Here is a 57,671-nt window from a genome sequence, read left to right as displayed (position 1 = left end):
ACGCGAGTCGGCGAGCCCGTCGAGGACCCACTTGGTGGCCAGCGGACTGGCGAGGGTGGTGGCGGTGACGAAGAGCCCGAGCACCAGTCCGAGCAGAAGCGTGCGGCGGTGCGGGCGGACGAAGGACCAGAGAAGGCGGAGATTGGGCACGAGGGGGCGACCCTTCGGCTGGGAACGGCACATATCGGGAAGGCGCGGGAAGGCACCGGAAGGTGCGGCATGGTTCGGCAAGGTCCGGCAGGCCCGGAGGCGGGCAGGCGGCGCAATGAGTCTTCACTGCCGCTTTTTGGGACACTAATGTCCCACTAAGAATCTGGCAAGTCTCATTACGGGAAGCGGGCTGCTATCTTCGGAACGTGCGCACCACCCCACCCGGCCCCGATACGCGCGGCGACGCCCGGCCCGAATCCGGAACCCGCGGCCGCACCCGGCGCGCGATCCTCGACGCCGCCGCCGAGGTCCTGGCCCGCAACCGGCGGGCGACCCTCGCGGACATCGCGCAGGCGGCAGAGGTCGGCCGCAGCACCCTGCACCGCTACTTCCCGGACCGCGACGAACTGGTGTCCGCAGCCGTCGAGGACTCGCTGGCCCACATGGCGCAGGCGCTCGAAGAAGCGGCCATCGACCAGGGCCCCGCACTCGACGCCATGCGCCGCCTGGCCACCGCGCTCGTAGGGGCGGGCGACCGCCTGGTCTTCGTCTTCGGCGACCCGCACATCTTCGAGCAGCTCCCGGACGAAGAGGACGATCCGACCGACCGCCAGGTCCTCGCGCTCATCGAACGCGGCCAGGCGGAAGGCGCGTTCGACCCCGAGGCGGACCCGGTGTGGATACGCGGCGTGCTGTGGGCGCTCGTCTACACGGGCGCCGAGATGGCCGCGCGCGGGACCATGCCGCGGCACGTGGCCGCCGCGAATACCGTGCGCACCCTCGAACGGGGAATCTGCGCCGCAGGCGGAGGTGGCACCGCGCAGTGACCGACGTACCCCTGAAGGCAGTTCCGCTGCTGTACGAGCGGTACGCGTTCCTCGACGAGGCAGTCCCGTACCTACCGCTCGGCACGCGCCCGACGCCCGTCGCGCCGCTGCCCGGGCTGGCCGACGGCCCCGCGGACGTCTGGATCAAGGACGAAAGCGGCTACGGCGACATCGCCGGCGGCAACAAGGTCCGCAAGCTCGAATGGATCATCCCGGACGCCCTCGCCCGGCGGTCCCCGGCCATCCTCACCTTCGGCGCCCTCGGCACGAACCACGGCCTGGCCACCGCCCGGTACGCCCGCGCGCACGGCCTCGGCTGCGCCCTCGCGCTGGTCGACCAGCCGATCGACGACCACGTCCGCCTGCAGCTCGAACGCCTGGAGGCGTCCGGCGCCGTCGTACACCGCACGCGTACCGTGGCCCGGACATACGCCGCCGCGCCCTGGCTGATGATGCGTCACGGTGCCTTCCGGGAGGGCCGGTTCCGCCCCGCGTACCTCCTCCCGACCGGCGGGTCCTCGCCGGTCGGCGTGCTCGGATACGTCGAAGCCGGCCTGGAGATCGCCACCCAGGTCTCGGCCGGCCTCCTGCCGGAACCCTCGTACGTGGTCCTCCCGGTCGGCAGCGGCGGCACAGCAGCCGGTCTCGCTCTCGGCCTGCGCTTCGCCGGTCTCCGCACGCGCGTCCTCGGCATCGTGGTCAACGACCAGCTCACGCTGGACGCGAAGACCATCGTGGGCCTGGCCAACAAGACCGCGCGCCTGCTCCGCAAACGCACCGGCAACTTCACCATCGCCGGCCTGCAGCCCGAGGACGTCACCCTGCGCCGCGACTGGCTCGGCCCCGGCTATGGCCACCCCACTCCGGCCGCCGAACAACTCGTCCGCACCAGCGCGGCAGCAGACGGCCCGGTCCTCGAACCCGTATACACGGCAAAGGCCTTGGCCGCCCTGAAGGACCTGAACACCCGCCGCGAACTCGGCAACGGCACGGTGCTCTACCTGCATACGTACGGCCCGCGCTGAGCCTGGGCGCGGGATCGGGGCGACGGGCGGCCGGCGGCACGGGATTTTCAGTGGCCGTTCCGGCGGCCACCCTGGCAGGCTCGCCCTCATGACCGAACACAGATGCGTCCGAAGGGCCGACCGTACCCGCAGCCGATGAGCGGGGGCGGCGTCGGGTGGCGGTGGGCTTTCCTGTTCGTGCGGCAGGAGCGCGAAGAGGCGGCCTGTGCGGTCGCTGCGCGCTTGCTGGCCACGCCGAGGACCCGCAACGTCGGTGCCGAATTCGCGCAAGTGGCCTGCTGGCGTTGGCGGGCCTCCGCGGTGGAGCTGCTGCCGCTGCTCGTCCCGCAGGCCGGTGAGACGGCGTCGCCGGCTCTGGCCGAAGCTCTGGCGACCGCGTTGCTCTCGTCCGCGGCCCGGCGCGAGCATGCGGCTCTGCCGGCGGTGCTGACCGGTGGGGCGTACTCGCCGTATGTGCGGCGGCCGTCGACGCCTCCTGTGTACGACAGGGCCGCCGCGGCCGAGCTGCTCGCCGCCAAGCCCGTCGGGATCGGCCGGCTGAAGTACGCGCCCGAGATCTTCGGCGCGCTGCTGGACGCCGGACCGCTGACCTTCCGGCAGGCCGCGCAGCTCTACAACCTCACGTTCCGGTGGCCCGGCCGCACCGCTGCGGAGGCGGCGCCGCTGTGGTTGCGGCATGCGGGGCCGACGGCTCTGTCGCGGCTCTTGGACGTCATGACGCCGCATCTCGACCAGTACACCTGCGGCGAGTACTACTTGTCGGCCCTAGGCCGCATGGGCGGGCACGCCCTGCCTGCGTTGCCCCATGTCACCGCGCTGATCGACCGCCGTATCCGCATCCCCGTCAACGACTCGACCCTGGATGCCGAGATAGTCCTGGACGAGATGCTGCTGGCCGCGGCATTGGCCGCACGGGACGCCATCCTGGCCGGGGCGGCGTGCGGAGAGGTGCCGCGCGTCGGTTGACCTTGTCGTAGCGTCAAGGTTTCTACTGGTGCCATGCGCATCGGAGAACTCGCCGGAATCGTCGGCGTCACCACCCGGGCCGTGCGGCACTACCACCGCATCGGGCTGCTGCCCGAGCCGCCGCGGCAGGCCAACGGCTACCGCGAGTACACCCTGCGGGACGCCGTGGAGCTGGCCCGGGTCCGGCGGCTGACCGAGCTCGGGCTGAGCCTCGACGAGGTCAAGGACGCGCTGGCCGACGACGCGGGCCGCGATCTCGCGGAAATCCTCGCCGAGCTGGACGCCGACCTGGCCCGCCAGGAGGACGCCATCCGGCAGCGCCGCGCCCGGCTGCGGCAGCTCCTGGACGAGGCCGAGCGGAGCGGCCGGCTGCCCGCCGAGGCCCCGGTCTCCCCCGAACTCGCGGCGATCTTCGAGGACATGGCCCGCGCGTCGGCGCAGCGCCCCGGGCCGGAGCCGGCCATCGCGGCCAAGGAGCGGGAGTTGCTGGCGCTGCTGGCGACCGGCACGCCGGATGCCGGGCGCGACAGCTGGCTCGGCGCGCTCATGCAGAGCCTGACGGCCGACCCGGAGGCCATGCGCCGGGCGTACGACGTCTATGCGCGGCTGGACGAGCTGGCCGCGGCCGACGACGGCGACCCGCGGATCGAACCGGCCGCGCACGCGATCGTCGCGGCCATCCCGCCCGAGGCGGCCCGCAAGATGGCGGCCGCGATCGGCGGTGCGGTCGGCCAGGAAGGCGGTTTCGCCGACGCGTTCTTCGCGGACTACGCGCCCGCCCAGGCCGCGGCCATCCGCCGTGCCGTCGAACTCCTGAAGGAGAGTGCGCCGTGATCGTCCTGCCGAAGGCAGAGTGCCCCGTGACCGTCCTGCGCCGGATCATCCGCTGGTCGTTCGTCGCGCTGCTGCCCGCGGAGCTGGTCATCGTGCTGTGCGTGGCGGGCGGCGTCGCGGTCCCGCGGCCGGCCCGGCTCGGCCTCGAACTCGCCGTCCTGTCGATCGTGTTCGCCGCCACTGCCGTGCTGTCCGCGGACTACCGGCGGCACCGCGGCGCGGGCGGGCATGCGCCGAGGGCCGCGCTGACCGCAGCCGTCGCGGACACCGTCCCGGCCCCGGTGCGCAAGCTGACCGCGCACGAACTCTTCCTTTCGACCAGCTTCCTGCGCTGGGTGACCCGCCGCGGCCCGCATCAGGTGGGCGACGGGGATCTGGCCGTCCCGTACGCGCCCGGCCAGACAATGGTCATGTACGGCTTCCTGTTCGCCTCGGTCATCGAGACGGTGGCGCTGGCCTTCCTCATCCCGTGGCCGACGGTGCATGCCGTGCTGCTCGTCGTCGACATCTGGGGCTGCTACTTCATCCTGGCGCTGCACGCCTCGTGCATCGTGCGCCCGCACGTGATCGGTGCGGACGGCTCGCTGCGGCTGCGCTACGGCGCGCTGCTGGACATCCGTATCCCGGCCGACCGCATTGCCGCGGTCCGGCTCGACCGGAAATACCCGGAGGGCAAGCTGGCCGCCGTCGGCGCGGACGGCGTCGCCGATCTCGCGGTGGGCGGGCAGACGACGGTGACCGTCGAGCTGGTCGAGCCGGTGCCGTACGTCCGGGCCCTGGGTGCGCCGGCCGAGGCCCGCGTCTTACGGTTCTACGCCGAGGACCCGGCCGCAGCGGTGACCGCACTCCGGACGCGTGACCTGGGAGACCGCAGTCCTGCCGTGTGACGTGAGGCGTCGCATGTGCCGGGCGGCCGCAGGCTCCGGACGACACGCGCGCCGTGATGTCCCAGACTCGAAAGAGGGGCAGCACGCCCACCTCGCCGGTCTGTGAGGTCCGACCTCGTGCACGACGTGCCGTTTTGGCTGTGGATGGTCTTCGTCGCCACCGTGTTGGTGTCGTTGACCATCGACTTGCTCGCCCACCGCAGCGAGCACGTCATCGGCTTCCGCGAGGCCACCGCATGGAGCTGCCTGTGGATCGGCCTCGCCATCGCGTTCGGCGCGCTGGTCTACGTGGTCGTCGGGGTGGACGCGGGCACCGAGTACACCACCGCGTGGCTGCTGGAGAAGAGCCTGTCGGTCGACAACCTCTTCGTGTTCACGCTGATCTTCGGCTACTTCAAGGTGCCGCGCGCCTATCAGCACCGGGTGCTCTTCTTCGGTGTGCTGGGCGCGCTGGTGTTCCGCGGGATCTTCCTGGCACTCGGCGTCGCGGTCGTCAGCCGGTTCGCCGCGGTGCTGTTCGTGTTCGCAGCGATCCTCTTCTGGAGCACGTACAAGATCCTCCGCGGCGAGGAGGAGACGTTCGACCCGGGCAAGAGCATCGCGGTCAAGCTGCTGCGCAAGGTCATCCCGGTACGGGACGAGTACGTCGGCCACAAGTTCTTCGTCCGCGAGGCGGGGCGCCTGGTGGCCACGCCGCTGCTCGCGGTCGTCGCCGCGATCGAGGCCGCCGACCTGGTCTTCGCAGTGGACAGCGTGCCGGCCGTACTGGCGGTCAGCAGCGACACGTTCATCGTCTACACGAGCAACGCCTTCGCGATCCTGGGCCTGCGGGCGCTGTACTTCCTGCTCGCCGGGCTGCTCGACAAGTTCCGGTACCTCAGCACCGGAATCGCCCTGATCCTGGCCTTCATCGCGGTCAAGCTGATCCTGCAGGCCTCGCACGAGATGATCAGCGACAGCGTCCCCGAGATCCCGTCGCCGGTCAGCCTGGGGGTGATCGTGCTGGTCCTGGGGGTGTCCGTGGCATTGAGCGTCTGGCGCTCGCCGAAGGAGAAGGACGACGGGGAAGGCGACAGGGAAGGCGACAAGGAAAGCGACGGGGAAAGCGGGGAGGAACGCGCCGCGGAAAACGGGGATGACGCCGAGGACAAGCCTTCCCGTTCATGAATTCGTGCCCGTTTCAGGGAGATTTGCCGGAATAGTCGGCGTACCGTAAAGGCATGCGCACCGAGAAGATGGAGGCGCCGCCGCAGGCCGAGCACGTGTGTCCCGCGTGCAAACAGCCCGTGGCCACGGTTGCCAAGAAGCACAAGACCATGGGCGTTTTCTATCCGCGATGGGTCGCGGGCCCGTGCCACAACTCCGAATGCGCCGAGTACATCCCGGCGTGGGTCCACCCGGATCCGCACTACCCCTACCAGCACCCCCAGCACCCCCAGCAGCCCACCGGGCAGACCGACCAGGCGAGCCACTGAGCCCGAATCCGTCCGGCAGTCCGGCTACCGGCCCTGATGGCGGTCGATGGCGCGGACTGCCGCCGCCGCTGCGTCGCGTACGCAGGCGACGGGGTCGGTCGCGGCCACCGCGCCGAGGTGCAGGCTGACGTCCGGCAGTGCTTCGGCCTCCTCGGGCCAGGCGTGGCCGGCGCACGCTATGCGCCCGAGCGCGGTCGCGGCGCGGGCCCTGACCCGGTGCCAGGGGTCGTCGAGGGCGCGCAGCAAGTCCGCGTGCGCGTCGACGAATTCGCTGTACGGGTAGAGGTGCAGCGCGTCGGACGGCGCACGTCCGAAAGCATCGGCGGCCCGTGCCCGGACGCCCGCATCGGCGTCGCCCAGGAACCTGCGGATGCTGCGGATCCCCGGTACGTCGAGCGGGTACGCCCCCAAGCTCCAGGCGGCAGCGGCGCGTTGCGCGACGCCGGCTTCGGCGCTCCCGGGCCGTTCGATGTGCGCTGCCAGGGCAGACCGGCCGGTTCGGGTCAGGGCGCGCGTGGCGGCGTACCGGGCTTTCCGGTCGGGGCTTTCGAGGACGATGCGCGTCAGCGCGGGCACGGCGCGCGGCGTCGCGACGCGCTGCAGCCCGACGAGCCCGGCCCAATAGTCCGGGCCGGCGAGCATCTCGATGAAGAAGCCCTCGAACCGGGCGTCCCCGCACCGGGCCAGCAGATGGTACGTCCGGCTGTGCCACGGGTCGGTCATGGTGCGCGACAACTCGTAGACGGTGCTCAGCACTTCGGGCGTACCCATGCGCAGCAGGCTTTCGGCGAGCAGCGAACTCTCGTTGCCGGCCCACCAGGCTTTGCGCGATTCGGCCGGCCATCCCTGGACGGCCCGGATCAGCGCGGTCTGCGCCTCGGGGGTACGGAACCTCCCCAGGGCGATGACCACCGAACCGAGCTGCCATTCCGGGCGCGTGCGGGAGAATTCGTCCAGCCACGCGGCCAGCAGCGGCACCGCGCGCTCGTCGCCGAGCAGGCTCAGCAGCGTGGCGGCGTGATGCGCCCAGATCGGCCGCGGCGACGCGAGGGCGCGCAGCGCGACATCGGCTGCGGCCGCTTCGCGGGCCCGGACGAGCCGCGCCGCCGCCTGGTTGGCGAGCCGGCTGGCGGTGGGATCGCGTTCCAAGGCGGCCACCAACTCCGCGGTGGATGCCGCGCTTACGCCGTCCCAGGTCCATGCGAAGGCGTCCGCTGCGGCATCGATCGAGCGGTCCGCAGGGTCTCTTCCGGGGGTCATGGCGCCATCCAATAGACCGCCCCGCGACATGGCAAGAGCGACCGGACCGGGCGGTTGCACAGCTCCCGGTCCGGCCGATGCAGCGCGGCCGACCGCCCGACACGGCCGGCCGCGCCACGTCTCTCCGGCGGCTACTCCACGTCAGGGCCCGAGGCGCGTACTTCCTGGACGCGTTCGAGCGATTCGCGCAGTTCGGTGAGCCAGTCGTCGGCGTTGCGCTGCACAAGACGCACGCACCACGCGAGCGCCTCACTGCGGCTGCGGGCCACACCGCCCGCGATGAGAGTGTCGAGAACGAGGCGTTCCGGCTGGCGCAGACGCGTCATGACCGGGGCCGCGATGTGGGTGAAGAGGGTGCGGCGGTCGTCGCAGACCACACCCCAGGAGACCTTGCGGCCGAACTTGCGCTCGGCTTCGCGCGCGACCTTGATGCGGGCATCGCGGGTGCGCTCGCGGAACTCGGAGATCTTGCCGTCAACCGCACCGTCGCGCGTCGCCTCGGACGCGTCCTCGGGAAGCTCCGGCCCGGCGATGCGGCCGACCACGGTGATCTCCTCGCGGTCGACGGAGACCTCGACCACCTCGGTGAACAGCCCCTCGGGCAGCCGCCCGGCGAACCAGCCCCTGACCTTGTCCTGCTGCTCGCTTGTAATCATGTAATCGACGTTACGCCGCACTCGGCCGCCCGCCAACACCCTTCGCCCCGGGCGTAATCCGGATTACCGCCCAGGAATGCCGATGGAACGCCCGGGGCCGGGTCTGCTTGGCCGCCGGAGTCGCCCGCGTGCGGCCCCCGGCCGACCGATCGGTCCTCTGGCTACTTCGCCGGCGCGGACTGGCCGGTGGCGGCGTCGATGGCGATGATGCGGGCCTCGTGGCCCACGACGTACACGTATCCGCCGGACACGGCCGGTGCGTGGCCGCCGTAGGGGACTCGGGCGCGCCACTTCTCCTTGCCGGTGGCGGTGTCGACGGCGCGCAGGAAGTAGGCGAAGCCGCCTACTTCGGCCGCGTCCTTCTCGTTGTCGACGAAGTACAGCGCCCCGTCGGCGAGTGCAGGATCGCCGAGCAACAGCCCAGTGTCCAGGCGCCACTTCACCATGCGCTCGGCGGCGTCGACGGCCTCGACCGATTCGTAGACGCTCCGATAAATGCCGGTGTCGTCGGCGACGACCCAGTCGGCTTCGGTGCTGCTGTCCTCGGTCTTCGCGCGCCCGGTTTGCGCATCGATCGCGTACAGGCCGTGGATGGTGTTGTCGGCGCTGGTCACGTGCACCGTCCCGGCCGCGACGTACGGCTGGCTGCGGGGCCAAGCGCGTGTGTAGAAGCTCCACTTCTTGGTGCCGGACGCTGCATCGAGCGCGGTGACCGTGCCGTGTGCTCCGTCGGCTCCGATGGCGTACGCCTGGCCGTCCACGACCGTCGGAGCGTCGTCGTCGAGGATCCGCGACCCGGTGTCGTACGACCACTTCTCGGCTCTCGTCGCGGCGTCGAAGGCGCGCAGGACGTTGTTGCCGTTGGTGGCGGCCGTGTACATGTAGATCACGCCGCCGACCACGGACGGGCTGCCGATCCTGACCGGGTAAGGCTTGTCGGGCAGCGCGAACCGCCACTTCTCCTGCCCGGATGCGGCGTCGACCCCGTAGAGCGTGTACTCGTCGCCGGTGTAGACGGTCCCGTCGGCGATGGCCGGAGCCGTGTGGCCGCCCTTCTGCAGGGGGAACTTCCAGCGTTGCGCGCCCGAGGGCCCGTCGAGTGCGTACGTCGCTTTCGAGGTCGTGACGTAGAGGACGCCTTCGGCCGCCGCGGGCGCGGTGGAGACGACGCCGTCCAGCCGGCGCGTCCAGGGTCCCGGAGGACCGGGCGGCTCCGCGGAGTTCGCGGCCGAGGAGGCCCCGTCGCCGCCGTCCTTCTCGCACGCCGTGCCGAGGGTCAGCGCCGCGAGGGCCAGGCCCACCGCGAACCCGCGACGGAACACACTTCGGGTACGTCTCGCCACCAGGCATTTCCTTCGCTCGGAGCCGGCATCGCAGCCAGCCTCGAACCGGGTCGACGGCCCGGGCAACACGAAGGCGTTCAAGGGTTGTTCAGCGCTGCGGCGGCGAGCGCTGAACAACCACGCAGGGCTACCGGCGGCCGGACTTGCGGGCGGTCAGGGCCAGGGCCACGGCCAACTGCAGGACCGTGGCGCCGATCAGGAGCACGAGCGGCAGGGTCCACGAGCCGGTCGCGGAGTGGACCATGCCGACCATGAACGGGCCGACCGCCGCCACCAGATAGCCCGTGCTCTGGGCGAAGGTGGAGAGCGCCGCGGCCTCTTGCGGGCTGCCGCCGCTGCGGCCGATCACGGCGAGGATCAGCGGGAACGTGCTCATCCCTGCGCCGAGCAGCAGCGCCCACAGCAGCGGGGCCGCGGACGGGGCGGCCAGGAGGCCGACGTACCCGGCGAGGAGTGCGCCGGCGACCGTCACGAAGGCCACCCGCAGGCCGCGGGTCGTCGCGGCCAGCGGCATGAGGAGGAACGTGGCCGGGACGCCGACGATCAGGACCACGCCGAGCGTGCTGCCGGCCGCGGAGCTGCTCATGCCGCTGTCGGTCAGGATGCCCGGCAGCCAGCCGATGATCGCGTAGCTGTTCATCGCCTGGAGGGCGAACAGCGCGGTGACGAGGAGGCCGAAGCGGGTACGGCCGACGCGCAGCGCGGAGACCTTGGTGTCCGGGCGGGCGACGAGCACCGAGCCGTGCGCCGACTCGGCGGCTGCGGAGCGCCAGGAGTCGCTGCGCATGCCCCACACCACGCACGCGATGACGGCCGGGATCGCCCAGGCGGCGAGGCCGAGGGAGGCGCTGCCGGAGGCGTTCGCGATCGGTACGGCCACCGCGGCCGCGGCGGCGGAGCCGAGCGACATCGCCATCGTGTAGAGCGAGGTGAGCAGCGCGATCTTCTTCGGGAAGTGCGTGCGCACGACCACCGGCAGCAGGACGTTGCAGACCGCGAGTCCGGCGGAGCCCAGCACGATGCCGGCCAGCAGCGCGCCGGTGCCCGGGATGCCGCGTACGGCGATGCCCGCGGCGAGCGCGCCGAGTGCGGCCAGCAGCGCGCGCTCGGTGCCGAGGCGCCGGGCGAGGAGCGTGCTGGACGCGCCCGCGAAGGCGAACAGGATGACCGGCAGCGCCGGGACCAGCGAGGCGACCGCGGGGCCGAAGCCGAGCTGCCCGCGGACCTGGTCCAGGAGTGCGGCGGTGCTGCTGATCGCGAGGCGCAGGTTGAGCGCGATGAGCAGAATGCCGGCGACGGTGAGCCACGCGGTACGGGTGCGGCTGCCGCCGGTGGGCGCGGGTGCTGCCGGGGCGACCGGCGCGGGTGCCTTGGCGGCCCGTACGGCCGCCTCCGGGCCCGGCGTACCTCGGCCGGACATGCCGCCGGCGCCGCCCGGACGCTCGTCGAAGAAGGTCCGGGACAGGTTTCGGGGCAGGAGGCGGCTCGGCAGCATGGGACAAAGGTAAGACGTCTGATGTTTGTTGTCCAATCATCCGATGTTTGAGGCCCAATCATCGGACGTATCCTTGGGTCATGTCGCTTCCTGCTGCGCGCCGCTCCGCGCTCGTCGACGGCGTCATCGACCAGCTGCGGACCGAGATCAGCTCGGGCCGCTGGCCGGTCGACACCCGGATCCCGCCCGAGGCGAAGCTGATGGAGCAACTCGGCGTCGCCCGCGGCACGCTGCGCGAGGCGATCCGCGCGCTCTCGCACGCGGGCCTGCTGCAGGTGCGCCAAGGCGACGGCACCTATGTACGCGCCACCACCGAGCTGGCCGGCGCGGTCGAGCGCCTCGGCGGCGACGTCGAGGACGTCCTGGAAGTACGCCGCGCCCTCGACCCGCACGCCGCGCGCCTGGCCGCGGAGCGCATCTCCGAGGCGCAGCTGGGCGCACTCGGCGAACTGCTGGAACGCCGCGCCGCCGCTTGGCAGCGCCGCGACCGGGACGCATGGATCGACATCGACGCGGACTTCCACCAGGCGGTGGCGAATGCCGCAGGCAACCCGCTGCTGTCCGAGCTGTACGTCGCGATGACCCCCAGCCTGCGCCGCGCGATGGCCGAGGACTGGCACACCCCCGAGTTCGACGGCAGCGACCCGCGCGGCCACGAAGGCCTGCTCGAAGCCCTGCACGCGCACGACGCGGAAGCGGCGGCAGAGAGCGCAACGGCCAACATCGACGCCCGAGTCGCCGAAGCCCGCCGCCGCCGCGGCTGAACCCGCAGCGCAATACGACGGGAGCACCGCAGCAACGACCTGACGTGTCAGCCTGACCTGCTTCGGTGTCCCGGGTGATCACCGAATCGCCCGCGATGCTGCTCGCGCAGGTCCCGCCGCCCGCGTTCAGCCGAGTGCTCGCGCGACTCGACCTCGCCGAGTTGGACCGGTTCCTGGGAACCACCCTGTTGCCGACCGCGCTCGTCGACCGCATCATCGCGAACGGAACCACCGAGAGCAGGATGGCGATCACCGAGAACCCGTCCGTGACAAGCGCCGACCACTCGCGCCTGCTCGACCTGAACGACGCACGCGTTGCCCGCGCAGTCTTCTCCAGCGGCAAGACCACGCGTGCGCTTCAACAACGCGTGCTGACACTGGTGCCGCCCGCGAGCCTGATCCCCGGCGACCGGGAGTTCGCCCCGGAGACCTCGCATGAGGAACGACGTCGCCTCTACCCCCTGATGGACTGCGACGACCCGGCCGCGATCAAGGCGGCGATACGGCAGTTGAGTGTCCATGCCGGTTCCCTCGGGGCGCCGACCGCACTGCTCCGCGGCTTCCAGCGTCTGGCCGAACTCGGCGGCCTCAGCGCGGTACGCGACGCCGTCGACGCGACTCCGAAGCTGAGGCCGGCACCCCATGATGCCCCGCCACTCGCGCGAGTCGCCTTGGCGACGCCGACCGACCAGGCCCGCGTGGCCAGTGCACTCGACTGGCTGGGCAGCACCGAGTACCTGGCCGAGCAGATGGAGAACTCCGCCCACAGTTGGGCAGACGTACACCTGCTGTTGCTCGCGCCGCGCGCAGAGCTCGATTGGGACCTGCTGGCGCAGTGCCTACCGCCCATCGCCCGGCATCGGTACGGGACGCTGCTCGCCCGAGAACCCGGCTGCCCACCTGAATTGCGTCCTCGCACGACGCCTCGCGACCGGCGGCGAGCACGCGAGGACGCGGCAGCAATTCTCGGGGAGAATCCGGATGCCTGGCTCATCGCCCTCCGCCTGCTCCCGACTTTCCCGGGGCCGATGCACGCGCTGTTGGAAACCGCATCTGCGGCTGCACGCTAGGGCACGATTGCGGCCGCACACGTTGGCATCGAACTGCCTCACCGGTAGCACCGTCAGCAGCGGACCGCGGTCTTCGCATGACGCATGCGCATGGTCCTGATCTCGCTTTCCCCACACCCCCATTCCTCTCTTGGGTGAACTCACTGGCTTGATCCCCTCCTTGGCCACTCCCTCACCACCCGTAGCGCGGTAGCGTCGCCCCGACAGTCAGCGAGCTGGGCCGAATTGGGGGTGGGACACGTGCGCTTTTGGCGGCGACGGCACGAGCGGCACTTGGCCGCGTACCGGCTTCGGCTCGAGCAGGAGGCGGCGGCCGCAAAGGCTTCGACGGCCCTCGTGCCTGCGTACTCGCTCCCCCAGGCACGAGATTCGGCCTATCCGGAGTCTGAGCTTCCGTCAGGGCAACGCCCCTCGAAGGCGGTTGCCGCCACCGTGCGGCGCGAGGAGCGCGACCGGGCCGCGATGCTCGCCGAGAAGGCGCGGCAACTCAGCCGTGCGGGACGGCACGTGGACGCGTCGGCCCCGGCGCGGGCCGCCGTACGCATCCTCGGCGACCTTGCCGAGCAGGACCCCGCCGAGCACTCCCCCGCGCTCATCGACGCGTTGCGCGCGCTCGCGGCCGTGCTCGCCGGCGGGCAGCAGTACGCCGACGCGGTCAAGATCGCCGAACACGCGGTGCTGCGTGCCCGCCGGCTGTCCGCTCTCGACGTGCACCGGCATCGGCCGCTCCTCGCCGCGACGCTGCGCGACCTCGGCGCGCGGCTCGGCGACGCAGGCGACAACGACCGGGCGTTCGCCGTGCTGCACGAGTGCGTCGAGGCGTACCGCACCCTCGCGGCCCGCTCCCCCGAGACCTACCGGGCCGGACTGGCCGACGCCCTCGACGAGTTCGCGGGACGGCTGGCCGCCACCGGGCTCGTCGAAGAGGCCCTCGCGCTGTTCGACGAGGCCGCGCGCCTGCTCACGCTTGCCGACGCCGACGTCCTCGCGCAGGTGACGACCCGTCAAGCGAACCTGCTGGCCCGGGTCGGGCGCGTCGACGAGGCCATAGACCGCGCCGATTCCGCGGTACGCCTGCGGCGTTCGAGCGCCGAGGCGACCCCGGGGCCGGCCGACGACGCCCTGGCCGCCGCGCTGCAGAGCTTCGGGCTGCTGCTCAGCGGCGCCAAGCGCCACGACGAAGCGGTGGAGTCGCTCGAAGAGGCGGTCTCGCTGCGCGCGCGGCGCGTCCGTATGGAGCCCGCGCTCGCGCGGCGCCCTGAAGTCGCGGTCACCTACGCCGTCTACGGGCTGGTCCTCATCTCCGCGGACCGCCCGGCGGACGCCGTCCCGCCGCTCGCCGCCGCCCTCGGCGTCGGCACCGCGCTCAACCTGCCGCAGGTCGTCGACATGGCCACCGACGCCCTGGTCCGCGCGCACGCCGCCGAACCCGTCGCGGTCCGCTCCCGCTGGCGCGCCGCCACCGGTGAGGACGCCCCGCCCTGGATCACCGGCGGCACCGCGGCAGTCCGCCGCGCCGCGGCACGCGACACCGGCTCCGGCGCGAGGCCGGCCGAGCACCCATCAGCGGACGACCAGCCGCGCCCGGGACAGCAGGCGCGGCCGATAGGGCGTACCGACGCGGCAGCACGGAACGCTCCGGCGCAACCCCCCGAAGGCGACGCCCAGGCATCGGCAGCCCCGCCCCAAGCGCCGGCGCCGCGCACCGCCGGGCGCCTCACCGCCGACCGGCTCGCCGGCGACCGCCCCGTACGCCGCCCGATCCCAGCCGTCGCACCTCCGCCCCGACGGCCGCGTACCGACATCGACGCCTGAGCGCCGAGCGGCCGTCCGCGCCTATGCAGGCTGCTCCGGTGCCGACACCCGGGCCCGGCGGCGGCGCAGCACCCACCAGGTCCCGCCGCCCACCGCCAGCACGGCCGCCGCGATGCCGCCGTACAGCGTCGTCCTCGGCATCTCGGCGGCCGCGGCCAGCTCGGCCTTGGTGGGGAGTTGGTCCAGGTCGGTCGAGCACACGATCGGGACGCTGCTGCCCGCCAGCCGCGCGCATGCGGTCGACGCCATGGCCTGGCCGCTCGGCAGCTTGTCGACGCGCGCCTTGAGGGTCCGGGTGACCTCCTGGCCGGCCGGCAGGTCCACGGTCCACATCACCTCGGACGAGCCGTCGTTCCGCGTCCCGCCCTCGCCCGCGCTGACCAGGGTCATGCCGCTGGGCAGCGTCTCGGTGACCGCCATGCGGTCGAGGTCCGTCGACCCCAGGTTCTTCAACCGCACGACGTAGGTGTGCTCCTGCTTCGCCCGCGTCTTCGTGGCGCCGTCGTCCACCTTGATGGACAGCGCGGGACGCGTCGGCGCGGGCAGCGAGTCGGCGGCGGCCACCGGGGCCGCGGCCGCCAGGAGGCCGGCGGCGGACAGCGTGGCGGCGGTGCGGCGGATACGCATGGCGGCTCCCGGGACCCGAGGCGACGGCCGTACGGACGCAGGCGGCCGTACGGACTGATCAGCGCCAGTCTGGGGAGGCACCGCACCCGAACGGCCGATGCGCGCGGAGCGTTGCTCCGAGGGGAGGAACAGGACTACCCGTTCGGCGTCCACCGCCGACCCGAGCCGGAACCGTGCCCGGCGGCCCGCCCCGGAGCGGTACCGGCCCGGACCGGGCCCGGAAACGCCTCAGGGGCGCGTCACAAACCGGGGCGGCAGGCGCCCGGGAGAGGTGCGGGGCTCAGATCTCGCCGCGCAGCTTGGCAAGCGCCTCGGCGAGGATCGCCTCGCCGTCCGCGTCGCTGCGGCGCTCGCGCACGTACGCGAGGTGGGTCTTGTACGGCTCGGTACGCGGCGCGTCCGGCGGGTTCTCGCTGTCCTGCCCGGCGGGCAGGCCGCAGCGGGGGCAGTCCCAGGTCTCGGGGACCTGTGCGTCGGTCGCGAAGCTCGGCTGGGTCTCGTGCTTGTTCGCGCACCAGAACGAGATGCGCAGACGGGGGGCCGCTTCGCCGCGCTCGGCCTCACCCATCGGACCCGCGCCGACCCGGCTCCCACGGATGGCGTTGCCACTTGCCACGGTTCAAACTCCCCTTGGATCTGAAGCCAGCGCCCGGTCGCGCGGCTCGCAAGACTCCCCTGGTCCATCGGCCGGAGGCTGCCTCGCGAAACAGTGTACGTGCGCTTTTCGCGACCGTGAACCGCGTCCCGCACGCTTTCCGACAGGGCGTCAGGAAGCCTGCGCGGACCGGGACATCGTGTGTACCACGGGAAACGCCCCGGGCACAGGGAAACCGGAAGACCGGTCGGTCGGTGCACCGGGGCGTACGGCGGAGTGCGCGCGAAGGCCGGGTCCGCAGGACCCGGCCTCAGGCGCGCGCTGCCGGCGGGCGACTACTCCTTGAGCAGCAGGCCGAGGACCACGATCGTGACGAACCACAGCGAGCCCACGATGATGGTCAGCCGGTCGAGGTTCTTCTCCACGACCGAGGAGCCGCCCAGCGAGGAGGACATGCCGCCGCCGAAGAGGTCGGACAGGCCTCCGCCCTTGCCCTTATGCAGCAGGACAAGCAGCACCATCAAGGCGCTGAAGATGATCAGGGCGATCGAGAACGTGGTCTCCCACACCTGGCCCAACTCCTTTTCGGAGAGTGCGCGGGGCCCTTCCCTGCACTCTTCGGACGCGCGGCCAGGGGTTCCTGGCCTCGGACAGGGTACGCCGTTCTCCCGCTCCGGTGGGAACCGGAACGGGAGAACGATCACATCCCTGCGACGTGTGTGACGTGCTTAACCTACGGCCTGGTCCCGGAAGCGGACCAGCTTGACGAACTCCTCGGCCTCCAGGCTCGCACCGCCGACCAGGCCGCCGTCCACGTCCGGCTTCGCCATGATGCCCGCGACGTTGGACGGCTTCATCGAGCCGCCGTACAGGACGCGGACCTTGGCGGCCAGCTCGCCGTCGTACAGCTCGGCCAGGCGCGCCCGGATCGCCGCGCACACTTCCTGGGCGTCCTCGGGGGTGGCGACCTCGCCGGTGCCGATGGCCCACACCGGCTCGTACGCGATCACGATCTGCTCGGCCTGCGCGGCCGGGATGCCGGCCAGGCCGCCGTCGACCTGCGCGAGCGTGTACGCGACGTGCTCGCCGGCCTTGCGGATGTCCAGGCCCTCGCCGACGCACAGGATCGGCACGATGTTGTTCGCGAAGGCGGCCTTGGCCTTGGCGTTGACGATCTCGTCGGTCTCCGCGTGGTACTGGCGGCGCTCGGAGTGGCCCACGGTGACGTAGGTGCACTTGAGCTTGGCGAGCATGGAGCCCGCGATCTCGCCGGTGTACGCGCCGCCGGTGTGCTGCGAGACGTCCTGCGCGCCGAAGACGATGCGCAGCTTGTCGCCGTCCACCAGGGTCTGCACCGAGCGCAGGTCGGTGAAGGGCGGCAGCACCGCGACCTCGACCTGGTCGAAGTCCTTGTCGTCCAGCGCGAAGGCGAGCTTCTGCACCAGGGCGATGGCCTCGAGGTGGTTGAGGTTCATCTTCCAGTTGCCGGCCATCAGCGGGATGCGGCCGGTCACGGCGGAGCCCGCCGGGTTCTTCTTCAGCGACATGGTGCTTCAGCCCTCCAGGGCGTCGAGGCCGGGCAGGGTCTTGCCCTCGAGGTATTCCAGGCTCGCTCCGCCTCCGGTCGAGATGTGACCGAACGCGTTCTCGTCGAAGCCCAGCGTACGCACCGCGGCGGCGGAATCGCCGCCGCCGACGACCGTGAAGGCATCGGCGTCGACCAGCGCCTGCGCGACCGCGCGGGTGCCGCCGGCGTACGGCGCCATCTCGAACACGCCCATCGGGCCGTTCCAGAAGACCGTGCGCGCGTCCGCCAGCTTGGCGGCGAAGAGCTTGCCGGACTCCGGGCCGATGTCCAGGCCCATGCGGTCGGCCGGGATCGCGTCGGCCGCGACGACACCGTGCTCGGCGTCCGCGGCGAACGCGGCAGCGGCGACGATGTCGACCGGCAGCACGAACTCGACGCCGTTCTCCTCGGCCCGGCGCAGGTACTCGCGCACCGTGTCGAGCTGGTCCTTCTCCAGCAGGCTGGTGCCGACCTCGTGCCCCTGGGCGGCGAGGAAGGTGAAGACCATGCCGCCGCCGATGAGGATGCGGTCCGCCTTGCCGAGCAGGTTGTCGATGACGCCGAGCTTGTCGGAGACCTTCGACCCGCCGAGGACGACCGCGTACGGCCGCTCGACGTTCTCGGTGAGGCGCTTGAGCACGTCGAGCTCGGCGGCGATCAGCCGGCCCGCGGCGTGCGGCAGCTTGCGGGCGATGTCGTAGACCGAGGCGTGCTTGCGGTGCACCGCGCCGAAGCCGTCGCCGACGTAGAGGTCGGCGAGCAGGGCCAGGGCGTCCGCGAACAGGCCGCGCTCGGCATCGTCCTTGCTGGTCTCGGCCGCGTTGAAGCGGACGTTCTCCAGCAGCGCCACGTCGCCGTCGCCGAGGGAAGCGACGGTCTCGCGGGCGCTGTCGCCGACCGTGTCGGTCGCGAAGGCGACCGGCTTGCCGAGCAGTTCGCCCAGGCGGGCGGCCACCGGGGCGAGCGAGTAGGCCGGGTTCGGCTCGCCCTTGGGGCGGCCGAGGTGCGCGGTGACGACGACGCGGGCCCCGCGCTCGGCGAGGGCCTGGATGGTCGGCAGGCTCGCGCGGATGCGGCCGTCGTCCGTGATGGTCGCGCCGTCCAACGGCACGTTGAGGTCGGCGCGGACCAGAACGCGCTTTCCGGCGACGTCGAGGTCGTCGATGGTCTTCATGGTTTTCGGTTCATCCTCGCGAGGGGCGGGCCGCTGAGGGAGGCGGCCCGGATTCGACCAAGGGGTACGACATGCGAGCGGGTGCGCGCGGGCCCGGACGACATGGTCGTCCGGGCCCGCGCCCGCTCACCCGGCCTGACGTGCCGTCAGGCGGAGCAGGCTGCCTGCCGCGGCCTTGCGGCCGGCGGCCGGCTCAGTCCGGCTCGGCGGCTCAGAGCTGCGAACCGACCAGGCCGACCAGGTCGACGAGGCGGTTGGAGTAGCCCCACTCGTTGTCGTACCAGCCGACGACCTTGACCTGCTTGCCCTGCGCCATGGTCAGCTTCGAGTCGAAGGTGCACGACGACGGGTCGGTCACGATGTCGGAGGAGACGATCTCGTCCTCGGTGTAGCTCAGGAAGCCCTTGAGCTCGCCCTCGGCGGCCTTCTGGAACGCGGCGTTGACCTCGTCCTTGGTGACCTCGCGCTCGAGCTCGACGACCAGGTCGGTGACCGAGCCGGTCGGGACCGGGACGCGCATGGCGATGCCGTCCAGCTTGCCGGAGAGCTCCGGCAGGACCAGGGCGGTGGCCTTCGCGGCACCGGTCGAGGTCGGGATGATGTTGGTCGACGCGGCGCGCGCGCGACGCAGGTCCTCGTGCGGGAAGTCCAGCGTCACCTGGTCGTTGGTGAACGCGTGCACGGTCGTCATGAGGCCCTTGACGACGCCGAAGTTCTCCAGGAGGACCTTCGCCATCGGCGCGACGCAGTTGGTCGTGCAGGAGGCGTTGGAGATGATGTTGTGCTGCGCGGCGTCGTACTTCTCGTGGTTGACACCCATGACGACGGTGATGTCCTCGCCCTTGGCGGGCGCCGAGATGATGACCTTCTTCGCGCCGGCGGCGAGGTGCTTGCCCGCGTCCGCGGCGGAGGTGAAGCGGCCGGTCGACTCGATGACGATGTCGGCGCCCAGCTCGCCCCACGGCAGCGCGGCCGGGTCGCGCTCGGCCAGCGTCTTGAAGGTCTTGCCACCGACGGTGATCGAGTCGTCGGTGTGCGTGACCTCGCGGCCCAGGCGGCCCAGGATGCTGTCGTACTTCAGCAGGTGGACCAGCGTGGCGTTGTCGGTCAGGTCGTTGACGCCGACGATCTCAACGTCTGCGCCCGAGGCCAGAACCGCGCGGAAGAAGTTGCGGCCGATGCGGCCAAACCCGTTGATACCTACTCGGATCGTCACGAACCGATCTCCTCTTGGTGCGCCGGAGGGATGCCCTGATAGATGACTCCCGGCCGACGCGTTGGAATCGTCAAGCCGAGACCAAGTCCGACCCTATCGCGCCCCTTACCTTGCTCGTGACCCGGCGTCCACAGGCCAAGACGACAAGCCGCGCTGTCGCTAAGTCGATCTGCACCGGCATCCTCCGGGCCGGCCGCAGAGTCCCGCCCGGCCCCCGGACATGCCGGAGGCCCGGCAGCGGATGCGTCCGCTGCCGGGCCTCGGGAAGTACTTCGGGTGGTGCAGGTGCTGCGGTCAGCTCTTGTCGCCGACCGTCTTGGCGACCGCGCCGCCGAGCACGGTGCACACGATCAGCCACAGCCAGTCCTGGCCATCGACCGCGTCGCCCCAGTAGTCCTCGATGTAGCTGCTGAACGAAAATGCGTCCATGGCCTGGCTGAAGGTGAGCGGCGTGTTCTCGGTGTAGTTCAGCAGGAGGCCGAAGTACTCGCCGATGAACGACGCCGCGAACGCCAGCAGCGCGCCGACCGCGATCAGCGCGGTGTTCTTGCCGCCGACCTTGCCGACCACGGCGCCGATGATGGCGCCGACGCCGATCGTGATGTAGCCGTACTTGTCGTCCGACTGGCCGAGGATGAACGCGTAGATCGCGCCCAGGACGACCGCCGTCACGACGCCCGCGGCTATGCCGGCGCCGAGCCGGGCCGGACGCTGCGGCTGGCCGCCGAAGCCGGGGCCGCCGCCGTACGGGCCGCCCTGCTGCGGGCCCTGACCGTACGGACCCTGCTGGCCGAAGGGCGGCTGCTGCTGGCCGTAAGGCGGCTGCTGGCCGTACGGGCCCTGCTGCGGCTGGCCGTACGGGTTGCCGGGGCCGTTGTATCCACTCACGAGATTTGTGCTCCCAGGGACGCTTGCGGGAAGGACGACGAGGCTAGCGGCCGCTACTCCCACGCGGGAACCCGGTACCGCGGCGGATCGTTGAGAGGCCCGCAAGAAGGTCGGCTATGACCTGATTGGTCGGCAATTTCGAGGGAGTCCCCTCACGGTCCGCGCTCCCCGAGCTTGCCAATGTGCGCCTACTGCATGTGCTTTGCGCGTGCACAACGCGCCGGGACCCCGGCGGACCTGGTCCACCGGGGTCCCTCTCTGCGTGCCGTACACGTATTACAGGTTGCGCTGTTCCTCGCGGCTCACCTGAAGGTCACTTGCCCAGCAGGTAGTTGACCGCCCGGCCCAGGACCGCGTTCTTGTCGGCCTGGGTGGCCAGCTGCTCGATGCCGAAGCCGAACACCACCGAGTCCTCGGTCGCGATCACCGAGTTGCCGAACACCGCGTTGGTGTGCAGGAACGCGGCGGGCGAGTGGTCGCCGGGCGGCGCACCGGCCAGCGTCCACGGCCCGAGGCCGTTCTCGAAGCCCTCGGTCTCGACCGCGGTGCCGTTCTTGACGAGCTTGGCTTCGTCGATGAACAGGCCGACGCCGCCCGAGCCCGGGTCGGTGACGTAGCTGATGGAGACCTCGATCTGCTTGCCCGCGTAGGCACTCAGGTCGAAGGCCACCTCCTGCCAGCCGCCGGAGTTGGCGGTGAAGGCGTTCCACGCACCCGAGGTACCGGTCGGAGCACACGGAGTGCCGACCGTGAGGTAGTGCGCCAGGTGCGGGTGGCCGCCCACGTAGAAGCCCGCCGAGCACTCGGCCGGGACCGCAGTGGAGCTGCGCCCGTTGAGGTCCGGCAGCGTCGTCCAGTCGTCCTGGCCCACGGTGTGCGCCTCGACGATGACGTTGTCGTAGCTCTCCTCGGTGTCCCAGGACATCTGCGCGGTCAGCTTGGCCGCGTCCGCCGCGGTGACCCCGGTGAGGTCGATCGTGCGGGTCAGCCGCATGTACGAGTCGTCCTGGTGCGGACCCGCGATGTACTTCGAGCCTGTGTACGGCGTGTACGGACCGGACGGCACGCCCGCGTACTCGGCGACCGGCCGGCTGGTGAACTGCGGGAACTGGCCCGGCGGGAGCACGGTGCTGGTGGTGAGGAACCCACCGGCCTCGTTGACCGGGTTGCTCGCGGTGCCGGGCAGGCCGGCATTGACGCCCGCAAGCGGGGCCTGGGTGCCGGTCACGCCGTTGACCCCGTTGACCGAGCCCCGCCCGTAGACGCCCAGGTAGTACTGGGTGAAGTCGTCGGACAGGATCTCGCAGTCGTCACGGAAGCTGGTCGTGATGCGGCACGGCTGGTCGGGCGCGCCCTTGAGGCCGTAGTAGATGCCGCCGCCGTTGGCGCCGCTCAGCGGACCGTAGTACGCGGTCGTCTCGCCCGCGTACACGAGCTTGCCGCCGTCGTTGAGGTAGTCGCGCACGTTCATGGTCAGCTCGAACGCCCGGTCCGCCACCGTGGAGTCGGGGACGTACTGGTTGCCCACCCGGGTGAGTTCGTCCGCGGCGTCCATGGTGAGCCGGTTGTCGCCCAGGTACCAGACCACCGCCTTGAAGTGGCCGAGCACGCCGAGCGCGTCCGGCACGCCCTGCTTGTCGACGTCCCAGAACGCCGCCTTGGTGCCGGTCGAGCGCACCGCGGCCAGGTACTCCTCGGCGTACTTGGGCGCGTTGGTGCCCGCCGGGTACGTCGGGTTGACGCCCTTGTAGTCCTCGTTGGCGAGGACCAGGACCTCGGCGCCCTGTTCGACGCCGGTGGCGACGGTGTAGGTGAAGTGCTCGGACTCGACCTTGCCCTTGCCGGGCTTCTTGGCCGTGAACCACACCTCGACGCTGTCGCCGGGCTTGTTGTTCTTCACATTGGCCCGGTACGACTTGTACCAGTTCAAGCCGTCGTCGCCGTAGCGCTCGCCACCGTAGTAGCCGAGCACGCCGTCGGTCTTGACCTTGCCGCCGTTGACCTTGTAGTTGATCTTGACGTCGGTCAGCTTCTTCTTGGCGTCGAGCGCGATCTCCTGCGAGTCGCCCTTCTCCGCGTAGGAAGTGCCGAACTTGTGGACCACCAGGTCCTTGGCCGACATGCCGACCGAGGACACCGGCTCGTCCGGCTCCCAGGCCGACTTGGCCACCGAGACCGCGAACGGGATGTTGTTGGCGAACTCCCGCTGGATCAGCGTCTCGTCGTCCGGGAAGCTGAAGATGCTCTCGCAGTCGGCCGGGTCCCAGGCGTCGTTCGGGTCCCAGGCCGAGGCGGTCTCGCAGGTGGACATCTCCGGCGTGAAGGCGAGGCTTCCGCGCACGGAGTCCGCGTGGCCGTCCGTGTCGCCGTTGGTCGCGTAGAGCGAGGCGCCCAGCTGCGGCACGAAGCCCGGCACCGCCGGGTTGGCCGGGGTGCCCGCGAGGGCGGACATGATCTGGTCGTCCGGGCTCGGGGTCGAGACCTGCCAGCCCACGCCGTACAGCAGCAGCTGCGCGGCGGAGTGGTAGTTGACCACGAAGCGCGGGTCGATCCGGTCCATCAGGCCGTCGATCGCCTTGGTCTCCGGCTCGGAACCCGGGCCGGGACCGCGGTACGTGTCGTTGAACGGGTCAGGCGACGAACCCTCGTTGTCGTAGCCCCACTTGTACGGGAAGTTGCGGTTGGGGTCGACACCGTCGGCACCCGAGATCACGCCGTTGCCGTCGTTGTCGCGCAGGTTCTTGCGCCACAGCCGCTGGTCAGGCTGGAACGTCCACTCGTAGCCGTCCGGGTTCGCAGAAAGCACGAACCACAGCTCGGTCTCGTCGACGATCTGCTTGATCTCCGGGTCGCCCGCGTTGTAGCCGTTGACGTAGTGGTGGAGCAGGCGCCGGTTCATCTCCGGCGTGATCCACTCGCGGGCGTGCTGGTTGGACATGTACAGGACCGGCGCCTTGGTGCCGTCCCTGGCGGTCTTGGCCTCCGTGGAGACCTTGATCGCCAGGATGTCCTGGCCGAGATGGGTCTTGCCGATCGACACCAGCTTGGTGATGTCCGGGTTGGCATTGGCCACCGAGAGCAGTTCCTCGGCCAGGCCGCCTTCGCCCGCATAGTGCTTGTACACGCCGGCCGCGGCGACGGAGGAGCGTGCCCCCGCCTTCGACTGGCTGCTGCTCCGTACCTCCAGGGCGACCCCGTTCTTGCCGAGCTTTGCCGCCTCGGCCTCGGACAGGATCAGCTCCGACTTCAGCTTGCCGTCGCCGGCGACGCTGGTGGGCGTCTCGACGCGGTCGATGCCCAAGGCGGAGATCTTGTCGGCGTCCTTGGCGTCATACGTCGCCAGGTACGCCTTCTTGCCCGAGTCGCCGGCTTTCGGCAACTGCACGTCCGAGATCTTCGTGACGATCGGGTACGGGTCGGCCTCCTCCGCCGCCTGTGCCCCCGGCATCACCGAAACCATCGTCGCGACCAGGGATATGGCCGCGATTCCGGTGGCAGCGATGCGCGTAGATCGTCGGGAACCCTTGATGCGTCTCACTCAACCCCCTGATGCGAGTGGGCAGGCGCGTGGGGATGAAGCCCGGCGGTCCCCCGCCCAACCCCCTTGTCTCCGGGAGCTGTTGAAGTGGCGTGAGACCAGCCGTGCTACACGCGTTTCGCATGGTACGGGAATCCCGATACGGGACAAGGCGAATCACAAAACCGCTGGACGGTCTTTGCTGTCCGCTCAACGATCAGTTGGTGTGCCCTGCCTCCCGAGCCCCGGAATGGCCCGCAGGCTCAGAACCAGTCCGGACACCAAGGCGCCCGCGCGGTACGGAACATCACCTCGGCGCGCGCCACCGCGCCCGGGATCAGCTCGTTGATGGCCCCCGCTTCGGCAAGGCGTACCGCGGACCCGCCGCCCAGCGACAGCGAACCCAACGCGTCGACGCCGAGCACCAGTTCGGCCGGCTCGTCGGTACGCGCGCACGACGCGCCCTCCGGACCGCCCTCGAGGACGTAGCGGCCGGCCGCGTAGCCCATCGCGTCCTCGACCTCCAGCACCAGCCGCCCGGAGACTGCATAGGTGCGGGCGCCCAGGACGGCCGGCACGTCGAGCAGCCGCACCCACACGAAGTCGCGGGCGCTGTCCCAGGTCACCGCGCGCGGGTTGGTGAACCGCTGCGGCAGCAGGTCGTCGCCGGGGCGCTCGCCGGCGTGGATGCGCACGACGTAGTCGACCTGCGTGGCGTACTCCCACAGCGCGGCCTCGGCGGCCCGGGAGTTGGCGATGAGCTGGTCGGCGTGCAGCGTCGCCTTGGGGACGAAGTCGTCCCACTGCTCGTCGATGCGGTACGCCAGGTAGCCGGTCGGCACCCCGGCAGGGTCCCGGTACACGGCGTAGAACCGGTGGTCGACGGCCTTGCCGCCGGGCCGCTGCCGGACCGCGGTGTAGAACGGCCACCACATCCAGCGCCGGGTGATCGCACCGGGCGTGCGGCGCCGGAACTCCTCGTGGATGTCCGGGCCGAGCTCGGTCATGGTCTCCGGCGAGACCAGCTCGATGCGGCCGCCCGGCTCCTTGTGCGCGAGTTCGGCATCGGTCAGGCGCGCGTGCGCGAGGTCGACGCGGTAGAGCGAGTAGTCGGTGGCGGGGCCGAAGCCGAAGCGGCCGTAGATGTTGTACTCGGCGGCGATCAGGATGGCCATCGCCTCGCCGCGCGCCGCCGACGCGTCCAGATCGGCCCGCATCATGCGGGTGAGCAGGCCGCGGCGCCGGTGCGTCGCGCTCACGGTGACGTTGGTGACCGCGCTCATGGGCACCGACGCGCCGCCGGGCAGGGCGATCTCGCCGGGCCAGCTGCGGAACGTCCCCACGATGGCCGCGCCGTCGAACGCGCCCTGGGTGCGGTCGATGTCGACGACCTCGCGCAGGTAGTCGCCCCACTGCGCACGGATTTCCTTGGTGTAGTCCGGGACCCGCAGGAACCCCACGTCCATGGCGAGGCCCCAGGCGCTGAGTTCGTCCTCGGTGACGTTCCGGATGTCGATGTCCGACTCGATGTCCATGGGGTCCTCTCGGCGGGGCGGCGCACGGTATGCGGCGAAACGTCGGGGCCCGCGCGGACCGATCGGATCCGGCCGCGGGCACGAAAAAGCCGACCGAAGAAACCTAGGGCTCTTCGGTCGGCGTTTTCGACTGATTTTCTCCTGATTGCTGCGCTATTCCGCGCGCAATGGCCAGTGCTGCTACGAAACCAGCATGTCCGCGGTCAAGTTGGCGTCGGTCCCCGGCAGTCCCAGGTCGCCGGCCCGCTTGTCGGCCATCGCCAGCAGGCGGCGGATCCGGCCCGCGACCGCGTCCTTGGTCAGCGGCGGGTCGGCCAGGCCGCCCAGTTCCTCCAGCGACGCCTGCTTGTGCTCCAGCCGGAGTTTGCCCGCCGCCGCGAGGTGCTCGGGCACCTCTTCGCCGAGGATCTCCAGGGCGCGCTGCACACGTGCCCCCGCGGCCACCGCCGCACGGGCCGAGCGCCGCAGGTTCGCGTCGTCGAAGTTCGCCAGCCGGTTCGCGGTCGCCCGGACCTCGCGCCGCATCCGGCGCTCCTCCCAGGCCAGCACGCTCTCGTGCGCGCCGAGCCGGGTGAGCAGCGCACCGATCGCGTCGCCGTCCCGCACCACCACGCGGTCCACGCCGCGCACCTCGCGCGCCTTGGCCGAGATGCTGAGCCGCCGGGCCGCGCCGACCAGTGCCAGCGCCGCCTCGGAGCCCGGGCAGGTCACCTCGAGCGCCGAGGACCGGCCGGGCTCGGTCAGCGAGCCGTGCGCCAGGAAGGCACCGCGCCACGCCGCCTCGGCGTCGCATGTCGCACCGGAGACCACCTGCGGGGGCAGGCCGCGCACCGGGCGGCCGCGGGCGTCCAGGAGACCCGTCTGCCGGGCCAGCTGGTCGCCGTCCTTGGCCACCCGCACGACGTACCTGCTGCTGCGCCGCAGCCCGCCGGGGGCCACCACCACGAGGTCGGACTGGTGCCCGTACACCTCGAGGATGTCCTTGCGCACCCGCCGCGCCGCGGCGCCCGTGTCCAGCTCCGCTTCGACGACGATCCGTCCACCCACCAGGTGCAGACCCCCGGCGAAACGCAGAAGGGCCGAGACCTCCGCCTTGCGACAGCACGACCGCGTCACCGGGAGCCGACTTAGCTCGTCTTTCACTGCTGCCGTCATCGCCATGGCGCGATCCTTTCACGATCGACGAAGATCCGGCCGTAGGCGGCGGCCAGGCGGCCCGGATCGTGTCGCGGTGTGCCGTCCCCGACCGCGACCGGGGTGAGGAGCACCTGGCCGCCGAGCGCGGCGGCCGCCTTGGCCAGTCCGTCCACGTCGTCCACCAGGTCGCTGTCGCCCAGGACGAGGTCGAAGGTCAGGCCGGGAGCGTGCTCGGCGAGCACCTCCAAGTGGCGCTCCGGGGAGAAGCCGTCGGTCTCGCCGGGCTGCGGGGCGAGGTTGAGGGCGAGCACCTTGCGGGCCTTGGTCTCGACCAGCGCGGCGGCCAGCTCGGGGACCAGCAGGTGCGGCAGGACGCTGGTGAACCACGAGCCGGGGCCGACCACGACCCAGTCCGCGTCGCGGACCGCGGCGACCGCCTCGGGCACCGCCGGCGGGTTCTCCGGGATCAGCCGGATGCCCAGCACCTCGCCCGGCGTCTTGGCCAGCATGTGCTGCCCGTGCACCTTGGTCACCGCGGTCGGCGCGGTCCGCTCGTGGCCGCGCACGTCGGCCTCGATGTCCAGCGGCACCGCGGACATCGGCAGCACGCTGCCGTGCGCGCCGAGGAGCCGGCCCATCCACTGCAGGGCCTGCACCGGGTCGTCGTCCAGCAGCTCCCACAAGGCGACGATCAGCAGGTTGCCGACCGCGTGCCCGTTGAGCTCGCCCTCGCAGCGGAACCGGTGCTGGATCACCCGGCTCCAGGTGTTGCCCCATTCGTCGTCGCCGCACAGCGCGGCCAGCGCCATGCGCAGGTCGCCGGGCGGCAGGACACCCAGGTCGCGGCGCAGCCGGCCGCTCGACCCCCCGTCGTCGGCGACCGTGACCACCGCGATCAGGTCGTCGGTCAGCCGGCGCAGCGCGGACAAGGACGCGAAAAGGCCGTGGCCGCCGCCGAGGGCGACGACCTTGGGCCCGGTGTGCCGGGCGTACTCGTATCCGTTGTTCACGTATGCATCACTCGCGTCCCTTGTCGCGGTGCACGACCACGGACTCCACACCGTCTTCCTGCATGCGCTTGGCCAGCCGCTCGGCCATCGCGACGCTGCGGTGCTTGCCGCCGGTGCAGCCGACGGCCAGGGTCAGGTACCGCTTGCCCTCGCGGCGGTAGCCCTCGGTGATGATGCGCAGCAGCTCGGTGTAGCCGTCCAGGAACTCCTTGGCACCGGGCTGGTCGAAGACGTACCGGGCGACCGGCTCGTCGGTGCCGGTGAACGGGCGCAGCTCCGGGATCCAGTGCGGGTTCGGCAGGAACCGGCAGTCGACCACCAGGTCGGCGTCCACCGGGAGGCCGTACTTGAAGCCGAACGACATGACCGTGGCCTTGAGGCGCGGCTCGCTGGAGCCGGCGAACTGCGCGTCCATCTTGGCGCGCAGCTCGTGCACGTTCAGGTTGGTGGTGTCGATCACCAGGTCGGCCTGGCCGCGCAGCTCGCGCAGCAGGGCGCGCTCGGCGTCGATGCCGTCGACGATGCGGCCGTCGCCCTGCAGCGGGTGCGGGCGGCGGACGTTCTCGAAGCGGCGCACGAGCGCGTCGTCGGCGGCCTCCAGGAAGACGATGCGGCGTACGACCGCGGCCGTCTCCAGCTGGGTGAGCGCCTCGCGGAGGTCGTCGAAGAAGGTCCGGCCGCGGACGTCGACGACGACCGCGATCCGGGCCACCGCGCCCTGGGTGCGCGCGCCGAGGTCGACCATGGCGGGGATGAGGGAGGGCGGCAGGTTGTCCACCACGAACCAGCCGAGGTCCTCCAGCCCCTTGGCGGCGGTGGACCGGCCGGCTCCGGACATGCCGGAGATGATGACCAGCTCGGGGATGCCGGGCACCGGCTCGGGAGCCGTGCCCGCCGAGCCTGCCGCGCTGTCCGCGGTACTACTGGCGGCGTCACTCATGACCGGCTCCGCGTGGCGACGCTGCGGTGTCTCAAGGTTCCTCCACCCTGGCTGTTCATTCGGTACTTCCACCAGAACGATCCGGGACCACGATCTCATCCGGGGCGTCCGTGGTGATCTCTCCGGTGGCGGTGTTGACCGCGATCTTCGGGGCGGCCCCGGCGAGCGCCCCGAGGACGTTCTCGGCGGTGCGCCGGCCGATGCCGGGCACCTCCATGACCTGCTCGACGGTGGCCGCCTTGAGCTTGCGCAGCGAGCCGAAGTGGTCGAGCAGGGCCTTGCGCCGGGTCTCCCCCAGACCGGGCACGGTGTCCAGCGCGCTCGTCGTCATGGCCTTGGAGCGCTTGTTGCGGTGGTACGAGATGGCGAAGCGGTGCGCCTCGTCGCGCACCCGCTGCATCAGGTAGAGCGCCTCGCTGCTGCGCGGCAGCACCACCGGGTCGTCCTCGCCGGGCAGCCAGACCTCTTCGAGCTTCTTGGCCAGGCCGCACACCGCGACGTCGTCGACGCCGAGCTCGTCGAGGGCCCGCTTGGCGGCCGCGACCTGCGGCTGCCCGCCGTCCACGACGACGAGCTGCGGCGGGTACGCGAAGCGCTTGGGCTTGCCGGTCTCGGGGTCGATCGGGCCGCCCGGGAGCGCGCTTTCGGGGGTCTCCGACGCCTCGATGCCGGCCAGCTCGGGTTCGCCGGTCTTGGCGCGCTCGGCGATGTAGTGCTTGAAGCGGCGCGTGAGGACCTCGTGCATGGAGCGCACGTCGTCCTGGCCCTCGAAGGACTTGATGGCGAAGTTGCGGTACTCGCTCTTGCGCGGCAGGCCGTCCTCGAACACCACCATGGACGCCACCACTTCGGTGCCCTGCAGGTGCGAGATGTCGTAGCACTCGATGCGCAGCGGCGCGGTGTCCATGCCGAGCGCGTCGGCGATCTCCTGGAGCGCGAGCGAGCGCGTGGTGAGGTCGCCGGCCCGGCGGGTCTTGTGCAGCACCAGCGACTGCTGGGCGTTGCGCAGCACGGTCTCCTGCAGGGCCTTTTTGTCGCCGCGCTGCGGGACGCGCAGGTCGACGCGCGAGCCGCGCAGCCCGGAGAGCCACTCGGCCACCGCGGCGGGCTGCGCCGGGAGGGCGGGCACCAGGACCTCGCGGGGCACCGCGTCGCCGCTCTGGTCGCCGTAGATCTGCTGGAGGAAGTGCTCGACCAGGTCGCCGGGGGTGACGTCCTCGACCTTGTCGACGACCCAGCCGCGCTGGCCGCGGACCCGGCCGTCGCGCACGTGGAAGATCTGGACGGCAGCCTCGAGTTCGTCGTCGGCCAGGGCGATCACGTCGGCGTCGGTGCCGTCGCCCAGCACGATGGCGTTCTTCTCCATCGCGCGCGTGAGTGCCGCTATGTCGTCGCGCAGCCGGGCGGCCTTCTCGTACTCCATGTCGGCCGCGGCCTGCTTCATGCCGTTTTCCAGGCGGCGCAGGTACGGGCCGGTCTGGCCGGCCATGAAGTCGCAGAACTCGTCGGCCAGTTCGCGGTGCTGCTCGGGAGTGACCCGGCCCACGCAGGGCGCCGCGCACTTGCCGATGTAGCCGAGCAGGCAGGGCCGGCCGGACTGCTTGGCGGCCCGGAACACGCCGTTGCTGCAGGTGCGGACCGGGAAGACGCGCAGCAGCAGGTCGACGGTCTCGCGGATGGCCCACGCGTGCCCGTACGGGCCGAAGTAGCGCACCCCCTTCTTCTTGGGGCCGCGCATGACCTGCACGCGCGGGAACTCCTCGTTGAGCGTGACGGCAAGGCTCGGGTAGCTCTTGTCGTCGCGGTACTTCACGTTGAAGCGCGGGTCGTACTCCTTGATCCAGGAGTACTCCAGCTGCAGCGCCTCGACTTCGGTGCCGACCGTGGTCCACTCGACCGAGGCGGCCGTGGTGACCATGGTCTGGGTGCGCGGGTGCAGCCCCGCGAGGTCCTGGAAGTACGACGAGAGGCGCTGGCGGAGGTTCTTGGCCTTGCCGACGTAGACGACCCGGCCGTGCACGTCCCGGAACCGGTACACCCCGGGGTCGGTCGGGATCTCGCCCGGTTTGGGGCGGTACGTTGCCGGGTCGGCCATCGGTCCTCAGTTTTCTCTCGCGGGTTTCTCTCGCGGGACGCGGGCGGGCGTGCGGCTCAGCCCACCACGACCTCGCCGTCGACGACCTTCATCGGCAGTTCGGGCAGCCCCTGGACCGCCGGTCCGCGCACCACCGAGCCGTCGTTGATGTCGAACTGGCTGCCGTGGCACGGGCACTTGACGACGCCCTGCTTGACTTCGTCGACCAGGCAGCCCTGGTGCGGACAGCGCGCGTCGTAAGCCTTGTAGACGTCCTTGGACGGCTGCACGACGACGACTTTGGAGTCCTTGAAGACCTTACCCGCGCCCACCGAGATCTCGGGGAGCTTGCCGACCGTCTCCGGGCCCTTGTCGCCGGCCTTGGGCCCGATCTCCTTGCTGCCCGCCTCGGTCGCGCAGGCGGCGAGCGGCAGGCCCGCCGCGCCCACCACGCCGGCGGCGGCCACGCCGCGCAGCACGGTACGGCGGTCCGGGGAGGACGGGGCGGGTGTGCTCATGCTGGACTCCGTAACGCGGTCGGCGGGTGACCGACCCATGATCCCATCGGTCGGCCACCCGCCGTCCCGGCGTGCCTGCTGCGCGGTCAGAGCCGGTCCGCGAGGATCTCGCGGAGGAACTTCCCGGTGTGGCTCTCGGCGATCTCCGCGACCTCTTCCGGGCTGCCCTCGGCGATCACCATGCCGCCGCCGCTGCCGCCCTCGGGGCCGAGGTCGACGATCCAGTCGGCGGTCTTGATGACGTCGAGGTTGTGCTCGATGACCAGGACCGTGTTGCCCTTGTCGACCAGCGTGGTGAGCACCCCGAGCAGCCGCCGGATGTCCTCGAAGTGCAGGCCCGTGGTGGGCTCGTCGAGGACGTAGACGGTCCGCCCGGTGGAGCGGCGCTGCAGCTCGGAGGCCAGCTTGACGCGCTGCGCCTCGCCGCCGGACAGCGTGGTGGCGGGCTGGCCGAGCCGGACATAGCCCAGGCCGACGTCGTTGAGGGTCCTCAGGTGCCGGGCGATCGCCGGGACCGCCTCGAAGAAGTCGAGCGCCTCCTCGATCGGCATGTCGAGGACCTCGGAGATGTTCTTGCCCTTGAAGTGCACTTCGAGCGTCTCGCGGTTGTAGCGCGCGCCGTGGCACACCTCGCACGGGACGTACACGTCCGGCAGGAAGTTCATCTCGATCTTGATGGTGCCGTCGCCCGCGCAGTTCTCGCAGCGGCCGCCCTTGACGTTGAAGGAGAACCGGCCCGGCAGGTAGCCGCGGACCTTCGCCTCCTGCGTCTCGGCGAACAGCTTGCGCACGTGGTCGAACACCCCGGTGTACGTCGCCGGGTTCGAGCGCGGCGTGCGGCCGATCGGGCCCTGGTCGACGTGCACGACCTTGTCCACCAGGTCGGTCCCGGTGATGCGGGTGTGCCGGCCGGGCACCGTGCGGGCGCCGTTGAGCTCGCGCGCGAGGTGCGTGTAGAGGATGTCGTTGACCAGCGTCGACTTGCCCGAGCCGGACACGCCGGTGACCGCGGTGAAGGTGCCCAGCGGGAACCCGACGGTGACGTCCCGCAGGTTGTTCTCGCGGGCGCCGTGCACGACCAGGCGGCGCTTCTTGTCCGGGACGCGGCGCTCGGTCGGCGTCGCGATCTCCTTGCGCCCGGACAGGTACGCGCCGGTGTGCGACTCCTTGTTCTTCAGCAGGTCCTTGTAGGTGCCGGAGTGCACGACCTTGCCACCGTGCTCGCCCGCGCCCGGGCCGATGTCGACCACCCAGTCGGCGACCCGGATGGTGTCCTCGTCGTGCTCCACGACGATGAGCGTGTTGCCCATGTCGCGCAGCCGGACCAGGGTCTCGATGAGCCGGTGGTTGTCGCGCTGGTGCAGGCCGATGGACGGCTCGTCCAGTACGTACAGCACGCCGACCAGGCCGGAGCCGATCTGGGTGGCGAGCCGGATGCGCTGCGCCTCGCCGCCGGACAGCGTGCCCGCGGCGCGGTTGAGCGAGAGGTAGTCCAGGCCGACGTCGACCAGGAACTTCAGCCGCTCGTTGACCTCCTTCAGCACCCGCTCGGCGATCTTCTTCTCGCGCGCGCTCAGCCGGATCGCACCGAGGAAGTCGGCGCAGTCGCTGATCGACATCGCGGAGACGTCGGCGATCGACTTCCCGGCCACGGTGACCGCGAGCACGATCGGCTTGAGCCGGGTGCCGTGGCAGGTCGGGCAGGGCACCTGCCGCATGTAGCCCTCGAAGCGCTCGCGGCTGCTGTCCGACTCGGCCTCGGAGTGCCGGCGCACGATGAACGGGATCGCACCCTCGAACGCGGTGGTGTACGCGCGTTCGCGGCCGTACCGGTTCTTGTAGCGCACCTCGATCTGCGTCTTGTGCCCGTTGAGCAGCGCATTGCGGGCGCGTACCGGAAGTCCGTTCCACGGCACGTCGGTACGGAAGTTCAGCGCCTCGGCGAGCGCGTCGATGAGGCGGCCGAAGTACTCGCTGGCGTGGCCGCTGGACCACGGTGCGAGCGCGCCCTCGTCGAGGGTCTTCTCCGGGTCCGGCACCACGAGCTCGGGGTCGACCTCCATGCGGGTGCCGATGCCGGTGCAGTCCGGGCACGCGCCGAAGGGCGAGTTGAACGAGAACGAGCGCGGCTCCAGCTCCTCGAACGACAGGTCGTCGTACGGGCAGTACAGGTGCTCGGAGTACATCCGCTCGCGGTGCTCGTCGTCCTCGGGCAGGTCGACGAAGTCCAGGACGACCATGCCGCCGCCGAGCCGCAGCGCGGTCTCCACCGAGTCGGTCAGCCGGCGCTTGGCGGACGCCTTGACCGCGAGGCGGTCCACGACCACCTCGACGGTGTGCTTCTCCTGCTTCTTCAGCTTGGGCGGGTCGGTGAGCTGGATCACCTGGCCGTCCACGCGCGCCCGGCTGTAGCCCTGCGACTGCAGTTGCGCGAACAGGTCGACGAACTCGCCCTTGCGCTCGCGCACCACGGGCGCAAGCACCTGGAAACGGGTTCCCTCGTCGAGTTCGAGCACCCGGTCGACGACCTGCTGCGGGCTCTGCCGGGCGATCGGGCGGCTGCACTGCGGGCAGTGCGGGTGGCCGATGCGCGCGAAGAGCAGCCGGAGGTAGTCGTAGACCTCGGTGATCGTGCCCACGGTGGAGCGCGGGTTGCGGTTGGTGGACTTCTGGTCGATCGAGACGGCCGGCGAGAGGCCCTCGATGAAGTCGACGTCGGGCTTGTCCATCTGGCCCAGGAACTGCCGCGCGTAGGAGGACAGCGACTCGACGTAGCGGCGCTGCCCCTCGGCGAAGATGGTGTCGAAGGCCAGCGACGACTTGCCGGACCCGGACAGGCCGGTGAAGACGATCAGCGCATCGCGCGGGAGGTCGAGGGAGACGTCCTTGAGGTTGTGCTCGCGCGCGCCACGGACGATGAGACGGTCGGCCACTGGAGAATCGAAACCCTTCGACAGCTCTGTGAAGCTCCGGCGGAGCTCGGGCGGAAGCTCTGGGTGCAGCGGCGCCCTGACCGGACGCACCGCCCAGGGCGCTCTGGAAGCCGGTCGCCCCCCGGTGCGCCGCGGCGCCGGCGGACGGCGGCTCGGTCTGGCATAACGCCGCGAGCCGCGCTCCGGACATGGTCCCCCGGCCATCGTAAGCGGCCCGGAGCCCGCGTTTGTTCCCGTTTGCGAGCCCAGGTTATCGCACAAGCTTTCGAAGATGGCCCAAGCGGGCGACGTTTCACTCGAACGTGGCTGGTTTTCCGGTCCGCACGCGTGCCGGCCCCGCTACGCGCTGTCGACCGCCGGTACACGCGATCGGGTCGCTCGGGGGCCGCGCCAGCCGATACGGTCTGACTGCATCGGCCGGCTCTCGGGAGGAACGCTTGACCACGGACGGGTTCGACCCAGCCGCCCTGCTGGACGAGATGTCCACCGCCACCCAGCAGGTGCTGGACACCGCGGAGCGGCTGACCCCGGACCGCCTGGCCGGCGCCTCGCTGCTGCCCGGCTGGTCCCGCGCCCACGTCCTGGCCCACCTCGCCCGGAACGCCGACGGGCTCGGGAACCTCGCGCACTGGGCCGCCACCGGCGTGCCCACCCCGATGTACGGCCCCGGCGGGGCCCGGGAAGCGGGCATCGAGGCGACCGTCCGGCAGTCCCCCGAGGACCTGCTCGCCGACCTGCGCACCGCGTCGGCCCGGCTGCACGACGCCCTCGCGTCGATGTCGCCGGCTGCCTGGGGTGCCAAGGTCGCGGCCCGCGACGGGCGCGAGTTCGCCGCCCTGCAGCTGCCGTACCGGCGCATCCGCGAGCTCTACATCCACCACGTGGACCTCGCCGCGGGCTGGACCCCCGCGCACTGGCCCGGCGACTTCGCCACCCGCGAACTCTTCGAGGCGGCCGCCTCGTTCCGCGGCCGCCCGGGAACCGTGCCGCTCATGCTGCACGACGAGGACTCCGGGCGCCGGCTGGCGATAGGGCCCGAGGAGTACGCGCCGGTCGCGGTCGTCTCGGGCCGCCGCCGCACGCTGCTCGCCTGGCTGATCGGACGCACCGGCGGGGACGGCCTGGTCATGGACCCTCCCGGCACGCTGCCGCCGCTGCCCGCCTGGATGTGACCCGCGGACCCGCGGTGCGCACGCATGCGGACCGCACGCGCAGCGTGCACGTTGTGACGAACGCCCGGCGACGCCCGGCCGCATGTCCTGGCTGTCGCCGCGCCCGGGCGCGAGTATGGACTTCATGACGACGTATCACGGCTCGGTCAAAGTCGGCGGCACCCCGGCGGTCCGCGAACTGGCGCATCTGATCATCACCAAGGTCGCGGTCGGCCCGTACGACAACGACTGCTATCTGCTGCGCTGCCGGGCGACCGGTGCGCAGCTGCTGATCGACGCGGCGAACGACGCCGGCACGCTCACCACCCTGGTCGGCCCGGACGGGCTCGGCCAGGTCTTCACCACGCACCAGCACGCCGACCACTGGCAGGCGCTGCAGGAGGTCGTGGACGCGACCGGCGCGACCACGCTGGCCGGCCGGTTCGACGCCGAGGGCATCCCGGTGCCGACCGACCGCCTCCTCGACGACGGCGACACGGTGGCGGTCGGCGACGTGACGCTCACCGCGGTCCACCTGGTCGGGCACACTCCCGGCAGCATCGCGCTGGTCTACGACGACCCGCAGGGGCACCCGCACCTGTTCACCGGCGACTGCCTGTTCCCGGGCGGGGTCGGCAACACCTTCGGCGACGACGAGGCGTTCCGCACGCTGCTGGCGGGCGTCGAGGAGAAGCTCTTCGGGCGCCTGCCGGACGAGACCTGGGTCTACCCCGGGCACGGCAACGACACCACGCTGGGTGCCGAGCGCCCGCAGCTGACCGCCTGGCGCGAGCGCGGCTGGTAGCCGCCACCGCTCTTGGACCGCCGGTGGGGGGGCTCCCGGGATGGGGAGCCCGCCCTCGGCCTGTGCGCGTACTACTTGACCGCGCTGTCCGCAGTGTCCGCGCTGTCCACGGCATCCGCGGAATCCGCAGCGTCCGCAGCAGGCGCAGTGCCCGCGGCGTCCGCGTCCGCCAGTTCCTGCAGCGCGTCCTTCTTCGACTTGCGCAGGCTGAGCACCGTGGTGACGGCCAGCGTGGCGACGATGAAGCCCAGCGAGAGCGGGATGCCGATCTCCGGGGTGCTCACACCCTGGCCGTGCAGCGCCTCGAGCACCAGCTTGACGCCGATGAAGCCGAGGATCACCGAGAGGCCGTAGGAGAGGTAGACCAGCTTCTTGAGCAGGCCGCCGATGAGGAAGTACAGCTGCCGCAGACCCATCAGCGCGAACGCGTTCGCGGTGAAGACGATGTACGGCTCCTGGGTGAGGCCGAAGATCGCCGGGATCGAGTCCAGGGCGAAGAGCACGTCGGTGGTGCCGACCGCGATCATCACGATGAGCATCGGGGTGACGAAGCGCTTGCCGTGCTCCTTCACGAAGAGCTTCGTGCCGCGGTACTCCTTCGTGGTGGGCGCGACCTTCTCGACGTAGCGCAGGACGGCGTTCTCCTCGAACTCCTCCTCCTCGTCGGACTGGGCCTCCTTGATCAGCTTCCACGCGGTCCAGATGAGGAACGCGCCGAAGATGAAGAACACCCACGAGAAGGTCGAGACGACCGCGGCGCCGAGGCCGATGAAGATGCCGCGCAGCACCAGCGCGAGCAGCACGCCGACCAGCAGGACGCGCTGCTGGTACTGCGGCGGCACCGCGAACTTGCCCATGATCAGGACGAACACGAACAAGTTGTCGACACTGAGCGACTTCTCGGTGATGAAGCCGGCGAAGAACTCGCCGCCGTACTGCGCCCCGGAGAAGATCCAGACGCCGATTCCGAAGATGACCGCGAGTGCGACCCAGAAGATGCCCCACAGCGAGGCTTCCTTGAGGGTCACCTCGTGGGGTTTGCGGTTGATGACCAGGTCCACGCCGACAAGGGCGAGAAGGACCACGATGGTCACGATCCAGGTGGTCAGCGAAACGTCCACAATGCCTCCGGCAGACGTGGCAGGTTGCGTCGATGCCGGAGGTCTCTTCCGTCCGGGCCCGCGAACTGCGGCCCGGACCGGCAGGGCCGGACATATGATCCACCGCTACGCCATCGGGACGTGCGGGCATATGTCGTACTGACGACCATGCCGAGGGGGAATACTCCCCTCCGATGCCATCAGCATGCCAGAAGGTAAAGTAAAGACCAAGTAAGCCTTTACCTTCCCGTGGTATTTCGTGGCTCGGCTCACACGCCGGACCCCTGGTCGCTCAGTACGCCTCGGCGGGCTCGAACCCGCGGCGCGGCCGCAGCCGGCCCTGGTACGCCGGGTACGCCGGCGCCTCGCAGGGCTGCGCCCCGAGCACCAGTGCGGCCGCCCCCGCGGAACGCAGCAGCAGGGGCAGCAGCCGCGCGGTCACCCGGGCGTCGGCGAGGGCCGCGTGCGCGTCCGGGAAGTCCAGGCCGAAGTACGCGCAGCAGGTGCCCAGCTTGTGGTCGTCGACCGGCAGGCCGGTGGCCTTGGCCAGGCGCATGGTGCACAGCGCGGGCAGGGTCGGCAGGTCGACCCCGGCCGCGGCGAACTCGGCTTCCAGGAAGCGCTGTTCGAAAGCCGCATTGTGGGCGACCACGACCGCGCCGGCCAGCAGTGCGGCCAACTCCCCCGCGATGTCGGCGAACCGGGGCGCTCCGGCGACGTCCGCCGCGGTGATGCGGTGCACCTGCGTGGCGCCCACGCCGCGGCCCGGGTCGACCAGCGTGGTCCACTCGCGCAGCACCCGGCCGTCGCCGGCGATGCGCACGACGCCGATCTCCACGATGCGGTCGCCTCGCCCGGGCGAGAAGCCGGTGGTCTCCAGGTCGACCACCGCGAACTCCAGCTCCGCGACGTCGACCGGCCCGCCCGAGCCGCCCGGTCCGACCGCCCCTTCCGACCCGGTGGCGCTACGGGGTCCGGGGATGCCGGCATACGAGAACACGCTTTGCACTCCGAGGGGTTGGGGACCGGAAGGCCACGCACACCCTAGCGGCGCGGCCTCCGGCACCCGGCGACATCTCCGCCAAACCACCCGTTAGTGGCGCGCCGTACGCCGGAGACGCGGCAGGCGCCGGCCCCCGGAGCGGGGAACCGGCGCCTGCCGTACGCGTGGTGGCGGCGGCTCAGCGGCCGCCCGCCGCGCTGGACGCGACCCAGGTGAGCAGCGTCTGCGTCACGCCGGTGCCGTCCGAGGGCAGGTCCGGGGTGTAGGTCCACGAGTGGTGCACCCACGGGTCCGCGATGTGGTCCTCGGGGATCGGGGTCAGGCGCAGCATCGCGCGCCACAGCGGGTCGAGCAGCGGCCCGAACGACTCGGCGTCCGCCCGGCTGCCGACCACCATGACGTGCACGCCGACCCGCGGGCCCTCTTCGACCAGGTGCCGCAGCTGCGTCATCGTGCGGTCGTCGAAGCCGAACGGGAAGCCGTGCACCACGAGCAGCTGGCGGCTGAAGTCGATGTGCTCGGGCAGCGCGTCGGTGGCGCCGCTCTCGATGGCCATCCGGGCCAGCTCGACGCGGTCCATCAGCCGGCCCATCAGCGCGGCGACCTCCGGCGCGGTGGTCGCCGCGGCGCCGACCAGCAGCCCGCTGGCAGCCAGCGGCGCGAACGGCGCGGACGCGGCGCCCTTGCCCTCCGGGTCGATGACGTGCAGCTTCAGGTCGCCGATCGGGAACGCCGCGAGCATGCGGGCGGCCAGCGTCACGGCCAGTTCGCCGGCCCGGGCGCGGACCGCCTCGCCCGCCACGCCGAGTTCGTCGTCGACACCGGTCGCGCCGCTGTCGATCCACAGCCCGCGCTCCATCGGGAGGCGCAGCACCATCGGGATGCGCAGCTGCGGGTTCTCCGGCAGGTGCAGGTCACCGAGCCGGATGGCCAGCGCGGTGTCCTCGGGGGCCCGCCAGCCGGCCCACGCGGGCGAGTCCCAACGCGCCATCTCCGGCGGCAGCTTGGGCTCCAGCTGGGCGACCTCGGCGGCGAGCTGCGCGGAGTCCTTGTCGAGTCCGGCGCGGGCCCGCTCGACCAGTTCGCGGTGCTTGGCGCGGGCGGTGTCCTGCAGGGCGAGGCCGGCCGGCGAGGTGCGCGCGGAAGGGTCGTTCAGGACGTCCGCGAGGTCCTGGTCGAGGCGGTTGTCGGCGAAGGACACCGAGGACCGGTACGAGGCGGCCGAGCGGGCGGCGTCCTCGAAGATGCCCCAGACCTGCTCGTAGAGCTTCTCCACGGCCCGGCGGGCCTCCCGGGCGGCGGCCTCGCGCTGCTCGTCGCTCAGCGCGGACGCGGCCGAGGCGGCCGCGGCAGCGGCGTCCGCGGCACGGGCCGCGGCCTGGTCCGCGGACATCGAGGCGGCGGCGCCGGGGAGGCCGGCGGTCGGGAAGCCGGCGGCCGGCGGCACCGGGGTGCCGGGGGCGCCGGCGGCGGGCGGGGTCGCGGCGGAGTACACGGGCGCGGCCGGGCCGGCCAGCCGGGTGCGGGCCCGGTCCACGATCGGCGCGCGGAGCTCGACGCCGGCATCGCGCAGCAGCGCGTCCAGGCCGCCGTCGTAGCCCTGGCCCACCGCGCGGACCTTCCAGGCGCCCTGGCGCCGGTACAGCTCGACGGCCTGCAGGGCGCGCTCGCTGCCGAGGTCGGTGATGGTGAACGTGCCGACCTCGGTGCCGCCCGCGGTGACGGTGGCGACCGGTGCGGCGACCGCGCCGAAGCGGTCCACGCCGCTGCCTTCGAGGGTGGCCGCGACCATGACGCGGTCGACCTGCTCGGGAATCTGCGCGAGGTCGACGTCGATGCCGCGGTCGCGCACCGCGATCCCGGCGAGTGCCGCTCCGCCGCGCTGGACCACGTCGGCGTCGTCGCGGACCTTGAGGTCGGCGTCGAGCAGGACGGCGACGACTTCGACCGGGCACTGCGCGGCCACGTCGACGGCGACCTGGAGTGCGGGCAGCGGCAGGTTCTGCCCCCGAACGAGTCCGGTGGTCATGATGTGCGTTCCCCTCCCCGCCCCCCGCGGGACGGAACCGCACGGGCCGGGGCCGCCGGTCGTCCGGCCAGGCCCCGGCCCGTCAAGGATTGCCGGTGCTGTTACAGGTGCGCGGCCAGGGCCGGCATGAGCTCGGTGAAGGTGCGGCCGTTGGCCGGCTCACCGATCGCGCTCATCTTCCAGCCGTCGCCGTGCCGGTAGAGCTTCGCCATGATCTGGGCGTTGTTCGGACCGCCGCCGGAGAGCGTGTAGCGGGCCAGCTCCTGGCCGTTGGTCTCGTCGACGATGCGGCAGAAGGCGTTGTCGACCTCCTGGAAGGTCTGGCCCTGGAACGAGTTGACCGTGAAGATGATCTGCGTCACGTGCACGGGGACACGAGTCAGGTCGACGATGATCGACTCGTCGTCGCCGTCGCCGGCGCCGGTGAGGTTGTCACCGGTGTGGCGGATCGAACCGTCGTCGCTGACCAGGTGGCCGAAGTAGACGGCGTCCACCGGCTGCTGGTCGGCGAACAGGACGCACGAGGCGTCCAGGTCGATGTCGCGCTCGCGGCTGCCGAACAGACCCTTCTTCTTGATCGCGTCCCAGCCCAGGCCCATCCGGACCAGGGTCAGCTGGCCGCCACCCTGCTTTTCGAGCGACAGGCGCTGACCCTTGACCATGTTGACGGACACTGTGATGTCTCCCCTCACAAAGCTTGTCCCGCGGCCCGGGGGCCGCAGCAACCGCAGCGTAGTGCCCCGCCGGAGTCCCCGTCTCAGGGTTCCGGCGAGCACCGATCGGTGATGAACCTATCGTTCATGACGATCCGATTCGACGGGTCGTTCCCTCAGGTGTGGACCCATTCCGCGGAGATATGGTTCCCGACCCGGCCAGGTGGGCATTCTTTCAGGCTGAGCCGCTTGCCGGTCACGCCATTCCGGCCGCCTTCATGCCGCGGAGCTCCTTCTTCAGCTCGCCGACCTCGTCGCGCAGCCGGGCCGCGAGCTCGAACTGCAGCTCGGACGCGGCCGCGTGCATCTGCTCGGTGAGCTGCCCGATCAGGTCGGTCAGATCGGCGGCGGGCAGGTCCTTGGCGTCCGCGAGCTTGCGTCCGGCGGTCGGCACCGGGGCCTTCTGGCGGCCCTTGCCGCCGCTCATCAGCTCGGCGGTGTCGGCGTCCTCGCGCGCGATCATGTCGAGGATGTCGACGATCTTCTTGCGCAGTGGCTGCGGGTCGATGCCGTTCGCCTCGTTGTAGGCGATCTGCTTCTCGCGGCGCCGGTTGGTCTCGTCGATCGCCTTTTCCATGGACGGCGTGATGCGGTCTGCGTACATGTGCACCTGGCCGGACACGTTGCGGGCGGCGCGGCCGATGGTCTGGATCAGCGAGGTGCCGGAGCGCAGGAAGCCCTCCTTGTCCGCGTCGAGGATCGCGACGAGCGACACCTCGGGAAGGTCGAGGCCCTCGCGGAGCAGGTTGATGCCGACCAGCACGTCGAATTCGCCGAGCCGCAGCTCGCGGAGCAGCTCGATGCGGCGCAGCGTGTCGATGTCGCTGTGCAGGTAGCGCACCCGGATGCCGAGCTCGACCAGGTAGTCGGTGAGGTCCTCGGACATCTTCTTGGTCAGCGTGGTGACCAGGACGCGCTCGTCCTTCTCGGCCCGGGTGCGGATCTCGTGCACCAGGTCGTCGATCTGGCCCTCGGTCGGCTTGACCACGACCTCGGGGTCGATCAGGCCGGTGGGGCGGATGATCTGCTCGACGACGCCGTCGCCGCGGGACAGCTCGTACGGTCCCGGGGTCGCGGACAGGTACACGGCCTGGCCGATGCGCTCCTGGAACTCCTCCCACTTCAGCGGGCGGTTGTCGATCGCGGACGGCAGCCGGAAGCCGTGGTCGACGAGGTTGCGCTTGCGCGAGGCGTCGCCTTCGTACATCGCGCCGATCTGCGGGACGGTCACGTGCGACTCGTCGATGACCAGCAGGAAGTCCTCGGGGAAGTAGTCGAGGAGGGTGTTGGGCGCGCTGCCGGCCTCGCGGCCGTCGATGTGCCGCGAGTAGTTCTCGATGCCGGAGCAGGTGCCGATCTGGCGCATCATCTCGATGTCGTACGTGGTGCGCATGCGCAGCCGCTGCGCCTCCAGCAGCTTGCCCTGCTTCTCGAAGAGGGCGAGCTGGTCGGCCAGCTCCTTCTCGATGCCGCCGATCGCGCGCTCCATGCGCTCGGGGCCGGCCACGTAGTGGGTGGCCGGGAAGACGTAGAGCTGCTGGTCGTTGGTGACGACCTCGCCGGTGAGCGGGTGCAGGGTCATCAGCGACTCGATCTCGTCGCCGAACATCTCGATGCGCACCGCGAGCTCTTCGTAGACCGGGAAGATCTCGATGGTGTCGCCGCGGACCCGGAACGTGCCGCGGGTGAACGCCAGGTCGTTGCGGGCGTACTGGATGTCGACGAACCGGCGCAGCAGCGCGTCGCGGTCGATCTCCTCGCCGACCTTGAGCGGGACCATGCGGTCCACGTACTCCTGCGGCGTGCCGAGGCCGTAGATGCAGGAGACGGACGCGACCACGACGACGTCGCGGCGGGTCAGCAGCGAGTTGGTGGTCGAGTGCCGGAGCCGCTCGACCTCCTCGTTGATCGAGGAGTCCTTCTCGATGTAGGTGTCCGTCTGCGCGATGTACGCCTCGGGCTGGTAGTAGTCGTAGTACGAGACGAAGTACTCGACCGCGTTGTTCGGCAGCAGTTCGCGGAACTCGTTGGCCAGTTGCGCGGCCAGCGTCTTGTTCGGCGCCATGACCAGTGTGGGCCGCTGCAGGCGCTCGATCATCCACGCGGTGGTCGCCGACTTGCCGGTGCCGGTCGCGCCGAGCAGCACGACGTCCTTCTCGGCGCCGCGGATGCGGTGCTCCAGCTCGTCGATGGCGCGCGGCTGGTCGCCGTTCGGCTGGAAGGGGCTGACGACCTCGAAGGGCGCCACTTTGCGTTCGAGTTCCGTAATGGGTCGCACGCGTCAACCGTACGACCTCGGTCCGACAAACGCGGGGGTTCGCGCGCGGCGGCTGCGCCGGGGCCGGGCCGGGGCAGCTCCGGGCCGGGTCCGGGGCAGGTCAGCGGGCCTTGGGCGGGGCCCAGACCGCGACGAAGGACCCGCACGCGAACGTCTCGCCGTGCAGTTCGCGCTTGACCTTGGCCTCGATGTTGCGCTTGGTCCAGTGCCGGACGGGCTGGTCGGGGGGCACGCTGCGCGGGACATAGCCGGGCTGCGCGGCGAAGCGCGTGTCGAGGGTCTGGAAGAGCACGAGGTAGTCCCCTTCGCGGTCCAGTTCCTTGGCGCGCTTGAGCATGAGCTTCTCGGCTTCGGGGTTGGTGACCTCCATGGAGTAGGTCCAGTCGAGCGGGAACGGGTTGTGCAGGCCGAAGACGGCGTACGCGAAGGCGTTGTCCGGCAGCACCGCGATGCGGCCGGCCGGGCGGGCCCGCACGCAGTCGCGGATCTGGGCCAGGTAGCGGTGCGTGCCGGGGCTGGTCCGGATGCCGCGCATCTCGGCGGACACCGAGCCGAGGTCCCAGGTGAGCTCGGGGCGGCCGCCGTCGATGTAGGTGTGGGTGTCGCGCACGGCGGTGAGGCGTCCCGCGGTCAGCACGAGCACGGCCGCGCCTGCGGCGGTCAGCGCGGTGGCGCGCAGCAGCCGGGCCCGGCGGTCCGGGGCGACCGCGGGGGCCAGGAGAGATGCAGGGGTCGGAGCGCCGCGCCACAGGACGAAGGCGGTGGTCAGCCCGAGCGAGCCGGCGAGCAGGGCGGGGACGTCGTAGCCGTACGACAGGCTGACCATCCACCCGAGGGCGAGGACGAGCGGGGCGCCGGTGCGGATGCGGCGGCGGCCCCATGCGTCGGCGGCGATCGCGGCGGCGAGCATCCACCACAGCACGCAGGAGTAGGCGATCTCCGCGAAGACGAGGCGGGCCTGCGCGATCTCGGCGGCGAGCAGTGCGGTGGCGGCCAGGCAGGCGGCCGGATCGGCCCATCGGGCCGCCCGGCGCATCCGGTCGGAGCGGCCGCGGGCAGCGGCGTTCCGTACCGCTGCGAGCGTGGCGAGGACGGCCAGATAGGCGCCGAGCAGCCAGGCCTGCCGCGGCTCGGTGCGGAGCATCTCCGGCATGAGGGTGAGCAGCCGCTCGCCCCACACGCTGTCGGCGCCGAGAAGTTGGTCGGGCAGCTCGGCGGTGCCGCCGCCTGCGACGACCCAGGCGAGGTACGCGGCGGGCGCGGCGGCGAGTGCGGCCAGGTCGCGGGCGGTGCCGCGCCGAGTGGGCCGGTCGCGCCGCCGCGGGTGCAGGAAGAGGAGGGTGAGGGCGACCAGCGCGACGGGGGCGAAGCTCTGCTTGCAGGTGACCGCGTATCCGCTCAGGAAGAGCCCCCACCGGCTCGCCGCGGCACTGCCCCGGCGCAGGCCGCGGTCCAGCAGGCACCAGCCGAGCGAGGCGAAGAAGATCCCGTCCGTGGTGTGCCAGGTCATGGCCGGCCACATGTGCAGGTTGACCATCGCCGCGGCACTGGTGAGGCCGACGAGGAGCGGCCCGAACCGGGTCCACGGGCGGCCGGTGACGAGCACGGTGAGCGCGATCGCGGAGACGACGAACTGGAGGACCGCGATCCACGCCTGCCCGAGCATGAGCGGGCCGGGGAGGGCGAAGTCGACGATGTGGAAGACCGCGCTGCCGAGCGGCCGGGGCGAGAAGAAGTCGGCGTGCGGGACCTGGCCGTCGAGGATGCGCCAGCTGAGGGCCTGGGTGAAGCCCTGGTCCATGGCGCCGAAGCCGTAGCGGCCGACGGCATAGGTGAGCCAGGTGGCGAGCGCAAGGGGCCAGGCGACGGCGAAGCCGATCCGCAGAACGTCGCGCCGAGACGGCCGCGGCCGTCGCCGGAGAGGCGCTGCGCCGGCCGCGCTCGGCGCGGTGAGTGAGCCGGGGCCGTGGTCCACCGTCATCGCGCGTCCGTCCTGGGGCCGGGGGTGTCCCGGGCTCAACGACGCGGCGCGGCGCCGGGTTGCGACCCGGGCCGGGTCCGGCGGCAGGGAAATGCCGTCCTCGGCGCAGCCGGTGGACGGCCCGCCCGTGCTTTCGCGCTCCCCCTGCGGCTACTCCGCGGGCGGCGGGGCCTCGCCGGTGAGGCGTTCCCACAGGGCGCGCAGCTGCGGTTCGAGGGCCTCCATCGGGCCGTCGTTGTCGATCACGATGTCGGCGATCGCAAGCCGGTCCGCACGCGCAGCCTGCGCGGCCATGCGGTTGCGGGCGTCCGTCTCCGTCATGCCGCGCAACCGGATGAGCCGGTCGAGCTGGGTCTCGGGGGCGGCGTCGACCACGACCACGATGTCGTACAGCTTCTCGAGCTTGTTCTCGGTGAGCAGCGGTACGTCGTTGACCAGGACCGCGCCGTCGCCGGCCGCCTTGGTCAGTTCCGCGGCGCGGGCGCCGACCAGGGGGTGCACGATCGCGTTGAGGCGAGCCAGCTTGTCCGGGTCGGCGAAGACCAGGCTGCCCAGCCTGGGGCGGTCCAGGCTGCCGTCCGCGGCGAGGATGTCCGCCCCGAACTCCGCGGTGAGCGCGGCGAGTCCGGGCGTGCCCACGGCCACGACCTCGCGTGCGATGAGGTCGGAGTCGATGACGACCGCCCCGTACGCGGCGAGCCGCCGCGAGACCTCGCTCTTGCCGGATCCGATGCCGCCGGTGAGTCCCACGTTGACCATGAGGCGTCAGCGTAGTGCGCGCCACGCGCGGGCAGGGCGCGAGGTGGCCGGTCCGCGCGCCGGGTGCGCGCCGGGGCGTGCACCACCACTCGTGCGATGGGGTGTTCCCCTGGTGAAACGCAGCAAATCATAAGAAATCAGACGTCGGCCCCTATAGCGTGGTGGCCGCTTGGCGCCGACCCATCCGGCGCCCGTCCGCCCGCGAACGGCCGATCGAGGAGCCCATGCGCCGTACCCGGGTCGCCGCGCTGGCGACCGCATTACTCCTGGCCGCTTCGGTCGCCTGCGACTCCGGCGGTGCCCCGAAGCCCTCCGGCGCGGACGGCTCGGAGGCCGCCCGCGCCGCGCCGGGCCAGGCCCTCCCCGCCGCGGCGATGCCCGCCGACCGGAGCGGCCCCGCCGGCGCCCCGTGCGCCTTGAAGGCCCGGCCCGCAGGCTGGGTGGCCGCCGAGAACACCCGGCCCGGCACCGGCGATTGGCGGGTCCCGGAGCGCTGGGGCGCGCCGCTGATGGGCTTCCTGGACCAGGACAGCGTGGCCTGCGGCGAGACCGTGCGGCTGCGTGTCACCGGCCCCGGCCCGGCGCGGCTGACCGCGTACCGGCTGGGCTGGTACGGCGGGACCGGCGGCCGCGAGGTGTGGTCGGCGAGCGGCGTGCCCGGGGGTTCGCCGGCCAAGCCGCCCGCCGAACCGCCGACGTACACGGTCGAGGCGGACTGGCCGGTGGCGCTGGAGTTCCGGGTCGGCGAGGACTGGCCGCCCGGCTACTACATGCTGGTGCTGCGCAACGACGCAGGCAGCGCCTACGGCATCCAGCTGACCGTGCGCAACGACGCCGGTGCCGCGCCGCTGCTGTTCCAGGCCGCCAACCTGACCGCGCAGGCCTACAACACCTATGGGGGCTACGGCCTCTACAGCGGCCCCAAGGACCCGTCCGGCGCCCGCAGCGACCGGGCGCGGGTGGCCAGCTTCGAACGCCCGTACACCGGCAGCGGCTACCTGGTCCCCGCCTGGTACGACATCCCGATGGTGCAGGCCCTGGAGCGCACCGGCCTGGACGTCGACTACGCCACCGACATCGACGTGGACCGGCGCCCCTCGCAACTGCTGCGGCACAAGGCGCTGATCATCGGCGGGCACAACGAGTACTGGACGCGGCGTATGTACGACGCCGCCGAGGCGGCCCGCGACCGCGGCGTGAACATCGCGTTCTTCGGCGCCAACACGGTCTACTGGCACACCCGCCTGGAGCCCTCCGCCGCCGGCGAGGACCGCCGCATGGCGGTCTACCGCAAATCCGCCGAGGACCCGCTCGCCGCCCAGGACCCGCAGCAGGCCACCGTCACCTGGCGCGAGTCGCCGCTGAGCCGCGGCGAGCACCGGCTGGTCGGGTCGACGTGGGGCGGCCTGGGCGTGGTCGGCTCGTTCCGGGTGCTGGACGCCGGTTCGTGGATCTTCGCGGGCACCGGCGTGAAGGACGGGCAGGTGCTGGCGAACTCGCTGGGCGGCGAGTACGACGTCGCACTGCCCGGCGACCCGGCGACCCCGCCCGGCCTCGGGGTGATCGCCGCGGCGCCGCTGCGCATCGGCCCGTCCGCCGCGATGGGGACCATGTCCTACTACACCGCGCCGTCCGGAGCCGGGGTGTTCTCCGCGGGGACCACGTACTGGCCGTGCCAACTGCGCGGCGCCTGCCATGAGATGGCGGTGGACCCGGTCAGCCGTGCGGTGCTCGAGCGCATGACGGACAACATCCTGCGCGCCTTCGCGGCCGGTCCGGCGGCGCCGAAGTACCCGGCCCGGCCGCTGCTGCCGCCCGCCCCGGAGAACCTCGTCGCGACCGCGGCCCGGCCGGAGGACGTCGGGGTGCGGCCGTAGCCCGCAGGGTCCGTCCGGAGTACGCCGAAGGGGGCGGCCCTGTCAGGGCCGCCCCCTTCGCGGTGGATCAGCGGTCGGGCGATCGGCCCGGTCAGATCGGCAGCTTGCGGAAGATCGGCCGCGGCACGTGCCGCAGCGCCGAGAACACGAACCGCAGCGGACCGGGCACCCACACCGTGGTGGCGTTGCGGCGCAGGCCCTTGATGATGCCGTCCGCGACGACGTCCGGCGTGGTGGCCATCGGCCCGTCCGGCATGCCCTCGGTCATCTTGGTCTTCACGAAGCCGGGCCGCACGACCATGACGTGGATGCCGGTGCCGTGCACCTTGTCGGCCAGCCCCTGCGCGAACGCGTCCAGGCCGGCCTTCGAGGAGCCGTAGATGAAGTTCGCCTTGCGGGCGCGCTCGGCGGCCACCGACGAGATCACCGCGAGCGAGCCGTGCCCCTGACGGCGCAGCGCCTTGACCGAGGACAGCCCGGCCGAGACGCCGCCGACGTAGTTGACCTGCGCGACCTGCGCGGCCGCCACCGGGTCCTGCTCGTCGGACTCCTGGTCGCCCAGCACGCCGAACGCGAGCAGCACGACGTCGATGTCGCCGCCCGCGAAGACCTCGTCGACGATCTTCTCGTGGGTCTCCGGCTCGGCCGCGTCGAACGCGACGACCTCGACCTGCGCACCGCGGCCGCGCAGGTCCTCGGCGGCCGCGTCGAGCGCCCCGGACGGACGGCCGGCCAGCACCACGCGGCGCACCCGCTCGGCGACCAGTTTGCGGGCCGTGTGCAGCGCGATCTCGGACGTCCCGCCCAGGATGAGCAGCGACTGCGGTGCGCCCAAAGCGTCTTTCACCGTGGTTCCTTCGGAAGTGGTCGGACTGTGCCGGGACCGGCCGGATCAGGCGAGGCCGAGGCGGCGGGCCTGGTCGGAGACGAACACGCCGTCCGGGTCCACCTTGGCGCGCACGTTGCGGAACTCCTCCAGGCGCGGGTACATGCGGGCCAGGTCCGCCGGGTCCATCCGGGAGTCCTTGGCCAGGTACATGCGCCCGTCGTTGGACAGCACCAGCTCGTCGAGCTGGTGCAGCAGGCGCACCAGGCCGGGGGTGTTGGTGGGGAAGTCCAGGGTCAGCGTCCAGCCCGGCTTGGGGAAGGACAGGTAGCCCGGGTTGCCGGGGCCGAAGCGCTTGAGCACGGTCAGCGAGGACGGCGCCCCGGCCGCGCTGATCTTCTCGACGGCCTGGCGCAGCGCGTCCTCGCGGCCGAACGGCACGATGAACTGGTACTGCAGGAACCCGGTCTTGCCGTACACCCGGTTCCACTCCTGGACCAGGTCCAGCGGGTGGAAGAACGCGGTGATGCCCTGCAGCTGGCCGACCTTGTGCTGCGGCGCCTTGCGGTACCACAGCTCGTTGAACAGGCCCATCGTGAACTTGTTCGGCAGCCGCCCCGGGACCAGGTCCGGGATGGTGGCCAGCGTGCCGCTCTTGAAGCGCAGCGCGCGGCCGCGCTTCTTCGCGGGCAGTTCGTCGAGGCGCGCGAACTCGCCGCAGGTGATGACCGAGCGGCCCAGGTTGCGGCCCTTGGCCAGGCAGTCCAGCCAGGCGACGGTGTACGTGTACTTCTCGTCCGTCTCGGCCATCAGCGCCATGGCCTCGTCGAGGTCGCGCGTGCGGTCGGTGTCCACCGACACGAGCGAGGTCTCGATCGGGGTCATCTGCACCACCGCGGACAGCACGATGCCGGTCAGCCCCATGCCGCCCGCGGTCGCCCAGAACAGGTCGGGGTCGCCGTCCGGCGTCACGGTGCGGACCGTGCCGTCGGCGAGCAGCAGGTCCATGGCCAGCACGTGGTCGCAGAAGCTGCCCTTGGCGTGGTGGTTCTTGCCGTGCACGTCGGCGCCGATCGCGCCGCCCACGGTGACCTGCCGGGTGCCCGGCGAGACCGGCACGAAGAACCCGAACGGCACGAACAGTTCGATCAGCCGGTCCAGGCTGACCCCGGCCTCGACGGTGACCACGCCGTTCTCCAGGTCGGCGTCCAGCACCCGGTTCATGGCGGTCATGTCGAGGACGATGCCGCCGCCGTTCTGCGCCGGGTCGCCGTAGCTCCGGCCCAGGCCTCGGGCGATCACGCCGCGCTCGGTGCGGCGCCGCAGTGCGGCGCCGACCTGCTCGCGGGTCATCGGTGTGACGACCTCCGCGACGCTCGGAGCAGTGCGCCCCCAGCCGGTCAGCGCGGTGCGCCGCCCGGCGGGGAAGAAGCCGGCCGCAGGGCCGTCAGACATGGAACACTCCCAGGACGAACATGAGCAGCCACGCGAACCCGAGTCCGACGATGACCTTGTCTTTCAGGACGACGTCCTCGGGTGCTCCCGCGGTGCCGGCGTCCACGTAGACGGCGTACCGCAGCAGGACGAAGCCGAACGGGACCAAGGACAGCTGCTGCCAGGCCAAGGTCGCGTCGTCCTGCGGGATGTCGAACGCCCAAAGGCTATAGGTGAGCACCGTGACCGCGACCGACATCTGCCATACGAAGCGCAGGTAGGTGATGGAGTAGTTGGCCAGGGACGCGCGCGTCTTGGCGGCCTCCTCGCCCATCAGCACCATCTCGGAGTACCGCTTGCCGGCCACCATGAACAGCGAGCCGAAGCCCGCGGTGAGCAGGAACCAGCGGGACAGCGGGATGTCCGCGGCCACACCGCCGACCATCGCCCGGAACAGGAACCCGGAGGCGACCATCATCAGGTCGAGGACCTGCACATGCTTGAACGCGAAGCTGTACAGCATGTGCATGACGATGTAGAGGCCCACGATGAGCGCGGTCCCCGGGTTGCACAGCACCACGGACAGCAGCACCGAGCCGACCGCGAGCACCGGCCCGAGGATCCAGGCCAGCTTGACCGGGACCACGCCGGAGGCGATCGGCCGGAACTTCTTCTTCGGGTGCCGGCGGTCCGATTCCACGTCGAACGCATCGTTGACGTAGTAGATCGACGAAGCCGCTATGCAGAAGATCGCGAAGATGATGAGGCACTGCCGCATCACGTCCCACTCGTCGATCCGCCCGGCCGCCAGCGGCGCCGCGAAGACGAGGACGTTCTTGACCCACTGCTTGGGCCGGGCGAGCCGGATCAGCCCGCCCACGAGGCCGCCGCGCGGCGGCTGCGGCGGCGCCTCGGCCGCCGTGCCGACCTGCTCGGGCGACGCGTCGATCTCGAAGGTGCTCACGTCGACGGGCCTTTCGGTACGGGAATCGGCCGTTGCGTCCAGGAGCGGCCCAGCGCCGCACATGCGGCCCCCATGGCCGCGCCGCCGATCACATCGGTCGGATAGTGGACGCCGACGACGAGTCGGGAGAAGCCCATCGCCACCGCCGCGGGCACGGTGACCTGCGCGGGGACGAGGCCCCGGAAGGCGACCACGGATGCCGCCGCGGACACGGAGTGCGAGGAGGGGAAGCTGTGCTTGCCGGCGGTGCGCACCAGCGGCTCCAGGCCTTCGAAGGCCGGCCGCGGGCGCCGTACGACGCGCTTGAGGGCCATGCTGGCCGCGTGCGCGGCGGCGATGGTCGCCGTGGCGCGCAGCCACTGGGCACGGCGGTCGCGGTCCACGGCGGCGCCGACGAGCCCGGTGGCCAGGAAGACCCCGCCGTGCTCACCCGCGAACGACAGCGCCTTGCCGGCCCGCTGGACCAGCGGGTGCTCCGTGCGCCCGCGTACCTCGCGGTACAGCGCAGCGTCGGTGCCGGTGACGATGCCGACTACCTGCCCGGTGGCCGGAAACCCACCAGAGCCCATTCGAACCCCTCATCTCCACACGTCGCGACGGTACTGGGCGTGCCGGCCCCGAGTGGTTCTGGGGCAGGCGCGGCCCGGCCACCGCAAGCCAAGTCCCCCGACGAAGACGGGCGAGCACGCAACAGGCGTCAAAGGGCTTAGGGTACGCGACCCCCTGGACCGCCAAGGTCGGCGCGTCCACAGCTCCGGGGCCGCCGCAGCGCGTCCCGGTCCCCCGGAAAGCCTGCGGTCTGCGCAGGTCAGGCCGCACACCCCACGGTCTCGCACGCCGTGCTCACTGTGCGCCGTCGTAACAGAACTGTGGCATTGCCCCACCCCTTACGGGTCAAGCGCGGGGTGGGCCGGGGCCCGGCAGGGCGCCGGTTCAGGGCAGCGGGACCGGCGAGAAGCCGCCCGCGACCAGCCGCACGGGCGACCCGGTGCCGTCCGCGGGGACCGCCCACACGTCCGACGAGGAGCCCGTGCCGGCCGGCAGGTCGTAGGCGACCGTGCGGTCGTCGAGCCACACGGCCTGGTCGTCCACGCTGCGCGCCTCGGCGAGTTCGGTCTCGCGGCCACTGGCCAGATCCAGCACGTAGAGGCGCCACGGCTTGCGGGCGTCGTCGGACACCTTCTTCTTGAACACCAGGCGGGTCCCGTCCGGCGACAGGGAGGGGCACTCGACGTTCTCCCGCAGGACCGTCGCCTTCTTCGCAGCCAGGTCGCCGCGCACCAGATAGGTGCGGGTCGGGTTCATCGTGGCCATCGTGGCGTAGAAGACGTTGTCGTCGGCGGTGAAGGTGACGCCCCAGAAGTTGCGGTCCGGGGTGCGCACGTCCTTGCCGTCCCGGGTGACCTCGAACTCCTCCAGCGACTCGACCAGCGCGCCCGTGCGGGTGTCGAGGACCGAAGTGCGGGTGGAGAACGACGAGCCGGCGTACGAGTCGCCGTAGACGAACACGGTCCACGACGCCATCCGCCCGGACGCGGAGAGCCGGGCCCGGTTCGGGGTGCCGGAGAGCTCCACCCGGCGCACCTCGGCCAACTTGTCGTCCAGGACCAGCGCGTAGTTGCGGGCGATCACCTCGCGGTCCACATACAGGCACAGCGCGGTGCCGGCGGCGGCGAACACCCGGTCGCAGGTGCGCTCGCCGACCAGCCGCGGACCGCTCGGGTCGGCGGCCGAAACGGTCGCCAAGTGGCCGTAGCCGGGGCCCGATTCGGTGCTGCGGAACAGCAGCCGCGGCTGCGGGCCGGCGGTGAGCAGTATCGGCGTCGCGCCCGGAGCGGTGCCGGACCCGCCGTACTTCTTCTTGTCCTCGCGGTCGACCGCGTGCAGCGTGTACGCCACGCCCACGCCCGCCAGCAGCACCAAGGCGAGCGTGAAGGCGAGCACGCGGCCGCGCGTGAACACCGCGCCCACCGGCTCGTCGCCCTGCACCTCTTCCGGTCCGGCTTCCACGTCAGCGTCCACGTACCCGCGCCCCTCCCAAGACCACCGCGCTGACCGCCACCCCGACAGCCAGCAAGGCACCCGACCACATCACGGCCCGTTCGGGCCCCCACTGCGTCCACGCCCAGCCGAACGCCACCGACGAGAAGAACCGCCCGGCCGCCTGCCCGGTCTGCAGCACGGCAAGGCCGCTGGTCCGCAGCGCGGGCGGCAGGTCGGCGCCCGCGGCGGCCATCAGCACACCGTCGGTCATCGCGTAGAAGACTCCGTGCAGCGCCAACGTGCCGACCAGCAGCGCGGTCCCGCTCACCGGGCCGGCCAGCAGCAGGTACACCCCGCCGAGCGCGAAGTGCCCGGCCAGGAACACCCGGCGGCGCCCGAGCCGGTCGGCCAGCCGCCCGGCCGGGACCGCGAGCAGCAGGTAGACGCCCGCGGTGCCGAGCGGCAGCAGCGGGAACCAGTACGCCTTGATGTCCAGTTCGCGCTGCAGCACGAGGAAGATGAACGCATCGCTGACCGTGGCGAGCCCGAGCAGCGCCGCGCAGCCGCAGAGTTTCCGGAACGGCGCATCGCGCAGCAGCCCGACGCCCGCGCGCCACGAGGCGGCCTTCGCTCCCCCGGCGGGTCCCGGGCGGTCCCGCACGAACAGCAGGAGCATCAGCAGGCCGAGCATCCCGACGCAGAAGCTCACCACGAAGACCGCGTCGTACGCCGTGGCCACCGCGGACAGGATCAGGAACGCGATCAGCGGCCCCGCGAACGCCCCGGCGGTGTCCAGCGCCCGGTGCACCCCGAATGCCCGCCCCTGCGCCTCCGGCGTGCTCGACAGCGAGATCAGCGCATCGCGCGGCGCGGTCCGCAGGCCTTTGCCGGCGCGGTCCACCGCGAGCATCGTCCCGATCCCGGGCACCGAGGCGCCGACCAGCGGGAAGCCCAACTTGCTGACCGCCGACAGCCCGTAGCCCGCCGCCGCGACCTTCTTGCGCGCCGAGAACCGGTCGGCGATATGCCCGCCGGCCAGCCGCAGGAAGACCGTGACCCCGGAGTAGAGCCCGTCCAGGAACCCGAACTGCAGTATGGACAGACCGAGTCCGACCACCAGGTACACCGGCATGACAGCGCTGACCATTTCCGACGATATGTCGGTGACCATGCTGACCATGCCCAGCGCGACCACATTGGCTGTGACCGCACCCCCCGCCCGCGAGGGGCCCCGCTGCACCCCGGCAGCGGTGTCCTGACTGCGGCTGGAGGACACGTACACGCCGCAGCGCTCCTTCGCCACCGGCCGCGCAGATCCCGGCCGCCCACCGAAACCCTAGAGCCTGCCCCCACCCTCCCGCGCAGTTTGCCCCGACAAGCCCCCACCACATGACGAACTGTCACCCGACCGCCCGACGCCCCGACATGCCCGAGGACCGCTGCGCGCTGGACCAGTGAACGCCCCTTCGCCCCTTCGCCCCTTCGCCCCTTCGCCCCTTCGCCCCTTCGCCCCTTCGCCCCTTCGCCCCTTCGCCCCTTCGCCCCTTCGCCGGAGGCGGTGCCTCGGCAGGTTCGGGAGGTGGCTTGATGACCCGTTCGGGTGGCGGAGTGTGGCAATTGGTGTAAAAGGCGTGACCCCCCGGGCAGAACTCCCGAGGGGAAACGAAAGAAGGCCCCGCCTCGGGGGCGGGGCCTTCTTTCACTTACTGCTCAAGCGGTCGAGCTTTTCAGCTCTGGCCGCCCGCGAGCTTCTCGCGGAGCGCGGCGAGCGCCTCGTCCGAAGCGAGGGCGCCACCGCCGGCCGGAGCCTCGGCCGGAGCCGACGAGTAGGAGCCGCCCGCGGCACCCGTCTCGACAGCCGCCTCGGCCTCGGCCTCGCGGGCCTTGACGACCTGCTGCTGGTGCGACTCGAAGCGCGTCTGGGCCTCGGCGTACTGCCGCTCCCACTCCTCGCGCTGCTTGTCGTAGCCCTCGAGCCAGTCGTTGGTCTCCGGGTCGAAGCCCTCGGGGTAGATGTAGTTGCCCGCGTCGTCGTACGTCGCGGCCATGCCGTAGAGGGTCGGGTCGAACTCGGCCTCGGCCGGGTCCGCACCGAAGGCCTCGTTGGCCTGCTTCAGCGAGAGGCTGATGCGACGGCGCTCGAGGTCGATGTCGATGACCTTGACGAAGATCTCGTCGCCGACCTGGACGACCTGCTCCGGGATCTCCACGTGGCGCTCGGCCAGCTCGGAGATGTGGACCAGGCCCTCGATGCCCTCGTCGACGCGCACGAACGCACCGAACGGAACCAGCTTGGTGACCTTGCCCGGAACGACCTGGCCGATCTGGTGGGTGCGGGCGAACTGCTGCCACGGGTCTTCCTGGGTCGCCTTCAGCGACAGGGAGACGCGCTCGCGGTCCATGTCGACGTCCAGGACCTCGACCGTGACCTCCTGGCCGACCTCGACGACCTCGGAGGGGTGGTCGATGTGCTTCCAGGACAGCTCGGAGACGTGCACCAGGCCGTCGACGCCGCCCAGGTCCACGAACGCACCGAAGTTGACGATCGAGGAGACGACGCCGGTACGGACCTGACCCTTCTGCAGGGTCGTGAGGAACGTCTGGCGGACCTCGGACTGGGTCTGCTCGAGCCAGGCACGGCGGGACAGGACCACGTTGTTGCGGTTCTTGTCCAGCTCGATGATCTTCGCCTCGAGCTCCTTGCCGACGTACGGCTGGAGGTCGCGCACGCGGCGCATCTCGACGAGCGAGGCCGGCAGGAAGCCGCGGAGGCCGATGTCGAGGATGAGACCACCCTTGACGACCTCGATGACGGTACCGGTGACGATCCCGTCCTCTTCCTTGATCTTCTCGATGGTGCCCCAGGCGCGCTCGTACTGGGCGCGCTTCTTCGAGAGGATCAGGCGGCCTTCCTTGTCCTCCTTCTGGAGAACGAGGGCCTCGATGTTGTCGCCGACCGCGACGACCTCGTGCGGGTCCACGTCATGCTTGATGGACAGCTCGCGGGAGGGGATGACGCCTTCGGTCTTGTAACCGATGTCGAGCAGGACCTCGTCCCGGTCGACCTTGACGATCACGCCATCCACGATGTCGCCGTCGTTGAAGTACTTGATCGTCTCATCGATCGCGGCGAGGAAAGCTTCCTCGGAACCGATGTCGTTGACCGCCACCTGCGGGGTGGTTCGAGTGGCCTCGGTGCTGCTCGTCATGTGGGAAAGGGCTCCGGTACGGACAGAAGTCGTCGGTAAAACCACGCTCCAGGACCCGGTTTCGCCCCGTCGGAGACTGACAGCCAAAGAACCATGACCGAAATGCAACGACAAAGGTGAGCGCGACCTGCTCCGTCTGAGTTCACGCAGGCCCGCGGCGCAACTTGCAGCATACGGGGCTGCCCAGGCGCGGTCAACGCGCGGGATGACGGGCGGGGGGCGACCGCGACGCGCCCGCACGGCGGCCCCCGGGGCCACCTGTGCTTATTCCCGCACGCGCGCACGATAACGTACGCCGATCCCGAACAACAGCACGTGAGGCAAGTCATATGAACGATCTCCGCGCGGACGCCTCCGATACTCCTGATTCCCCTGGAATCTCCGATTTACCGGATCCGCCGCAGTCGTCCTCGGCCGCCGGCCACGACGCGGCCGAGGACGAGGCCGGGGTGGCGCGGCGCGAGGTCGGGGCCGCCGAGAGCGTGCGGGCCGGGCGCTCGTGGTGGGACGACAACGCGGACGAGTACCAGGCCGAGCACGGCGACTTCCTGGGCGACGCGCGCTTCGTCTGGGGTCCGGAAGGACTGGACGAGCAGCAGGCCGGACTGCTCGGCGACGTGGCCGGCCGGACCGTCCTGGAGATCGGGGCGGGGGCCGCGCAGTGCTCGCGCGCCCTGCTGGCCCGCGGGGCCCGGCCGGTGGCGCTGGACCTCTCGTACCGGCAGTTGCAGCACTCTCGCCGGATCGACGAGGGGCACGGCACCGACGTCCCGGTGGTCCAGGCCGACGCCGCCGCGCTGCCCTTCGGCGACGGGGTCTTCGATCTGGCGTTCACCGCCTACGGAGCGCTCAATTTCAGCCCGGACGGCGCGGGCATCATGCGCGAGGTGCACCGGGTGCTCAAGCCGGGCGGCCGCTGGGTCTTCTCGCTCACCCACCCGATCCGCTGGGCCTTCCCGGACGACCCGGGCGAGGAGGGCCTGACGGTGACGCACTCCTACTTCGACACCACGCCGTACGTCGAGCAGGACGGCCGCGGCCAGGCCACCTATGTCGAGCACCACCGCACGCTCGGCATGCGGGTCCGCGAGGTGGCCGCGGCCGGATTCCGCCTGGTCGACCTCGTCGAGCCGGAATGGCCGGCGGATCTGCTGCAGGTCTGGGGCGGCTGGAGCCCCACCCGCGGCCGGATGATCCCGGGCACCGCGATCTTCGTCTGCGTACGCGACTGAGCCGGGGGGGGGGGGGGCCCGCCCGCCCG

The 57,671-nt window shown here is 71.4% G+C and carries 48 protein-coding genes (1 of these 48 running past the window's edge); 14 read left to right on the top strand and 34 right to left on the bottom strand.

Annotated elements, in window-relative coordinates; translation table 11 throughout:
- Positions 1-150 carry the 5' end (the start) of an ABC transporter ATP-binding protein gene (locus LZ495_RS25195; RefSeq protein WP_235055152.1) on the bottom strand. Its footprint begins 1,668 nt before the window's first position, so the window shows 150 of its 1,818 coding nt (coding positions 1-150); it begins with the start codon at positions 148-150; its stop codon lies off the left edge, out of view.
- A gap of 206 nt (positions 151-356) precedes the next feature.
- On the opposite strand from LZ495_RS25195, the gene LZ495_RS25190 reads away from it, so the two are divergent.
- The 7 genes from LZ495_RS25190 (at position 357) to LZ495_RS25160 (ending at position 6,164) form a co-directional block, all read left to right on the top strand.
- The gene (locus LZ495_RS25190; protein WP_308268641.1) at positions 357-977 is read left to right on the top strand and encodes a TetR/AcrR family transcriptional regulator; all 621 of its coding nucleotides are present in this window, start codon (positions 357-359) and stop codon (positions 975-977) included.
- On the top strand, positions 974-2,002 hold the full coding sequence (locus LZ495_RS25185; RefSeq protein WP_235055151.1) for a 1-aminocyclopropane-1-carboxylate deaminase/D-cysteine desulfhydrase: 1,029 nt from the start codon (positions 974-976) through the stop codon (positions 2,000-2,002). The genes LZ495_RS25190 and LZ495_RS25185 overlap by 4 nt, the downstream gene beginning before the upstream one ends.
- A 135-nt stretch (positions 2,003-2,137) precedes the next feature.
- On the top strand, positions 2,138-2,968 hold the full coding sequence (locus LZ495_RS25180) for a hypothetical protein (RefSeq protein ID WP_235055150.1): 831 nt from the start codon (positions 2,138-2,140) through the stop codon (positions 2,966-2,968).
- Positions 2,969-3,001: 33 nt separating this feature from the next.
- Entirely contained in the window at positions 3,002-3,802 is an 801-nt protein-coding gene (locus LZ495_RS25175) for a MerR family transcriptional regulator (protein ID WP_235055149.1), read from the top strand.
- Positions 3,799-4,689 carry a hypothetical protein gene (locus LZ495_RS25170; protein ID WP_235055148.1) on the top strand — a complete coding sequence of 297 codons (891 nt, stop codon included), beginning with the start codon at positions 3,799-3,801 and terminating at the stop codon, positions 4,687-4,689. The genes LZ495_RS25175 and LZ495_RS25170 overlap by 4 nt, the downstream gene beginning before the upstream one ends.
- A 117-nt stretch (positions 4,690-4,806) precedes the next feature.
- The gene (locus LZ495_RS25165; protein ID WP_235055147.1) at positions 4,807-5,856 is read left to right on the top strand and encodes a TerC family protein; all 1,050 of its coding nucleotides are present in this window, start codon (positions 4,807-4,809) and stop codon (positions 5,854-5,856) included.
- A gap of 53 nt (positions 5,857-5,909) precedes the next feature.
- The gene (locus tag LZ495_RS25160) at positions 5,910-6,164 is read left to right on the top strand and encodes a phage terminase large subunit family protein (RefSeq protein WP_235055146.1); all 255 of its coding nucleotides are present in this window, start codon (positions 5,910-5,912) and stop codon (positions 6,162-6,164) included.
- A gap of 24 nt (positions 6,165-6,188) precedes the next feature.
- Here the strand turns inward: LZ495_RS25160 and LZ495_RS25155 are convergent, their stop codons facing one another.
- From LZ495_RS25155 to LZ495_RS25140, 4 genes are all read right to left on the bottom strand, one after another.
- On the bottom strand, positions 6,189-7,424 hold the full coding sequence (locus LZ495_RS25155; RefSeq protein WP_235055145.1) for a HEAT repeat domain-containing protein: 1,236 nt from the start codon (positions 7,422-7,424) through the stop codon (positions 6,189-6,191).
- Positions 7,425-7,555: 131 nt separating this feature from the next.
- Positions 7,556-8,080, bottom strand: a complete 525-nt coding sequence (gene abmR / locus LZ495_RS25150) for an ATP-binding transcription factor AbmR (protein WP_235055144.1) — start codon at positions 8,078-8,080, stop codon at positions 7,556-7,558.
- Between the two features lie 161 nt (positions 8,081-8,241).
- Complete coding sequence (locus tag LZ495_RS25145) at positions 8,242-9,423, bottom strand: outer membrane protein assembly factor BamB family protein (protein ID WP_235055143.1); 1,182 nt, start codon at positions 9,421-9,423, stop codon at positions 8,242-8,244.
- 127 nt (positions 9,424-9,550) lie between these two features.
- Complete coding sequence (locus LZ495_RS25140) at positions 9,551-10,918, bottom strand: MFS transporter (RefSeq protein ID WP_235055142.1); 1,368 nt, start codon at positions 10,916-10,918, stop codon at positions 9,551-9,553.
- Between the two features lie 80 nt (positions 10,919-10,998).
- Between LZ495_RS25140 and LZ495_RS25135 the strand changes: the two genes are divergently transcribed.
- The 3 genes from LZ495_RS25135 (at position 10,999) to LZ495_RS25120 (ending at position 14,567) form a co-directional block, all read left to right on the top strand.
- Entirely contained in the window at positions 10,999-11,682 is a 684-nt protein-coding gene (locus LZ495_RS25135) for a FadR/GntR family transcriptional regulator (RefSeq protein ID WP_235055141.1), read from the top strand.
- A gap of 74 nt (positions 11,683-11,756) precedes the next feature.
- The gene (locus tag LZ495_RS25130; protein ID WP_235055140.1) at positions 11,757-12,752 is read left to right on the top strand and encodes a hypothetical protein; all 996 of its coding nucleotides are present in this window, start codon (positions 11,757-11,759) and stop codon (positions 12,750-12,752) included.
- Positions 12,753-13,184: 432 nt separating this feature from the next.
- A complete protein-coding gene (locus LZ495_RS25120) occupies positions 13,185-14,567 on the top strand; it encodes a tetratricopeptide repeat protein (protein WP_308268640.1) in 1,383 nt (460 codons plus the stop codon).
- Positions 14,568-14,588: 21 nt separating this feature from the next.
- Here LZ495_RS25120 and LZ495_RS25115 read toward each other — a convergent pair whose 3' ends face one another.
- The 15 genes from LZ495_RS25115 to uvrA all read right to left on the bottom strand — a co-directional run bounded on the left by LZ495_RS25115 (position 14,589) and on the right by uvrA (position 34,298).
- The gene (locus LZ495_RS25115) at positions 14,589-15,194 is read right to left on the bottom strand and encodes a DUF11 domain-containing protein (RefSeq protein WP_235055139.1); all 606 of its coding nucleotides are present in this window, start codon (positions 15,192-15,194) and stop codon (positions 14,589-14,591) included.
- A gap of 280 nt (positions 15,195-15,474) precedes the next feature.
- Positions 15,475-15,810, bottom strand: a complete 336-nt coding sequence (locus LZ495_RS25110; protein WP_269453090.1) for an RNA polymerase-binding protein RbpA — start codon at positions 15,808-15,810, stop codon at positions 15,475-15,477.
- A 314-nt stretch (positions 15,811-16,124) separates the two neighbouring features.
- Positions 16,125-16,358: a preprotein translocase subunit SecG gene (gene secG / locus LZ495_RS25105; protein WP_308268639.1), complete on the bottom strand. Its 234-nt coding sequence runs from the start codon at positions 16,356-16,358 to the stop codon at positions 16,125-16,127.
- A 159-nt stretch (positions 16,359-16,517) separates the two neighbouring features.
- On the bottom strand, positions 16,518-17,303 hold the full coding sequence (gene tpiA / locus LZ495_RS25100; RefSeq protein WP_235055190.1) for a triose-phosphate isomerase: 786 nt from the start codon (positions 17,301-17,303) through the stop codon (positions 16,518-16,520).
- A 39-nt stretch (positions 17,304-17,342) separates the two neighbouring features.
- A complete protein-coding gene (locus LZ495_RS25095; RefSeq protein WP_235055138.1) occupies positions 17,343-18,530 on the bottom strand; it encodes a phosphoglycerate kinase in 1,188 nt (395 codons plus the stop codon).
- A 211-nt stretch (positions 18,531-18,741) separates the two neighbouring features.
- A complete protein-coding gene (gap, locus tag LZ495_RS25090) occupies positions 18,742-19,746 on the bottom strand; it encodes a type I glyceraldehyde-3-phosphate dehydrogenase (protein ID WP_235055137.1) in 1,005 nt (334 codons plus the stop codon).
- Between the two features lie 294 nt (positions 19,747-20,040).
- Entirely contained in the window at positions 20,041-20,634 is a 594-nt protein-coding gene (locus tag LZ495_RS25085) for a hypothetical protein (protein ID WP_235055136.1), read from the bottom strand.
- Between the two features lie 313 nt (positions 20,635-20,947).
- Positions 20,948-24,082 carry a M14 family metallopeptidase gene (locus tag LZ495_RS25080; protein WP_235055135.1) on the bottom strand — a complete coding sequence of 1,045 codons (3,135 nt, stop codon included), beginning with the start codon at positions 24,080-24,082 and terminating at the stop codon, positions 20,948-20,950.
- Between the two features lie 332 nt (positions 24,083-24,414).
- On the bottom strand, positions 24,415-25,686 hold the full coding sequence (locus LZ495_RS25075) for a GNAT family N-acetyltransferase (RefSeq protein ID WP_235055134.1): 1,272 nt from the start codon (positions 25,684-25,686) through the stop codon (positions 24,415-24,417).
- A gap of 180 nt (positions 25,687-25,866) precedes the next feature.
- Positions 25,867-26,847 carry a DNA-binding protein WhiA gene (gene whiA / locus LZ495_RS25070; protein ID WP_235055133.1) on the bottom strand — a complete coding sequence of 327 codons (981 nt, stop codon included), beginning with the start codon at positions 26,845-26,847 and terminating at the stop codon, positions 25,867-25,869.
- On the bottom strand, positions 26,838-27,833 hold the full coding sequence (locus tag LZ495_RS25065) for a gluconeogenesis factor YvcK family protein (protein WP_235055132.1): 996 nt from the start codon (positions 27,831-27,833) through the stop codon (positions 26,838-26,840). Before LZ495_RS25065 ends, whiA begins: the two co-directional genes overlap by 10 nt.
- A gap of 7 nt (positions 27,834-27,840) precedes the next feature.
- Positions 27,841-28,773, bottom strand: coding sequence for an RNase adapter RapZ (gene rapZ, locus LZ495_RS25060; protein WP_235055131.1), 933 nt, complete (start codon positions 28,771-28,773; stop codon positions 27,841-27,843).
- A gap of 55 nt (positions 28,774-28,828) precedes the next feature.
- On the bottom strand, positions 28,829-30,868 hold the full coding sequence (uvrC, locus tag LZ495_RS25055) for an excinuclease ABC subunit UvrC (RefSeq protein ID WP_235055130.1): 2,040 nt from the start codon (positions 30,866-30,868) through the stop codon (positions 28,829-28,831).
- A gap of 56 nt (positions 30,869-30,924) precedes the next feature.
- The gene (locus LZ495_RS25050; protein ID WP_235055129.1) at positions 30,925-31,365 is read right to left on the bottom strand and encodes a Rieske (2Fe-2S) protein; all 441 of its coding nucleotides are present in this window, start codon (positions 31,363-31,365) and stop codon (positions 30,925-30,927) included.
- Positions 31,366-31,451: 86 nt separating this feature from the next.
- Positions 31,452-34,298 (bottom strand): excinuclease ABC subunit UvrA, encoded by a 2,847-nt coding sequence (uvrA, locus tag LZ495_RS25045; protein ID WP_235055128.1) that lies wholly within the window; start codon positions 34,296-34,298, stop codon positions 31,452-31,454.
- A 437-nt stretch (positions 34,299-34,735) separates the two neighbouring features.
- Here uvrA and LZ495_RS25040 point away from each other — a divergent pair, with 437 nt between their 5' ends.
- Together LZ495_RS25040 and LZ495_RS25035 are read left to right on the top strand one after the other, a co-directional pair.
- Positions 34,736-35,470, top strand: coding sequence for a maleylpyruvate isomerase family mycothiol-dependent enzyme (locus LZ495_RS25040; protein WP_235055127.1), 735 nt, complete (start codon positions 34,736-34,738; stop codon positions 35,468-35,470).
- 124 nt (positions 35,471-35,594) lie between these two features.
- The gene (locus LZ495_RS25035) at positions 35,595-36,254 is read left to right on the top strand and encodes an MBL fold metallo-hydrolase (RefSeq protein ID WP_235055126.1); all 660 of its coding nucleotides are present in this window, start codon (positions 35,595-35,597) and stop codon (positions 36,252-36,254) included.
- A gap of 71 nt (positions 36,255-36,325) precedes the next feature.
- On the opposite strand, the gene LZ495_RS25030 is transcribed toward LZ495_RS25035, so the two are convergent.
- From LZ495_RS25030 to coaE, 7 genes are all read right to left on the bottom strand, one after another.
- Positions 36,326-37,375: a TerC family protein gene (locus LZ495_RS25030; RefSeq protein WP_235055125.1), complete on the bottom strand. Its 1,050-nt coding sequence runs from the start codon at positions 37,373-37,375 to the stop codon at positions 36,326-36,328.
- A gap of 271 nt (positions 37,376-37,646) precedes the next feature.
- A complete protein-coding gene (locus LZ495_RS25025) occupies positions 37,647-38,354 on the bottom strand; it encodes a 3'-5' exonuclease (protein WP_235055124.1) in 708 nt (235 codons plus the stop codon).
- A 181-nt stretch (positions 38,355-38,535) separates the two neighbouring features.
- Positions 38,536-40,386 (bottom strand): TerD family protein, encoded by a 1,851-nt coding sequence (locus tag LZ495_RS25020; RefSeq protein WP_235055123.1) that lies wholly within the window; start codon positions 40,384-40,386, stop codon positions 38,536-38,538.
- A 101-nt stretch (positions 40,387-40,487) separates the two neighbouring features.
- Positions 40,488-41,060, bottom strand: a complete 573-nt coding sequence (locus LZ495_RS25015; protein ID WP_235055122.1) for a TerD family protein — start codon at positions 41,058-41,060, stop codon at positions 40,488-40,490.
- 235 nt (positions 41,061-41,295) lie between these two features.
- Positions 41,296-43,377 (bottom strand): excinuclease ABC subunit UvrB, encoded by a 2,082-nt coding sequence (uvrB, locus tag LZ495_RS25010; protein ID WP_235055121.1) that lies wholly within the window; start codon positions 43,375-43,377, stop codon positions 41,296-41,298.
- Between the two features lie 100 nt (positions 43,378-43,477).
- Entirely contained in the window at positions 43,478-45,358 is a 1,881-nt protein-coding gene (locus LZ495_RS25005) for a hypothetical protein (RefSeq protein ID WP_235055120.1), read from the bottom strand.
- Positions 45,359-45,508: 150 nt separating this feature from the next.
- Positions 45,509-46,117 carry a dephospho-CoA kinase gene (gene coaE / locus LZ495_RS25000; protein ID WP_235055119.1) on the bottom strand — a complete coding sequence of 203 codons (609 nt, stop codon included), beginning with the start codon at positions 46,115-46,117 and terminating at the stop codon, positions 45,509-45,511.
- A gap of 224 nt (positions 46,118-46,341) precedes the next feature.
- Between coaE and LZ495_RS24995 the strand changes: the two genes are divergently transcribed.
- Positions 46,342-47,994 (top strand): N,N-dimethylformamidase beta subunit family domain-containing protein, encoded by a 1,653-nt coding sequence (locus LZ495_RS24995; RefSeq protein WP_235055118.1) that lies wholly within the window; start codon positions 46,342-46,344, stop codon positions 47,992-47,994.
- Between the two features lie 91 nt (positions 47,995-48,085).
- Here the strand turns inward: LZ495_RS24995 and dprE2 are convergent, their stop codons facing one another.
- From dprE2 to rpsA, 7 genes are all read right to left on the bottom strand, one after another.
- Positions 48,086-48,841, bottom strand: coding sequence for a decaprenylphospho-beta-D-erythro-pentofuranosid-2-ulose 2-reductase (gene dprE2 / locus LZ495_RS24990; protein ID WP_235055117.1), 756 nt, complete (start codon positions 48,839-48,841; stop codon positions 48,086-48,088).
- A gap of 45 nt (positions 48,842-48,886) precedes the next feature.
- Positions 48,887-50,275, bottom strand: coding sequence for a decaprenylphosphoryl-beta-D-ribose oxidase (dprE1, locus tag LZ495_RS24985; protein WP_235055116.1), 1,389 nt, complete (start codon positions 50,273-50,275; stop codon positions 48,887-48,889).
- On the bottom strand, positions 50,268-51,218 hold the full coding sequence (locus LZ495_RS24980; protein ID WP_235055115.1) for a decaprenyl-phosphate phosphoribosyltransferase: 951 nt from the start codon (positions 51,216-51,218) through the stop codon (positions 50,268-50,270). Before LZ495_RS24980 ends, dprE1 begins: the two co-directional genes overlap by 8 nt.
- The gene (locus LZ495_RS24975) at positions 51,215-51,787 is read right to left on the bottom strand and encodes a phosphatase PAP2 family protein (protein ID WP_235055114.1); all 573 of its coding nucleotides are present in this window, start codon (positions 51,785-51,787) and stop codon (positions 51,215-51,217) included. The genes LZ495_RS24980 and LZ495_RS24975 overlap by 4 nt, the downstream gene beginning before the upstream one ends.
- A 364-nt stretch (positions 51,788-52,151) precedes the next feature.
- Positions 52,152-53,240, bottom strand: coding sequence for a TolB-like translocation protein (locus LZ495_RS24970; protein WP_235055113.1), 1,089 nt, complete (start codon positions 53,238-53,240; stop codon positions 52,152-52,154).
- The gene (locus LZ495_RS24965; protein ID WP_235055112.1) at positions 53,230-54,483 is read right to left on the bottom strand and encodes an MFS transporter; all 1,254 of its coding nucleotides are present in this window, start codon (positions 54,481-54,483) and stop codon (positions 53,230-53,232) included. The genes LZ495_RS24970 and LZ495_RS24965 overlap by 11 nt, the downstream gene beginning before the upstream one ends.
- Positions 54,484-54,928: 445 nt before the next feature.
- Complete coding sequence (gene rpsA / locus LZ495_RS24960; RefSeq protein ID WP_235055111.1) at positions 54,929-56,410, bottom strand: 30S ribosomal protein S1; 1,482 nt, start codon at positions 56,408-56,410, stop codon at positions 54,929-54,931.
- Positions 56,411-56,739: 329 nt separating this feature from the next.
- Here rpsA and LZ495_RS24955 point away from each other — a divergent pair, with 329 nt between their 5' ends.
- Positions 56,740-57,642 carry a class I SAM-dependent methyltransferase gene (locus tag LZ495_RS24955; RefSeq protein ID WP_235055110.1) on the top strand — a complete coding sequence of 301 codons (903 nt, stop codon included), beginning with the start codon at positions 56,740-56,742 and terminating at the stop codon, positions 57,640-57,642.
- Positions 57,643-57,671: the final 29 nt, after the last annotated feature.

The organism is Yinghuangia soli (genome assembly GCF_021502675.1).
Taxonomy (GTDB): domain Bacteria; phylum Actinomycetota; class Actinomycetes; order Streptomycetales; family Streptomycetaceae; genus Yinghuangia; species Yinghuangia soli.
This window is presented reverse-complemented; position numbering and strand designations above follow the sequence as displayed.

Bases quoted from the DNA above. Each gene is read 5' to 3' on its own strand.
- LZ495_RS25180 (WP_235055150.1), top strand. From the start codon at position 2,138: ATGAGCGGGGGCGGCGTCGGGTGGCGGTGGGCTTTCCTGTTCGTGCGG.
- LZ495_RS25175 (WP_235055149.1), top strand. From the start codon at position 3,002: ATGCGCATCGGAGAACTCGCCGGAATCGTCGGCGTCACCACCCGGGCC.
- LZ495_RS25160 (WP_235055146.1), top strand. From the start codon at position 5,910: ATGCGCACCGAGAAGATGGAGGCGCCGCCGCAGGCCGAGCACGTGTGT.
- LZ495_RS25155 (WP_235055145.1), bottom strand. From the start codon at position 7,424: ATGACCCCCGGAAGAGACCCTGCGGACCGCTCGATCGATGCCGCAGCG.
- abmR (WP_235055144.1), bottom strand. From the start codon at position 8,080: ATGATTACAAGCGAGCAGCAGGACAAGGTCAGGGGCTGGTTCGCCGGG.
- LZ495_RS25140 (WP_235055142.1), bottom strand. From the start codon at position 10,918: ATGCTGCCGAGCCGCCTCCTGCCCCGAAACCTGTCCCGGACCTTCTTC.
- LZ495_RS25135 (WP_235055141.1), top strand. From the start codon at position 10,999: ATGTCGCTTCCTGCTGCGCGCCGCTCCGCGCTCGTCGACGGCGTCATC.
- LZ495_RS25115 (WP_235055139.1), bottom strand. From the start codon at position 15,194: ATGCGTATCCGCCGCACCGCCGCCACGCTGTCCGCCGCCGGCCTCCTG.
- LZ495_RS25095 (WP_235055138.1), bottom strand. From the start codon at position 18,530: ATGAAGACCATCGACGACCTCGACGTCGCCGGAAAGCGCGTTCTGGTC.
- LZ495_RS25080 (WP_235055135.1), bottom strand. From the start codon at position 24,082: ATGCCGGGGGCACAGGCGGCGGAGGAGGCCGACCCGTACCCGATCGTC.
- LZ495_RS25075 (WP_235055134.1), bottom strand. From the start codon at position 25,686: ATGGACATCGAGTCGGACATCGACATCCGGAACGTCACCGAGGACGAA.
- whiA (WP_235055133.1), bottom strand. From the start codon at position 26,847: ATGGCGATGACGGCAGCAGTGAAAGACGAGCTAAGTCGGCTCCCGGTG.
- rapZ (WP_235055131.1), bottom strand. From the start codon at position 28,773: ATGAGTGACGCCGCCAGTAGTACCGCGGACAGCGCGGCAGGCTCGGCG.
- uvrC (WP_235055130.1), bottom strand. From the start codon at position 30,868: ATGGCCGACCCGGCAACGTACCGCCCCAAACCGGGCGAGATCCCGACC.
- LZ495_RS25050 (WP_235055129.1), bottom strand. From the start codon at position 31,365: ATGAGCACACCCGCCCCGTCCTCCCCGGACCGCCGTACCGTGCTGCGC.
- LZ495_RS25035 (WP_235055126.1), top strand. From the start codon at position 35,595: ATGACGACGTATCACGGCTCGGTCAAAGTCGGCGGCACCCCGGCGGTC.
- LZ495_RS25020 (WP_235055123.1), bottom strand. From the start codon at position 40,386: ATGACCACCGGACTCGTTCGGGGGCAGAACCTGCCGCTGCCCGCACTC.
- LZ495_RS25005 (WP_235055120.1), bottom strand. From the start codon at position 45,358: ATGACGGTGGACCACGGCCCCGGCTCACTCACCGCGCCGAGCGCGGCC.
- coaE (WP_235055119.1), bottom strand. From the start codon at position 46,117: ATGGTCAACGTGGGACTCACCGGCGGCATCGGATCCGGCAAGAGCGAG.
- LZ495_RS24995 (WP_235055118.1), top strand. From the start codon at position 46,342: ATGCGCCGTACCCGGGTCGCCGCGCTGGCGACCGCATTACTCCTGGCC.
- dprE1 (WP_235055116.1), bottom strand. From the start codon at position 50,275: ATGTCTGACGGCCCTGCGGCCGGCTTCTTCCCCGCCGGGCGGCGCACC.
- LZ495_RS24975 (WP_235055114.1), bottom strand. From the start codon at position 51,787: ATGGGCTCTGGTGGGTTTCCGGCCACCGGGCAGGTAGTCGGCATCGTC.
- rpsA (WP_235055111.1), bottom strand. From the start codon at position 56,410: ATGACGAGCAGCACCGAGGCCACTCGAACCACCCCGCAGGTGGCGGTC.
- LZ495_RS24955 (WP_235055110.1), top strand. From the start codon at position 56,740: ATGAACGATCTCCGCGCGGACGCCTCCGATACTCCTGATTCCCCTGGA.